General features: G+C 70.2%; 56 protein-coding genes and 3 tRNA genes (2 of these 59 only partly in view). 37 read left to right on the top strand and 22 right to left on the bottom strand.

Annotated features, from left to right (window positions below; translation table 11 throughout):
• The 7 genes from AC3AGO_RS17865 to AC3AGO_RS17835 all read left to right on the top strand — a co-directional run.
• On the top strand, window positions 1-1084 hold the 3' portion of the coding sequence (locus AC3AGO_RS17865; protein WP_487821209.1) for a dihydrolipoamide acetyltransferase family protein. It extends 302 nt beyond the left edge of the window; only the last 1084 of its 1386 coding nucleotides appear in the window; the start codon falls outside the window, past its left edge; it ends in the stop codon at window positions 1082-1084.
• 3 nt (window positions 1085-1087) lie between these two features.
• Complete coding sequence (locus tag AC3AGO_RS17860) at window positions 1088-1990, top strand: NTP transferase domain-containing protein (RefSeq protein WP_487821208.1); 903 nt, start codon at window positions 1088-1090, stop codon at window positions 1988-1990.
• The gene (locus AC3AGO_RS17855; RefSeq protein ID WP_487821207.1) at window positions 1987-3564 is read left to right on the top strand and encodes a molybdopterin molybdotransferase MoeA; all 1578 of its coding nucleotides are present in this window, start codon (window positions 1987-1989) and stop codon (window positions 3562-3564) included. The genes AC3AGO_RS17860 and AC3AGO_RS17855 overlap by 4 nt, the downstream gene beginning before the upstream one ends.
• An 85-nt stretch (window positions 3565-3649) precedes the next feature.
• Entirely contained in the window at window positions 3650-4765 is a 1116-nt protein-coding gene (locus tag AC3AGO_RS17850) for a potassium channel family protein (protein WP_487821206.1), read from the top strand.
• Window positions 4766-4796: 31 nt separating this feature from the next.
• Window positions 4797-5774: an NAD(P)H-quinone oxidoreductase gene (locus AC3AGO_RS17845; protein WP_487824697.1), complete on the top strand. Its 978-nt coding sequence runs from the start codon at window positions 4797-4799 to the stop codon at window positions 5772-5774.
• A 180-nt stretch (window positions 5775-5954) separates the two neighbouring features.
• Window positions 5955-6824 (top strand): hypothetical protein, encoded by an 870-nt coding sequence (locus AC3AGO_RS17840; protein ID WP_487821205.1) that lies wholly within the window; start codon window positions 5955-5957, stop codon window positions 6822-6824.
• A gap of 125 nt (window positions 6825-6949) precedes the next feature.
• A complete protein-coding gene (locus AC3AGO_RS17835; RefSeq protein ID WP_487821204.1) occupies window positions 6950-7534 on the top strand; it encodes a bacterial proteasome activator family protein in 585 nt (194 codons plus the stop codon).
• Window positions 7535-7610: 76 nt separating this feature from the next.
• Here AC3AGO_RS17835 and AC3AGO_RS17830 read toward each other — a convergent pair whose 3' ends face one another.
• The 3 genes from AC3AGO_RS17830 to AC3AGO_RS17820 form a co-directional block, all read right to left on the bottom strand.
• Window positions 7611-8294 carry a TrmH family RNA methyltransferase gene (locus AC3AGO_RS17830; RefSeq protein WP_487824696.1) on the bottom strand — a complete coding sequence of 228 codons (684 nt, stop codon included), beginning with the start codon at window positions 8292-8294 and terminating at the stop codon, window positions 7611-7613.
• A gap of 79 nt (window positions 8295-8373) precedes the next feature.
• Window positions 8374-9753, bottom strand: coding sequence for an HTTM domain-containing protein (locus tag AC3AGO_RS17825; RefSeq protein ID WP_487821203.1), 1380 nt, complete (start codon window positions 9751-9753; stop codon window positions 8374-8376).
• Complete coding sequence (locus tag AC3AGO_RS17820) at window positions 9750-10442, bottom strand: DUF5819 family protein (RefSeq protein ID WP_487821202.1); 693 nt, start codon at window positions 10440-10442, stop codon at window positions 9750-9752. The genes AC3AGO_RS17825 and AC3AGO_RS17820 overlap by 4 nt, the downstream gene beginning before the upstream one ends.
• 147 nt (window positions 10443-10589) lie before the next feature.
• On the opposite strand from AC3AGO_RS17820, the gene paaA reads away from it, so the two are divergent.
• From paaA to AC3AGO_RS17790, 6 genes are all read left to right on the top strand, one after another.
• Entirely contained in the window at window positions 10590-11564 is a 975-nt protein-coding gene (paaA, locus tag AC3AGO_RS17815; RefSeq protein ID WP_487821201.1) for a 1,2-phenylacetyl-CoA epoxidase subunit PaaA, read from the top strand.
• The gene (paaB, locus tag AC3AGO_RS17810; RefSeq protein WP_487821200.1) at window positions 11561-11848 is read left to right on the top strand and encodes a 1,2-phenylacetyl-CoA epoxidase subunit PaaB; all 288 of its coding nucleotides are present in this window, start codon (window positions 11561-11563) and stop codon (window positions 11846-11848) included. The genes paaA and paaB overlap by 4 nt, the downstream gene beginning before the upstream one ends.
• 50 nt (window positions 11849-11898) lie before the next feature.
• Window positions 11899-12606: a 1,2-phenylacetyl-CoA epoxidase subunit PaaC gene (gene paaC, locus AC3AGO_RS17805; protein WP_487824695.1), complete on the top strand. Its 708-nt coding sequence runs from the start codon at window positions 11899-11901 to the stop codon at window positions 12604-12606.
• Window positions 12600-13136, top strand: a complete 537-nt coding sequence (paaD, locus tag AC3AGO_RS17800) for a 1,2-phenylacetyl-CoA epoxidase subunit PaaD (RefSeq protein WP_487821199.1) — start codon at window positions 12600-12602, stop codon at window positions 13134-13136. The genes paaC and paaD overlap by 7 nt, the downstream gene beginning before the upstream one ends.
• Window positions 13137-13142: 6 nt before the next feature.
• Window positions 13143-14195 (top strand): 2Fe-2S iron-sulfur cluster-binding protein, encoded by a 1053-nt coding sequence (locus AC3AGO_RS17795; RefSeq protein ID WP_487821198.1) that lies wholly within the window; start codon window positions 13143-13145, stop codon window positions 14193-14195.
• Window positions 14196-14264: 69 nt separating this feature from the next.
• The gene (locus AC3AGO_RS17790; protein WP_487821197.1) at window positions 14265-15386 is read left to right on the top strand and encodes an acyl-CoA dehydrogenase family protein; all 1122 of its coding nucleotides are present in this window, start codon (window positions 14265-14267) and stop codon (window positions 15384-15386) included.
• A 21-nt stretch (window positions 15387-15407) separates the two neighbouring features.
• On the opposite strand, the gene AC3AGO_RS17785 is transcribed toward AC3AGO_RS17790, so the two are convergent.
• The 4 genes from AC3AGO_RS17785 to AC3AGO_RS17770 form a co-directional block, all read right to left on the bottom strand.
• Window positions 15408-15752, bottom strand: coding sequence for a rhodanese-like domain-containing protein (locus AC3AGO_RS17785; protein ID WP_487821196.1), 345 nt, complete (start codon window positions 15750-15752; stop codon window positions 15408-15410).
• Between the two features lie 74 nt (window positions 15753-15826).
• Window positions 15827-16693, bottom strand: coding sequence for a J domain-containing protein (locus tag AC3AGO_RS17780; RefSeq protein WP_487824694.1), 867 nt, complete (start codon window positions 16691-16693; stop codon window positions 15827-15829).
• A 90-nt stretch (window positions 16694-16783) separates the two neighbouring features.
• On the bottom strand, window positions 16784-18178 hold the full coding sequence (locus AC3AGO_RS17775) for a DUF2252 domain-containing protein (protein WP_487821195.1): 1395 nt from the start codon (window positions 18176-18178) through the stop codon (window positions 16784-16786).
• A gap of 136 nt (window positions 18179-18314) precedes the next feature.
• Entirely contained in the window at window positions 18315-18707 is a 393-nt protein-coding gene (locus tag AC3AGO_RS17770) for a winged helix-turn-helix transcriptional regulator (RefSeq protein WP_487821194.1), read from the bottom strand.
• A gap of 111 nt (window positions 18708-18818) precedes the next feature.
• On the opposite strand from AC3AGO_RS17770, the gene AC3AGO_RS17765 reads away from it, so the two are divergent.
• Entirely contained in the window at window positions 18819-19475 is a 657-nt protein-coding gene (locus AC3AGO_RS17765) for an FMN-dependent NADH-azoreductase (RefSeq protein ID WP_487821193.1), read from the top strand.
• A gap of 142 nt (window positions 19476-19617) precedes the next feature.
• Here AC3AGO_RS17765 and AC3AGO_RS17760 read toward each other — a convergent pair.
• A tRNA-Leu gene (locus tag AC3AGO_RS17760) sits at window positions 19618-19704 on the bottom strand.
• Window positions 19705-20022: 318 nt separating this feature from the next.
• On the opposite strand from AC3AGO_RS17760, the gene AC3AGO_RS17755 reads away from it, so the two are divergent.
• The 6 genes from AC3AGO_RS17755 (at window position 20023) to pknB (ending at window position 28072) form a co-directional block, all read left to right on the top strand.
• Complete coding sequence (locus AC3AGO_RS17755) at window positions 20023-20838, top strand: FHA domain-containing protein (RefSeq protein WP_487821192.1); 816 nt, start codon at window positions 20023-20025, stop codon at window positions 20836-20838.
• Window positions 20839-20848: 10 nt separating this feature from the next.
• Window positions 20849-21370: an FHA domain-containing protein FhaB/FipA gene (locus AC3AGO_RS17750; RefSeq protein ID WP_487821191.1), complete on the top strand. Its 522-nt coding sequence runs from the start codon at window positions 20849-20851 to the stop codon at window positions 21368-21370.
• A 67-nt stretch (window positions 21371-21437) separates the two neighbouring features.
• A complete protein-coding gene (locus tag AC3AGO_RS17745; RefSeq protein ID WP_487821190.1) occupies window positions 21438-23015 on the top strand; it encodes a Stp1/IreP family PP2C-type Ser/Thr phosphatase in 1578 nt (525 codons plus the stop codon).
• 14 nt (window positions 23016-23029) lie between these two features.
• The gene (locus AC3AGO_RS17740) at window positions 23030-24430 is read left to right on the top strand and encodes an FtsW/RodA/SpoVE family cell cycle protein (RefSeq protein ID WP_487821189.1); all 1401 of its coding nucleotides are present in this window, start codon (window positions 23030-23032) and stop codon (window positions 24428-24430) included.
• Window positions 24431-24464: 34 nt separating this feature from the next.
• Window positions 24465-25931, top strand: coding sequence for a peptidoglycan D,D-transpeptidase FtsI family protein (locus tag AC3AGO_RS17735; RefSeq protein WP_487821188.1), 1467 nt, complete (start codon window positions 24465-24467; stop codon window positions 25929-25931).
• 152 nt (window positions 25932-26083) lie between these two features.
• Window positions 26084-28072 carry a Stk1 family PASTA domain-containing Ser/Thr kinase gene (gene pknB / locus AC3AGO_RS17730; protein ID WP_487821187.1) on the top strand — a complete coding sequence of 663 codons (1989 nt, stop codon included), beginning with the start codon at window positions 26084-26086 and terminating at the stop codon, window positions 28070-28072.
• Between the two features lie 92 nt (window positions 28073-28164).
• Here pknB and AC3AGO_RS17725 read toward each other — a convergent pair whose 3' ends face one another.
• The gene (locus AC3AGO_RS17725; protein WP_487821186.1) at window positions 28165-28716 is read right to left on the bottom strand and encodes a helix-turn-helix domain-containing protein; all 552 of its coding nucleotides are present in this window, start codon (window positions 28714-28716) and stop codon (window positions 28165-28167) included.
• Between the two features lie 129 nt (window positions 28717-28845).
• Here AC3AGO_RS17725 and AC3AGO_RS17720 point away from each other — a divergent pair.
• A tRNA-Ala gene (locus tag AC3AGO_RS17720) sits at window positions 28846-28918 on the top strand.
• A gap of 69 nt (window positions 28919-28987) precedes the next feature.
• On the opposite strand, the gene AC3AGO_RS17715 is transcribed toward AC3AGO_RS17720, so the two are convergent.
• The gene (locus AC3AGO_RS17715) at window positions 28988-29917 is read right to left on the bottom strand and encodes a PrsW family intramembrane metalloprotease (protein ID WP_487821185.1); all 930 of its coding nucleotides are present in this window, start codon (window positions 29915-29917) and stop codon (window positions 28988-28990) included.
• 147 nt (window positions 29918-30064) lie between these two features.
• Window positions 30065-30778, bottom strand: coding sequence for a DUF5324 family protein (locus tag AC3AGO_RS17710; RefSeq protein WP_487821184.1), 714 nt, complete (start codon window positions 30776-30778; stop codon window positions 30065-30067).
• Between the two features lie 212 nt (window positions 30779-30990).
• On the opposite strand from AC3AGO_RS17710, the gene AC3AGO_RS17705 reads away from it, so the two are divergent.
• Window positions 30991-31518 (top strand): peptidylprolyl isomerase, encoded by a 528-nt coding sequence (locus tag AC3AGO_RS17705; RefSeq protein WP_487821183.1) that lies wholly within the window; start codon window positions 30991-30993, stop codon window positions 31516-31518.
• Window positions 31519-31606: 88 nt separating this feature from the next.
• Window positions 31607-32467 (top strand): rhomboid family intramembrane serine protease, encoded by an 861-nt coding sequence (locus AC3AGO_RS17700; protein ID WP_487821182.1) that lies wholly within the window; start codon window positions 31607-31609, stop codon window positions 32465-32467.
• Window positions 32468-32731: 264 nt separating this feature from the next.
• Here the strand turns inward: AC3AGO_RS17700 and crgA are convergent, their stop codons facing one another.
• Complete coding sequence (gene crgA / locus AC3AGO_RS17695) at window positions 32732-32989, bottom strand: cell division protein CrgA (protein ID WP_487821181.1); 258 nt, start codon at window positions 32987-32989, stop codon at window positions 32732-32734.
• A 133-nt stretch (window positions 32990-33122) separates the two neighbouring features.
• Here crgA and AC3AGO_RS17690 point away from each other — a divergent pair, with 133 nt between their 5' ends.
• From AC3AGO_RS17690 to AC3AGO_RS17665, 6 genes are all read left to right on the top strand, one after another.
• A complete protein-coding gene (locus AC3AGO_RS17690) occupies window positions 33123-33869 on the top strand; it encodes a DUF881 domain-containing protein (RefSeq protein ID WP_487821180.1) in 747 nt (248 codons plus the stop codon).
• A 9-nt stretch (window positions 33870-33878) separates the two neighbouring features.
• On the top strand, window positions 33879-34655 hold the full coding sequence (locus AC3AGO_RS17685) for a class E sortase (RefSeq protein ID WP_487821179.1): 777 nt from the start codon (window positions 33879-33881) through the stop codon (window positions 34653-34655).
• Between the two features lie 109 nt (window positions 34656-34764).
• Window positions 34765-34944, top strand: coding sequence for a hypothetical protein (locus tag AC3AGO_RS17680; protein WP_487821178.1), 180 nt, complete (start codon window positions 34765-34767; stop codon window positions 34942-34944).
• Window positions 34941-35597, top strand: a complete 657-nt coding sequence (locus AC3AGO_RS17675; protein ID WP_487821177.1) for an aminodeoxychorismate/anthranilate synthase component II — start codon at window positions 34941-34943, stop codon at window positions 35595-35597. The genes AC3AGO_RS17680 and AC3AGO_RS17675 overlap by 4 nt, the downstream gene beginning before the upstream one ends.
• Window positions 35594-37174: a class E sortase gene (locus AC3AGO_RS17670; protein WP_487821176.1), complete on the top strand. Its 1581-nt coding sequence runs from the start codon at window positions 35594-35596 to the stop codon at window positions 37172-37174. The genes AC3AGO_RS17675 and AC3AGO_RS17670 overlap by 4 nt, the downstream gene beginning before the upstream one ends.
• A 43-nt stretch (window positions 37175-37217) precedes the next feature.
• Complete coding sequence (locus tag AC3AGO_RS17665) at window positions 37218-37934, top strand: class E sortase (protein ID WP_487821175.1); 717 nt, start codon at window positions 37218-37220, stop codon at window positions 37932-37934.
• A gap of 134 nt (window positions 37935-38068) precedes the next feature.
• Here the strand turns inward: AC3AGO_RS17665 and AC3AGO_RS17660 are convergent, their stop codons facing one another.
• From AC3AGO_RS17660 to dnaA, 10 genes are all read right to left on the bottom strand, one after another.
• A complete protein-coding gene (locus tag AC3AGO_RS17660; protein WP_487821174.1) occupies window positions 38069-38206 on the bottom strand; it encodes a DLW-39 family protein in 138 nt (45 codons plus the stop codon).
• 122 nt (window positions 38207-38328) lie between these two features.
• A tRNA-Ile gene (locus tag AC3AGO_RS17655) sits at window positions 38329-38402 on the bottom strand.
• 83 nt (window positions 38403-38485) lie between these two features.
• Window positions 38486-39145, bottom strand: coding sequence for a DUF3566 domain-containing protein (locus AC3AGO_RS17650; RefSeq protein ID WP_487821173.1), 660 nt, complete (start codon window positions 39143-39145; stop codon window positions 38486-38488).
• A 19-nt stretch (window positions 39146-39164) separates the two neighbouring features.
• A complete protein-coding gene (gene gyrA, locus AC3AGO_RS17645; RefSeq protein WP_487821172.1) occupies window positions 39165-41819 on the bottom strand; it encodes a DNA gyrase subunit A in 2655 nt (884 codons plus the stop codon).
• Between the two features lie 56 nt (window positions 41820-41875).
• Window positions 41876-43933, bottom strand: coding sequence for a DNA topoisomerase (ATP-hydrolyzing) subunit B (gene gyrB / locus AC3AGO_RS17640; RefSeq protein ID WP_487821171.1), 2058 nt, complete (start codon window positions 43931-43933; stop codon window positions 41876-41878).
• A 275-nt stretch (window positions 43934-44208) separates the two neighbouring features.
• Window positions 44209-44691, bottom strand: a complete 483-nt coding sequence (locus tag AC3AGO_RS17635; protein WP_487824693.1) for a DciA family protein — start codon at window positions 44689-44691, stop codon at window positions 44209-44211.
• Between the two features lie 83 nt (window positions 44692-44774).
• The gene (recF, locus tag AC3AGO_RS17630) at window positions 44775-45887 is read right to left on the bottom strand and encodes a DNA replication/repair protein RecF (protein ID WP_487821170.1); all 1113 of its coding nucleotides are present in this window, start codon (window positions 45885-45887) and stop codon (window positions 44775-44777) included.
• A 37-nt stretch (window positions 45888-45924) separates the two neighbouring features.
• Complete coding sequence (gene gnd, locus AC3AGO_RS17625; RefSeq protein ID WP_487821169.1) at window positions 45925-46812, bottom strand: phosphogluconate dehydrogenase (NAD(+)-dependent, decarboxylating); 888 nt, start codon at window positions 46810-46812, stop codon at window positions 45925-45927.
• A 269-nt stretch (window positions 46813-47081) separates the two neighbouring features.
• Window positions 47082-48212, bottom strand: coding sequence for a DNA polymerase III subunit beta (dnaN, locus tag AC3AGO_RS17620; RefSeq protein WP_487821168.1), 1131 nt, complete (start codon window positions 48210-48212; stop codon window positions 47082-47084).
• Between the two features lie 819 nt (window positions 48213-49031).
• Window positions 49032-50924, bottom strand: a complete 1893-nt coding sequence (gene dnaA / locus AC3AGO_RS17615; protein ID WP_487821167.1) for a chromosomal replication initiator protein DnaA — start codon at window positions 50922-50924, stop codon at window positions 49032-49034.
• A 415-nt stretch (window positions 50925-51339) separates the two neighbouring features.
• On the opposite strand from dnaA, the gene rpmH reads away from it, so the two are divergent.
• The 8 genes from rpmH to AC3AGO_RS17575 all read left to right on the top strand — a co-directional run.
• A complete protein-coding gene (gene rpmH, locus AC3AGO_RS17610; protein ID WP_345746617.1) occupies window positions 51340-51477 on the top strand; it encodes a 50S ribosomal protein L34 in 138 nt (45 codons plus the stop codon).
• Between the two features lie 25 nt (window positions 51478-51502).
• Window positions 51503-51880 (top strand): ribonuclease P protein component, encoded by a 378-nt coding sequence (rnpA, locus tag AC3AGO_RS17605; RefSeq protein WP_487821166.1) that lies wholly within the window; start codon window positions 51503-51505, stop codon window positions 51878-51880.
• Window positions 51877-52167, top strand: coding sequence for a membrane protein insertion efficiency factor YidD (gene yidD / locus AC3AGO_RS17600; protein ID WP_487821165.1), 291 nt, complete (start codon window positions 51877-51879; stop codon window positions 52165-52167). The genes rnpA and yidD overlap by 4 nt, the downstream gene beginning before the upstream one ends.
• 3 nt (window positions 52168-52170) lie before the next feature.
• Window positions 52171-53340 (top strand): membrane protein insertase YidC, encoded by a 1170-nt coding sequence (gene yidC / locus AC3AGO_RS17595; RefSeq protein WP_487821164.1) that lies wholly within the window; start codon window positions 52171-52173, stop codon window positions 53338-53340.
• 18 nt (window positions 53341-53358) lie between these two features.
• Entirely contained in the window at window positions 53359-53883 is a 525-nt protein-coding gene (locus tag AC3AGO_RS17590) for a Jag family protein (RefSeq protein WP_487821163.1), read from the top strand.
• The gene (gene rsmG / locus AC3AGO_RS17585; RefSeq protein WP_487821162.1) at window positions 53880-54632 is read left to right on the top strand and encodes a 16S rRNA (guanine(527)-N(7))-methyltransferase RsmG; all 753 of its coding nucleotides are present in this window, start codon (window positions 53880-53882) and stop codon (window positions 54630-54632) included. Before AC3AGO_RS17590 ends, rsmG begins: the two co-directional genes overlap by 4 nt.
• A 258-nt stretch (window positions 54633-54890) precedes the next feature.
• Window positions 54891-55979, top strand: coding sequence for a ParA family protein (locus AC3AGO_RS17580; protein ID WP_487821161.1), 1089 nt, complete (start codon window positions 54891-54893; stop codon window positions 55977-55979).
• A protein-coding gene (locus AC3AGO_RS17575; RefSeq protein WP_487821160.1) for a ParB/RepB/Spo0J family partition protein crosses the window boundary here: on the top strand, window positions 55976-56316 show its start. The gene runs 820 nt beyond the window's last position; the window shows 341 of its 1161 coding nt (coding positions 1-341); its start codon is at window positions 55976-55978; its stop codon lies beyond the right edge, outside the window. Before AC3AGO_RS17580 ends, AC3AGO_RS17575 begins: the two co-directional genes overlap by 4 nt.

The following is a 56316-nucleotide window of genomic DNA, read 5'->3' as shown; positions in this document are numbered from 1 at the left end:
GCCCGGTACAGAAGACAAGTCCGGTACGGGCGCGAGCGGTTCGGGCTCCGGCAATGTGCTGGTCGGCTACGGCACCCAGGACGCCCCGCCCCGCAGGCGCCGCGCCCGCCGTACCGCGGCGACGGCCCCCGCACAGGCGGCAGCGCCCCCGGCGGCACCGGCAGCAGCGGCCCCCGCGGGCCCGGACCGGAGCGGGCCCGTCGCCGTCATCTCTCCCCTGGTGCGCAGAATGGCGCGCGAACACGGTGTGGACCTGCGGGAGTTGACCGGCAGCGGGCCGGACGGCCTCATCGTCCGCGCCGACGTCGAGCGCGCCGCACAGGCACAGCCGGAAGCGGCCCCCGCGGCCCGGACCGAAGAACCCCGGACCGAACAGCCCCGGACCGACGGGCCGCAGCCCGTACGGCGCCCCCTCACGGGCCTGCGCGGTGCCACCGCCGCCAAGCTCAGCCGGGCGCATCACGAGGTGCCGGCGGCCACCTGCTGGGTGGACGCCGACGCGACGGAACTGCTGGCAGCGCGCGGCGCCATGAACGCCGGCGAGCGGGCCCCCGTACCGCTGCTCGCGCTGCTCGCGCGGATCTGCGTCGCCGGGCTCGCGCGGTATCCCGAGCTGAACTCCACCGTGGACACCGGAGCGGGCGAGATCGTCCAACTTCCGGACGTCCACATGGGGTTCGCCGCGCAGACCGAACGCGGTCTGGTCGTCCCCGTCGTACGGGACGCGCACGCGCGCAGCACCGAGCAGCTCGGCGACGAGATCCGCCGTCTCACCGGCGCGGCCCGCGACGGCAGGCTCACGCCCGCCGATCTGACCGGCGGCACCTTCACCCTCAACAACTACGGGGTGTTCGGCGTCGACGGCTCGACGCCGCTGGTCAACCACCCCGAGGCGGCGATGCTCGGCGTGGGCCGGATCACCGGAAAACCGTGGGCACACGGGGGCGAACTCGCCCTCCGCCAGGTCGTCCAGCTGTCCTTCACGTTCGACCACCGGGTGTGCGACGGCGGTACGGCGGGCGGCTTCCTGAGGTTCGTCGCCGACTGCGTGGAACAGCCCGCGCTGCTTCTCCGTACGCTCTGAGGTGTGACGGAGACCGAAAACCAGCCGTACGACGCCGTCGTCCTCGCGGGCGGCGGCGCGCGGCGTCTCGGCGGTACGGACAAACCGGCCCTCACGGTCGGCGGCCGCCCCCTGCTCGACCGGGTGCTGTCCGCCTGCCCCGACGCGGCGGCCACCGTCGTCGTCGGGCCGCGCCGCCCCACGTCCCGGCCCGTCGTGTGGGCGCGCGAGGACCCGCCCGGCGGCGGCCCGCTCGCCGCGCTCGACGCGGGCCTGCGGCACACCACGGCGGACACCGTGCTGGTCCTCTCGGCCGATCTGCCGTTCCTCCGTACGCGGACCGTACGGGCGCTCCTCGACGCACGGGAGTTCGACGGTCCTGAGGCGTACGAGGCGGCCGTCCTGTACGACGGCCGCGACCAGCCGCTGCTCGCCGCCTACCGCGCGGAGCCGCTGCGCCGCGAACTGGCCCTGCTGCGCACGGAGTACGGCCGGCTCGGCGATCTGCCGCTGAAGCTGCTGCTGCCGGAACTGAGGCTCCGCCGCGTCACACCCGCCGACGACACCACCGACGCCCTCGACTGCGACACCTGGGACGACATCGCCGCCGCGAGGGCCCGCATCAGGGAGCATGGCACCGTGCTGGACGAATGGACCGCCGCAGTCAAGGCAGAGCTCGGGATCGAGGACCTGGAGTTCGACACCGCAACGCTCCTCGACCTGGCCAGGGACGCCGCCCACGGAGTGGCGCGGCCCGCCGCGCCACTGACCACGTTCCTCGTGGGGTACGCCGCAGCCCGCAAGGGCGGCTCCCCCGCCGAGGTCGCCGACGCGGCCCGCAGGGCGGCCGAACTGGCCACCCGCTGGGCGGCCGAGGCCGACGAAGGGAAGGGCGACGAGGGAAAGGGCACGGACACCGGACGATGAGCGGCGCCGACGAGCTCGACGAGGCGATCGCCCTCGCCAACTACCGGGGCCCGCGGGACGACGGCGACCCGCCGCAGCCCCGCCGCGGCCCCGCACAGCGCCCGGCCGAACGGGCAGCCCCGCCCCGGGAGCCGGGCCCGGCTCCCGGCACCGCGCCGGACCCCCCGCCGTGGACCGACCCCTGGGCCGAGCAGGCCGAGGAGGAGCCCGCACCGGAGCGGCCCGCTCCCCGTACGGAGCCCGCCGACGGTGACCTGGACGACGACCTGGGACCCGTCCCCGGCCTGGCCCCCTCCACCGCCCGCGCCCGGCCCGCCGAACAGCACGGCGAGCCCCGTGCCGGCGAGCCCCGTACCGGCAAGCCGCACAGCGGTCACTCCGACGAGCTGTCCTGGTACGAGGCCCGCGCGCTCGCGTCCCGTACGGGCTCCGTACTGGACACCGTCACGCTGCCGCTGGACCGCACCCTGCGGCACACCCTCGCCGAGCCGCTCAAGGCACTCACCGACCTGCCCTCCTTCGACACCTCGGCGATGGACGGCTGGGCCGTGTCGGGACCGGGCCCCTGGGAGCTGCCGCAGCCGGACGGCGAAGGCCCGGACGCGTACGGCATCCTCGCCGGGGACCGCGCCGAGCCGCGTCCCCTCGCCGACGGGCACGCCGTCCGGATCGCCACCGGTGCCCGCATCCCGCCGGGCGCGGGCGCGGTGCTCCGCTCCGAGTACGGCGAGATCACGGGCAGCCGGCTGCGGGCCACCGGCCGGCCTCCGCAGCCCGGCGCCGACATCCGGCCGCGCGGCCAGGAGTGCCGCTCCGGCGACCGGCTGCTCGGCCCGGGCACGCCCGTCACCCCGGCGCTGCTCGGCCTCGCCGCCGCAGCGGGCTACGACGAGCTGCCCGTGGTGCGCCGGCCGCGCGCCGAAGTCCTTGTCCTCGGTGACGAGTTGCTGCACAGCGGCCTTCCGGAGGGCGGCCGGATCCGGGACGCGCTCGGCCCGGCGGTCGGCCCGTGGCTGGCCGCGCTCGGCACCGAAGTGCTCGCCACCCGGCGGCTCGGGGACGACGCGGAGGCCCTGCACGAGGCCGTCGCCGGCACCACGGCCGACCTCGTCGTCACCACCGGCGGCACCGCGCACGGCCCGGTCGACCACGTACGCCCCATGCTGGAGCGGACCGGGGCGCGGCTGCTGGTGGACGGCGTGCAGGTGCGCCCCGGGCACCCGATGCTGCTGGCCCGGCTCCCGGGCGGCGCTCATCTGGTGGGCCTCCCCGGCAATCCCCTGGCGGCCCTTTCCGGTCTGGTCACCCTCGCCGAGCCGCTGCTGCGCACCCTCTCCGGGCGCGGCCCCGCGGACGACGTACGGGTGCCGCTCTCCGACGAGGTGCAGGGCCACCCCCGCGACGCCCGGCTGGTGCCGGTCACGTACGCTCCCGCGGAGTCCCACGCCCGCCCCCTGCGCTACACCGGACCCGCCATGCTCCGCGGCATCGCGACCGCCACAGCGCTCGCCGTCGTCCCGCCGGGCGGCGCGCCCGCGGGCACCGCGGTGCCGCTGCTGCCACTGCCCTGGTGACGGGTACGGGACGGAGAGCCGGGAGCCGAACGGGCCGGACAGCGCCTCGACATGACGGGAATCCCTACGTGACGGGAAGTCAACTGTGAAGGACCAGCACCAGATTCTGCTGCCGCGTCCCGAAGTCGGGCCGCTGCGCCAGGTCGTACGGCGGCTGCTGGCCGCGTTCGCCGTGCTGTGGGCGACGGTGCTGCTCGTCTGGCTCGACCGCGAGGACTACAACGACAACGCGGACGGACATCTGTCCTTCCTCGACTGCGTCTACTACACGACGGTCACCCTCTCCACCACCGGCTACGGCGACATCGCCCCGGTCACCGACGCGGCCCGGATGATCAACATCCTGCTGATCACGCCGCTCCGCGTCATCTTCCTGATCATCCTCATCGGCACCACGCTCGAAGCGCTCACGGACCGCACCCGCGAGCAGTGGCGCCAGTCCCGCTGGAGGTCCAAGTTGCGCGACCACACCGTCGTCGTCGGCTTCGGCACGAAAGGCCGCTCCGCCGCCAGGACGCTCCTCTCGACGGGCGTGGCGCACGAGCAGATCGTGATCATCGATCCGAACCACCACGTGGTGAAGGCCGCCACCGAGGAGGGCTACGCGGGCGTCCTCGGCGACGGCACCCGCAGCGAGGTGCTGGCCCGCGCCGAGACCCGGCGCGCCAAGCAGATCGTGATCGCCACCCAGCGCGACGACACCGCCGTACTCGTCACCCTGACGGCGCGTCAGCTCAATCCCCGGCTGAAGATCGTGGTCGCGGTGCGCGAGGAGGAGAACGCCCATCTGCTCCGGCAGTCCGGCGCGGACTCCGTCATCACCAGCGCCAGCGCCGCGGGCCGGCTGCTCGGCCTGTCCGTGCTCAGCCCCAACGCCAGCTCGGTGATGGAGGATCTGATCCAGCAGGGCAGCGGGCTCAGCCTCAACGAACGGCCCGTCACCCGGCAGGAGTCCGGCAGTTCCCCGCGCGACTGCAAGGACCTGATCGTCTCGGTCGTCCGCGGCCACCGGCTGCTCGGCTACGACGATCCGGAGGCCGACCCGCTGCAGTCCACCGACCGGGTCGTCGTCATCCACCGCTCCCCGACCCCGCACCCCGGCGGCCAGACGGCCACTCCCGGCGGCCCGCGCCCCTCCGGCGCGCCCGGGATGCGGCGCGGCACGCCACCGGACAACCGCGGCGGCAGGCGACCGGAGTAGCGTCGGCCCCATGGGTACGTCCACTTCCACGATGCACGCGGTGACCATCCCCGAGCCCGGCGGCCCCGAGGCCCTGGTGTGGGACGAGGTCCCGGCTCCCGAACCGGCCGAGGGGCAGGTGCTGGTCGAGGTCGCGGCCAGCGCAGTGAACCGCGCCGACCTGCTCCAGCGGCAGGGCTTCTACGATCCGCCGGCCGGCGACCCGCCGTACCCGGGCCTGGAGTGCTCGGGCCGGATCACCGCGCTCGGCCCCGGCGTCAGCGGCTGGGCCGTCGGCGACGAGGTCTGCGCGCTGCTGGGCGGCGGCGGGTACGCCGAGCAGGTCGCCGTCCCGGCAGGGCAGTTGCTGCCGGTCCCGAAGGGCATGGCGGTCCGTACGGCCGCCGCGCTGCCCGAAGTCGCCTGCACCGTATGGTCGAACGTCTTCATGGTGGCCCATCTGCGCCCCGGCGAGACGCTGTTGATCCACGGCGGCGCGAGCGGCATCGGCACCATGGCGATCCAGCTCGCCAAGGCGGTCGGCGCGCGCGTCGCGGTGACCGCGGGCAGCAAGGAGAAGCTGGACCGCTGCGCCGAGCTGGGCGCCGAGATCCTCATCAACTACCGCGAGCAGGACTTCACCGAAGAGCTGCGTACGGCCACCGACGGGCACGGCGCCGACGTCATCCTCGACATCATGGGCGCCAAGTACCTGGAGCCGAACGTCAAGGCCCTCGCGGTGAACGGGCGGTTGGCGGTCATCGGCATGCAGGGCGGCCGCAAGGGCGAGCTCGACCTGGGCCGGCTGCTCACCAAGAGGGCCGCTGTGACGGCGACTTCGCTGCGCGGCCGGCCGCCGGAGGAGAAGGCGGCCATCGTCGCCGCCGTGCGCGAGCACGTCTGGCCGCTCATCGACGACGGCCTGATCAACGCCATAGTGCACCGGGAGATCCCGATGAGCGAAGCGCCCGAGGCGCACCGCGCGCTGGACGCCGGCGACCACATCGGCAAGATCCTGCTGACCACTTGAGCCACCCTGCACACAGAGCGACGGAGGGGCGGGCCCGGCCGGGTCCGCCCCTCCGTTCGTGCGGTCCCCGCGGGCGTGTCGCGCCTGTGCCGCCTCTCTCGACTCCCTTCCAAAATGCCGGATTTACTCCGTTATGTGAGCCTGGGCACGTTGGACGATCCGGCTCGGGAGGGTCGCACCGTGGCGCACTCGCAACGCAGGCACAGCGCAGTAACGCTGCTGACCTGCGTTGCGGTGTTCTTCCCCGCGCCACTGGCGGCCCACGCCGTGGATGCGTCCGACACCTCGGGCCGGGGCTCTCCCTCCCTCTCCTCCTCCGCCCCGGCCCCCGGTCTTCCCGACACCGGACCTCCGGACGGCAGCACACGGACACCCGGCACGGGTCACGGACAGCAGCCCGGTACGCAGCTGTCCCCGCCCCAGCGGCCCTCGACGCCCGGCCTCCCGGACCCGTCCCAGGCCATGCCGGACACGCCGCAGCCCGGTGTCACCGGCGAGCTCCCGACCGTCCCGGACGACCCGTTCCCCGAGCCGTCCGACACCGGCAGCGCCACGGCGAGCCCGCCGCCCACGTCCGCCACTCCGAGCGCTTCCCCCACCACGAAGCCGCCGAGCAGCTCAGCGCCGTCCCGGCCGAGCCGCCCGCCCACCCCCACACGGGAGCCCGGCTCCCAGCACGCCCCGCCCCCGCACGCGAAGCCCCGCCCGCCGGACGGCAACGGCCCCGCCCCGCACCCCGTACAGCCGCGCCCCACCCGGCACGAGCAGCCGCAGTCGGACCCGCAGACGGCACCGAAGCCGCGGCCCAGCGGGAACGCGGAGGACGAGCAGGCCGGCCAGAAGCAGAGCCGCCCGACGCCCAAGCCCTCCGACCAGGCCTACGGCAAGCACAACCTGTACGAGCCCGACCGCACGGACCCCAGCCCCTCCGAGGACGTCTCCTCCTCCCCCGCGGGCCGCAAGCTGCCGCCGGTCCTGCCGCTGGGCACCGGCATCGCCTCGATCGGTCTCGGGCTCGCCTTCCTCGCTCTGCGGCTGCGCCGCAGGTAAGAGGGGCCTGGCCCTGCGGCTGCGCCGCCGGTGAGCGGGCCGCGGGAGGGCGCCCGGGCGCACCGTACGGTCACGGGTGGGACTCTTCGGCCGCGGCGCCTGCGCAGGGATGCAGAATGGTGGGTATGACACAGCCGAGCAACGAACGGTCGCAGGAGAGTCCGCAGGTACTGGTCGTGGGACCGGACGGAATGGCTCTCGGCAGCGCTGCCGGCAAGGGCAGTGACGGGAACGGCGACGATCAGGCTGAGGTCCCCGTGACGGAAATGGTCGAACAGCCCGCGAAGGTCATGCGGATCGGCAGCATGATCAAGCAGCTGCTGGAAGAAGTGAAGGCCGCCCCGCTGGACGAGGCGAGCCGTGCCCGGCTCAAGGAGATCCACACCAGCTCCATCAAGGAGCTGGAGGACGGTCTCGCACCCGAGCTGATCGAGGAACTGGAGCGGATCTCGCTGCCGTTCACCGACGATTCCATCCCGACGGACGCCGAGCTGCGGATCGCTCAGGCCCAGTTGGTCGGCTGGCTGGAAGGCCTGTTCCACGGCATCCAGACGGCGCTGTTCGCCCAGCAGATGGCGGCCAGGTCCCAGCTGGAACAGATGCGCAGGGCGCTGCCCCCGGGCGCGCTCCCCGACGAGGAGGGCCACCTCCCGGAGGAGGGGACCGGCCAGGCGGCGCGGCAGGCCCGTACGGGCGGCCCGTACCTCTGATCCTTCAGGACCGCACAGGTCCGGGCCCGGCCCGGCACCGACGACCGAGCCCCCGTGGACTTCCGTCCGCGGGGGCTCAACTCCGCTGTGCCATCCAGTGGTAGAGCGTCATGGCGACGCTGGTGGCCAGGTTGTAGCTGGAGACCTGGGGCCGCATCGGCAGCGCGACGAGGTGGTCGGCGCGTTTCCGCAGCTCGTCGGAGAGGCCGTGCCGCTCGGAGCCGAAGGCGATCAGCGCGTCGTCGGGCAGCTCCGTACCGCGGATGTCCGCGCCCTCCGGGTCCAGCGCGAACAGCGGGCCCGCCGGCAGCCCGTCGGGGTCCCGGTGCCGCACCGCGGTCGCGAAGTGCAGCCCGGCGCTCGCCCGGACGACCTGGGGATGCCAGGGGTCGACGGACCCCGTGGTGAGCACGCCGGCCGCGCCCGCGCCGGCCGAGACCCGTACGACGGCGCCGATGTTGCCCAGGTGGCGCGGGTTGTCGAGGACGACCAGGGGAGCGGTGCGGCGCTCGGCGGCCGGCAGCTCCGTGCCGCTGCCCCGTACGGCGAGCGCGGCGACCCCGGTGGGGTGCGGGCGGGGCACAAGCGCGCGCAGCCGGTCCCCGGACACCCCGCGCAGCAGCCCGTCGAGGGCGCCGGTCACGTCGGGGGCCAGCTCCTCGGTCAGCGCGAGGACGGCTGCCGGGTCCTCCGCGACGGCCACCGGTACGCGGGCGCCGAAGCGCAGCGCGTGCTTCAGCGCGTGGAAGCCGTCCAGCAGGACGCAGTCGCCGCCGTCCGCCGCGTGCTCGCGCCAGCGGCGTACGACGGCGTCCTGGTCCGCGGCCGTCCCGGACCGCTCACCGGTCCGCGCGGCCTGCCCGGTCTGTCTGCTGTGCGTGGTCTGCGGAGTCTGCTCGGTCACCCCGAAAGCCTACGGGGGCCAGGCCGGCCGGCCCGTCGTCCTCCTGCCGCTCCGCTCCGTCCGCGGGCCCGGCTCCCTTCGCGGGGCCGCGCCCCGGCAGTACGCGGGCGCGCACCCATGCGGTGAGTCCCGAGGCGCGGGCTCCCAGCCACAGCAGCGCGGCCGTGGGCAGGAACACCGCGTCGGCGGTGATCATCGCGAGGGAGAAGAAGGGCAGCCCGAGCAGGACGGCGATGCTCAGATGCTCCGTGATCATCGCGGCGAGCAGCACGTTCTTCACGCGGCGGTTGAACAGCGTGAAGGGGAAGGCGACCTGTACGAGGACCGTGCCGTAGGTGATCAGCAGGATGGCGAGTCCGCTGCCGGCCAGCACGCTGTTCAGCGCCGGCCAGGGCGCGAAGTAGTCCAGGTGCATGGGGTAGTAGGTCGCGGTGCCGTCCTGCCAGCGCGAGCCCTGGATCTTGTACCAGCCGGCCGTCGCGTAGATGAGGCACACCTCGACCACGATGACCAGCAGCGCGCCGTTGTGCACGAGGTTCGCGACGATGTCGCAGACCCGCCGGGCCTCGCCGTCGGGCGCCAGCCGGCCCAGCAGCCACCAGCCGCCGTACACCAGCCACAGCGTCCAGAACAGCAGCCCCCAGCCGAGGCTGAAGCCGCCCACCGCCGACGCTCCGGCGAGGACGGCGCCGAGCACGCACCACAGCAGCACGCCCGTACCGTCCGCGGTGTCGGTGCCGTCTCCGGCACCCTCTCCGGCGGCCGCGCGGCGGCGCTCCCTGCGCGCGTCGAGCGACCACACCCGGCCGCAGCGGACGAACACCAGGTACATCGACATCAGATGGATGACGTTGTCGCCGCCGTCGCCCATGAAGACGCTGCGGTTCTGCAGCCCGAGCACCGCGATCATGAACAGTACGGACGTCGTACGGGTACGCCAGCCGATCAGCAGCGCCAGGCTCGTGGCGACGGCGAACACGTAGAGGAACTCGAACCAGGCCTGGCTGTCCGACCACAGCAGCACCGTGAAGGCGTCGTTGGTGGACACCAGCCGGCGTGCCATGTCCCAGGACCAGGGGCCGTCGGGCCCGTACAGCTCCTGCCGGTGCGGCAATTCGCGCAGCAGGAAGAAGAGCCAGGTGGCGGCGATGCCGATCCGTACGACGGCGCTCTGGTACGGCGCGAGGGCGCTGCCCGTGACGCGGGCGAGCCCGTGTCCGGCCGACGCCCTCAACCGCGCCCGTACGCCGGTCACTTGCGGTCCGGCACCGTACTGCCCGTCGGCCGGCTGTCCGCCGGTCTGCTGTCCGTTCACTTGCTGCCGCCCCCCGGGATGTCGGCGCTGGAAACCTGCCACCAGGGCTGCACCCGGTACTCGGTCTTCATGTCCGTCTTCTCGTCGCTCCACGGGGGCGGGGCGACCGGGGTGACCGCCGAGCGCAGCTGGATCCGCTCGACCGTCCCGCCGTCCGTCTCCGAACCGATCCGCCACAGGGCGATCCGCTTGACGAACCGCTCGGACAGTTCGCCGCGCACGCCGACCGGTTTGCCCTCGGAGTCGTGCGAGTTGCTGTAGAACTCCCAGCCGCGGCGGAGCTCGTTCTGCTCCGTGTGGCTGGGCGCGAGGCTGTGCCGGATGGCGGCACCGTCGATCGCCGAGAGGTTCGTCCAGCCCGTGGTCGCGGTGCTGCCGTCCGGCCTGGCGACCAGCGCGCGGGCGTGCACGGCGATGTTCTGCTGCAGCGGGTTGGGAGCGAACAGCTTCCAGTTCTGCTCGAACTCCGGATAGATGTAGTCGTCGACTGCCTCGCCGTGCTGCTTGGTCAGCGTGTTGTCCGGCGCCACGTGGAGGAAGACCATCGCGAGATGGACTGCCGCCACGACGGCGACGAGAGCCACGGCTGTCGCCACGACGAGGCGGGCCGGCAGGGAGAGCCCGGCGATCCCGGGGCCCGGTATGGGTCCCTCCGCCCCCTCCGGCGCCCGTTGCTGTTCTGGCTGCATGCCCTCCCTGCTCTCCGTGCTCGGATCCGCTCCGGTGCCCCTCAGAGGTTATTCGAGCCTTGACACCCTGCGTGCCCGCAGCGGACCATTGAACCGAACGATCGGTCGGTCGGTAGCGGTGCGGAGCGGGAGCGAGGGGGCAGGACCATGGCATCGGCGCAGCTCACAGCAGAAGCCGGCGGCGAGACCGCGGAAGCGGCGCTGGCCGCAGGATTCGAGGCGGCGGTCGCGGCGGAGGAGCGGATCGAGCCGCGGGACTGGATGCCGGACGCGTACCGCGCCTCCCTGGTCCGGCAGATCGCCCAGCACGCGCACTCGGAAATCATCGGCATGCAGCCCGAGGCCAACTGGCTGACCAGGGCCCCCTCGCTGCGCCGCAAGGCGATCCTGCTGGCCAAGGTGCAGGACGAGGCGGGCCACGGGCTGTATCTCTACAGCGCGGCGGAGACCCTCGGCACCGGCCGCGACGAGCTGCTGGACAAGCTGCACTCCGGCCGCCAGAAGTACTCCTCGATCTTCAACTACCCGACGCTGACATGGGCCGACGTCGGCGCCATCGGCTGGCTGGTGGACGGCGCCGCCATCACCAACCAGGTCCCGCTGTGCCGCTGTTCGTACGGGCCGTACGCGCGCGCGATGGTGCGGATCTGCAAGGAGGAGTCCTTCCACCAGCGGCAGGGGTACGAACTGCTGCTGGCGCTCTCCCGGGGCACCGGGGCGCAGCGCGCGATGGCGCAGGACGCCGTGGACCGCTGGTGGTGGCCGTCCCTGATGATGTTCGGCCCGCCCGACGGCGAGTCGGCGCACAGCGCCCAGTCGATGGCCTGGCGGATCAAGCGGCACTCCAACGACGAGCTGCGCCAGCGGTTCGTGGACATCTGCGTGCCGCAGGCCGAGGCGCTCGGCCTCACCCTCCCCGACCCGGACCTGCGGTGGAACGAGGAGCGGGAGCACTGGGACTTCGGCGCGATCGACTGGACCGAGTTCCAGGAAGTCCTCAAGGGCAACGGCCCCTGCAACGAACAGCGGATCAATCAGCGCAGGCGCGCGCACGACGAGGGCGCCTGGGTGCGGGAGGCGGCCGCGGCGTACGCCGCCAAACACACGGAGGACGCGCGATGACTCAGACCGACTGGCCGCTGTGGGAGGTCTTCGTGCGCAGCAGGCGCGGCCTCTCGCACACGCACGCCGGCAGCCTGCACGCGCCGGACGCCGAGATGGCCCTGCGCAACGCCCGCGACCTGTACACCCGCCGCTCGGAGGGCGTGTCCCTGTGGGTGGTGCCGTCCGACCGGATCACCGCCTCCTCGCCCGACGAGAAGGATCCCTTCTTCGAGCCGGCCGGCGACAAGCCGTACCGCCATCCGACCTTCTACGAGGTGCCCGAGGGGGTGCACAACCTGTGAGCGCCCCCGTCGACCCCGCCGTCCCTGCTGTTCCCACCGGCCCGGCCGTCATGTCCGCGCCCGGACTCGCCCTGGCCGACGACGCGTTGGTGCTGTCCCACCGGCTGTCCGAGTGGGCGGGGCACGCGCCCGTCCTGGAGGAGGAGCTGGCCCTGGCCAACATCGCGCTCGACCTCCTCGGCCAGGCCCGCACGCTGTACGGGCAGCTGGGCGACGAGGACGAGCTGGCCTATCTGCGCGAGGAGCGCTCCTTCCGCAACTGCCTCCTCGTCGAACAGCCCAACGGCGACTTCGCGTTCACGATGGTCCGGCAGCTGTTCTTCTCCGCGTACCAGGAGCTGCTGTACGGCTGCCTCGCCGGACAGGGCCACGGACTCGCCGCCAAGGCGGTCGCCGAGGTGGCCTACCACCGGGACCACGCGGAGCACTGGACGCTCCGGCTGGGCGACGGCACCGAGGAGAGCCACGCGCGTACGCAGCACGCGGTGGACGCGCTGTGGCGGTTCACGGGCGAGCTGTTCGAGCCGCTGCCCGGCATGGAGGCCGACTGGGACGTCGACTGGCCGCAGCTGGACCGCAGTTGGCTGGACAGCGTCGGCTCCGTCCTGCGGACCGCGGGGCTCACGGTGCCCGAGACCTCCCGGCACGGCGCCTGGTCGGCAGGCGCCGGACGGCAGGGGCTGCACAGCGAGCCGTTCGGCCTGATGCTCGCCGAGATGCAGCATCTGCACCGCAGCCACCCGGGGGCGTCATGGTGACCACCCAGCACCGGGACACCCCGGCAGCATCCGGCCCGACAGCCCCCGAGCTGCCGCTCGATGAACTGCGCGCCCTCGCGGGCTCGGTGCCCGACCCCGAACTGCCCGTGGTGTCCCTCTCCGAGCTCGGCGTGCTGCGCGAGGTGCGGCAGCCGGCACCGGGCCGGGTGGAGGTCGACCTCACGCCGACGTACACCGGCTGTCCCGCGATCGAGGTCATGTCGGCGGACGTCGAGCGCGTGCTGCACGAGCACGGCGTGCCCGAGGTCACCGTCCGTACGGTGCTCTCCCCGCCCTGGTCCACCGACGACGTCACGGCCGAAGGGCGGCGCAAGCTGGCCGAGTTCGGCGTGGCGCCGCCGCGGACCGACAGGGGCGGCGGTCCTGTCCCGGTGTCCCTCGGCGTCCGCTGCCCGCACTGCGGCTCGACGGAGACCACGCTGCTCAGCCGGTTCTCCTCCACCGCCTGCAAGGCGCTGCGCCGCTGCGAGTCCTGCCGGGAGCCGTTCGACCACTTCAAGGAGGTGTGAGGGGCGGTGAGTTCCTTCCACACGCTGCGCGTCAGCGGAGTCGAGCGGCTGACCGACGACTCCGTCGCCGTGACGCTCGCCGTCCCGCCCCAGCTGCGTGCCGCCTTCCGGTACGAACCGGGCCAGCACATCGCGCTGCGCCGCCCAGGCGACGACGGCGGCGAGGTCCGGCGTACGTACTCGCTGTGCGATCCCGCGTGCGAGGCGCCCGAGGCGCTGCGCATCGGCATCCGGGAGGTCGCGGGCGGCGCCTTCTCCACGTACGCGGTGAAGGAGCTGGCCGCCGGGGACACCGTCGAGGTGCTGCCGCCCACCGGCCGGTTCGTCCTGGAGCCGCGGCCCGGACGGTTCGCCGCGGTCGTCGGCGGCAGCGGCATCACGCCGGTGCTCTCCATCGCCGGGACGCTGCTGCGGCGCGAGCCGGAGGCCGAGTTCTGTCTGATACGCGGCGACCGTTCGGCCGCCTCCACGATGTTCCTGGACGACGTCGCCGACCTCAAGGACCGCTTCCCCCGCCGCTTCCAGCTCGTCACGGCGCTGTCCCGCGAGGAGCAGCAGTCGGGGCTGCCGGCCGGGCGGCTCGACGAGGAACGGCTGGGCTCGCTGCTGCCCGCGCTGCTGCCGGTGCCCCAGATCGACGGCTGGTTCCTGTGCGGGCCGCTCGGTCTGGTCGAGGGGGCCGCGCGGGCGCTGCGCGGTCAGGGTGTGCCGCGCTCCCGGATCCACCAGGAGATCTTCCACGCCGAGGAGGCCGCACCGCGTCCTCCCGCGCACGTTCCGGACGCCGCGACGGTCACCGCGACGCTGGACGGCCGCTCCGGTCAATGGCCGGTGGACGACGGCGAGTCCGTGCTGGAGACGGTGCTGCGGCACCGGTCCGACGCCCCGTTCGCCTGCAAGGGCGGGGTGTGCGGCACCTGCCGGGTGCGGCTGCTGTCCGGCGAGGTCCAGATGGACCGGAACTACGCGCTGGAGCCCGAGGAGCTGGACGCCGGCTATGTGCTGGCCTGCCAGTCCCATCCGGTGACTCCCGCCGTCACGGTGGACTTCGACGCCTGACCGCCCTAACCTGACGCCCCGTCAGACACCGTTGGACATGCGGGTGACCGGCAAGCGGAGGGGCGAGCAGTGGACTTCACCTTCACCGAGGAACAGCAGGCGGCCGTCGAGGCGGCACGGGCCGTCCTCGCGGACACCGTGCCCGACGGCGTGCCCAGCCCCGCGCTCACCACGGGGCCGGTCGCCGACGACTTCGACCGCGCCCTGTGGCGCAAGCTCGCCGACGCGGATCTGCTCGGGCTGCTCGTCGCGCCCGAGCACGGCGGTTCGGGCCTCGACCCGGTCGCCCTCTGCCTCGTGCTGCGCGAGGCGGGACGGAAGCTGGCCCGGGTGCCGCTGCTGGAGACCAGCGCGGCGGCCCTCACCCTCCAGCGGTACGGCAGCGACGCGCTCCGCGCCGCCCACCTCCCGCGCATCGTGCGCGGCGAGCAGCCCGTGACCGTCGCGGCCCACGGCCGTACGGGCCACGATCCGGCCGAACTCGCCGTCAGCGCCCGCCCGTCCGAGGGCCCGGACGGCGGTCCGGGGCGGCTGCTCGACGGCGTACAGACGGCCGTCCCCTGGGCGCAGACCGCCGGCCTCGCGCTCGTCCCGGTGCACACCGGCGACGGCGGCGCGGCCCTCGTCGTCACGGATCTGAAGGCGCCGGGCATCAGCCTCGCCGAGCAGGTCTCCACCAGCGGCGAGCGCTACGCGGAGATCCGGTTCGACTCGGTGTACGTACCGGACACCGACCTCGTCCGTGCGGAGGGCGCCGTCGGTTTCCTCCAGCAGCTGCTCACCACCGGCACCTGCGCGCTCGCCCTCGGGCTGGGCGAGCAGGTCCTCACGATGACGAGTGAATACACCAGCAAGCGGGAGCAGTTCGGGCATCCGCTGGCCACGTTCCAGGCCGTCGCGGTGCAGGCCGCCGACCGCTACACGGACCTCCGCGCCATGGAGGCAACCCTGTGGCAGGCGGCGTGGCAGCTCGACCCGGTCGATGTGGCCGTCGCCAAGATCTGGGCCTCGGAGGGCGTACGCCGCGTCGTCCAGACCGCGCAGCATCTGCACGGCGGCTTCGGCGCCGACACGGACTACGCCCTGCACCGCTTCCACGCCTGGGCCAAGCAGCTGGAGCTGTCCCTCGGCCCGGCGGCGGCACACGAGGAGACGCTCGGCGACCTCCTCGCCGCCCGCCAGCCGGGCTGACCCGTACGGCAGTTCGCCGGGTCAGACCACGTACGCGCTGTCCGCGCCGTCCGCCACGAGCGGGCGGCCCGCGGACTCCCAGGCGAGCATCCCGCCGTCCACGTTCACCGCGTCCACGCCCTGTTGCAGCAGGTACTGCGCGACCTGCGCCGAGCGGCCGCCGACGCGGCAGATCACGTACACCCGCTCGTTCCCTTCGGCCCGTTCGGTCAGCTCACCGAACCGGCCCACGAACTCGCTCATCGGGATGTGCAGCGCGCCCTCCGCGTGCCCCGCCGCCCACTCGTCGTCCTCGCGCACGTCCAGCAGCAGCACGTCCTCGGGCACGGACGCGGCCTCCACCTGGGGCACTTGACCGAACTGCATCTCAACCAGCCTTTCCGCAAACCCTCTTCGTACGCCGCGGCTCCGTACGCCGCGGGCATGCCGTTCCGCAGCCGTCAGTCCTGCAGCGCCCGCAGCTTGGCCAGCTGCTCCTCGCGCTCCTGCACCTGCTCCAGCAACTGTTCCGCGATCTCGTCCAGCAGCGCGTCCGGATCGTCCGGCGCCATCCGCAGCATCGCACCGATGGCGCTCTCCTCGAGCTCCGTGACGAGCTGGGCCAGCAGCTCCTTGCGCTGCGCCAGCCACTCCAGCCGCGCGTACAGCTCCTCGGCCCGGTCCAGCCGCTCGTCCTCGGGGGCGCGCGGACCGGCCTCCCACTCCTCGGCGAGCGCCGCCAGTGCTTCCGCGTCACCGTCCGCGTACGCCTTGTTGACGCGGGTCATGAACGCCTCGCGGCGCTCCTGCTCCGCCTCGTCCTGGGCGAGGTCCGGATGGGCCTTGCGGACGAGGTCCCGGTACGCCTTCCGGGCCTCCTCGCCGGGGCGGACGCGGGGCGGGGGCTTCACCGACTGCTCGTTGAGCATCGCCGTCGCCTCGGCCGGCATGCCCTCGGAGTCGACCCAGCCGTGGAAGAGCTCCTCCACGCCGGGCATCGGCATGACGGCGGCGCGCAGTTCGCCCGCCCGCCGCGCGTCGTCCGGGTCGCCGGTCCTCGCGGCGACCGCCTCCGCGATCTGTGCGTCCAGCTCGTCGAGCCGCGCGTACATCGGGCCGAGCCGCTGGTGGTGCAGACGGGAGAAGTTCTCCGTCTCCACCCGGAAGGTCTCCACCGCGATCTCGAACTCGATCAGCGCCGTCTCGGCCGCCCGCACGGCCTGTTCGAGGCGTTCCGTATCGACACCCTCGGCCTGTTCACCGTCCGCACGGTCTGCTTCCGCTTCCGGGTTCGCGCTCACTGAATTCCACCTCGCGACGCCGGTCAGGACGCCCCCTCCGGCCGGCCTGTCCGGCCGGGGGTCCGGGGGCTCGCCCCGGGAAGACCCGACATCGCCCCAACCCTACGGGGGCCGCCCTCACACACCCAGCTCGGCCGCGATCCGCCCCGCGCGCACCGCCCGCACCAGCTCGGCGTGATCGGCCTCCGTACGGTCCGCGTACGCGACGGCGAAGGCCGCCACCGCCTCGTCCAGCTCCTCGTTCTTGCCGCAGTAGCCGGCCAGGGCCCGCGGGTCGGCGCTGTGCGAGTGGGCCCGAGCCAGCAGCGCGCCCGTCATCCGCCCGTAGTCGTCGACCTGGTCGGCGGCGAGCGCCGCCGGGTCGACGCTGCCCTTGCGGTTCCTGAACTGCCGTACCTGGTAGGCGCGTCCGGCCACCGACGTCCAGCCGAGCAGGATGTCGGAGACGACCTGCATCCTCTTCTGACCCGAGACGACCCGCTGCCCCTCGTGCGGAACCTCCGGCACCTTGTACCCCGCCACCGGCAGGTACGGCCGCAGCACGGAGGGACGGGCCTCCTTCACCTGCAGCACCAGCGGCTCGTCCCGGTGGTCGAGCAGCAGCACCACGTACGAACGGGATCCCACACTCCCGGTGCCGACGATCCGGAACGCCACATCGTGCAGGGCGTACCGCTCCATCAGCGGCAGCCGGTCGTCCCCCAGCGTGCCGAGATAGCCGTCGCTGCCCAGCGCCGCGGCGACCGCCGCGGCCTCCTCGTCGGGCACCCGGCGCAGCACCGGCGGCGCGTCCACGAAGGCGCGGCTGCCGTCCGGCAGCTCCTCGGTGGACTTGGCGGCGTACCGCGCGCTGGTGTTGCGCCGCGCCTTCTCACTGACCCGCTCCAGGGTGCCGAGGAGGTCACGCGCGTCGGTCTGGGAGACCAGCTCCTCGTCGGCGATGGCGTTCCAGGCCTCGGAGGACGGCATCTTCGCCAGCGCCCGCACCGTCCTGCGGTACGCGCCGACCGCGTCCCGCGCCGCCTCCCGGCACGTCTCCTCCTGCGCGCCGGCCTCCCGCGCGGCCAGCACCAGGGAGGCCGCCAGCCGCTTGAGGTCCCACTCCCAGGGCCCGACGGCGGTCTCGTCGAAGTCGTTGAGGTCCATGACCAGCCGGCCGCGCGCGTCCCCGTACAGCCCGAAGTTGCCCGCGTGCGCGTCGCCGCACAGCTGCGCCCCGATGCCGGTCGCGGGAGTGCCGTGCGCCAGGTCGTACGCCATCAGCCCGGCGGACCCGCGCAGGAACGCGAACGGGGTGGCGGCCATCCGCCCCACCCGTATCGGCGTCAGACCGGGCAGCCGCCCGGCGTTGGACTCCTCGACCGCCGCCACCGCGCCGGGCCGGCCGTCCGCCGCGTCGAAGCGCGCGTGCGCGGCCCGCGGCACGGTCTCCCGCAGCGCCTTCCCGTCCCGCTTCGGCGAGCCCTGCGGCGGCCAGGGCGCGAAGCCCTCCACGTACGGTATGCGTCCCATTGCGCACCCTCCCCCTCAACGGCCCCCGGCCTGCGTGTTCTCGGGGCACCGACGCTACCGGGCGGTGCGCCGCGACAGGAACTCCCGTGCGGTACGAGGCCGTTCGGCCCTCCGGAACGGACGGGCCGTCAGGGCTTCAGCCCTGGAACTCCTGCGGGCACTGCTGCGCCCCGCTCCGCAGATGCGCGTCCGCCCAGCGGGTCAGCTCCACCATCGCGGGCCTGAGCGCCAGCCCGGCGTCCGTGAGCCGGTAGCGCACCCGGAGCGGCGGCCCGTCCTCCACCGTCCGTACGACCAGGCCGAGTTCGGTCAGCTCGGTCAGCCGGTCCGACAGCATCCGCTCGCTGATCCCGGGGGTCGCCCGCCGCAGCTCGGCGAAGTGTCCGGGCCCGTTCATCAGGGCCGCGATGATGAGCCCCGTCCAGCGCTTGCCCAGCAGCTGGAAGACACGCGTGATCCCGCTCTCCGGCTCGGTACACGCGTCGCCCGCACGCTCGCCGTCCTGTGTCGTTCCCCGAAGCTCAGCCATGACCCCAGGGTACTGCGCCCACACAAGGGAGTGCAAAAAAGTAAGTACCTGTGTTATCAATAGGAGCGAACACAGTTTCACCCACTTACCTCGTCTAGGGAGTGACCTCACATGGCCACGCTGCTGCACATCGACTCGTCCGTCTGGCCCCGGGAAGGCTCCGCCTCGCGCGACGTCGCCGCGTCCTTCCGCGAGACCTGGGAGGCCCAGCACCCCGACGGCACCGTCATCTACCGCGACCTGGCCGCCGAGCCGCTGCCGCACCTGGACACCACCGCTGCCGCCGCCGGCTTCACCCCCGCCGAGCAGCACACCCCGGAACAGGCGGCCGCGTACGCGCTGCGCGACAAGCTGGCCGCCGAGCTGGAGCAGGCCGACGCGGTGCTGATCGGCGCCCCCATGTACAACTTCTCGATCCCCTCCACGCTGAAGGCGTGGCTGGACCAGGTGATCATCATGGGCCGCACCATGGGCGGCGAGAGCCCCTCGGCCGCCGGCACCCCGGCCACCGTCGTGGCCAGCCGCGGCGGCGGCTACGCGCCGGGCACCCCGCGCGAGGAGTACGAGTTCGTGCAGAGCTACCTGTCGAAGCTGCTCGGCGAGGGCGGCCTCGGCCTGGACGTCGAGTTCGTCGTCCCGGAGCTGACGCTGGCCCCCAGCACCCCGGGCATGGAGTCGCTGATCGAGCTCGCCGAGACCTCCCGCACCCAGGCGCACGAGCAGGCCGCGTCCCGCGCCAAGACGCTCGCGTCGCGCCTCGCGGCCTGACCCCGCGGCACCGCTCCGCCGGACCGCCCGGACTGACACCCCGTCAGCCGGCGGTCCGCCCCGGAGCCGGCCGGACAACTTTCCGGACAGCCTCCGGACACACGAAGAAGGCCCCCTCCGCATAAGAGGGGGCCTTCTTCTGTGGTGCGCGAGGGGGGAGTTGAACCCCCACGTCCTTTCGGACACTGGAACCTGAATCCAGCGCGTCTGCCTATTCCGCCACTCGCGCAACGAGTGTGTCCGCCGGTCCGTGCTGGCCCCTGCTGACGTTGAAAACACTAGCACGCGGCCAGGGGTGGGATCACATCCGTTCGGCCAGCGCTCTGCGAGACACTGACCACAGCCCCCTACGATCCATGCGAGGGTGTGACGGCGGCTCACGGCGGTGTGAGGGGTGACACTCCAAGCACCCGCCCCCGGCGGGGAACCAGCCGTTTTCCCCGCGCGTGGATACGATCAGTAAGCAGTACCGCAGGGCGGCTCGCGCGCGCCCAGGCGACACTGGGAGCCGCACTAGAGGCGACGGCATCTGGGAAGGAGGTGCATCGTGGGAGTTCTGAAGCGCTTCGAGCAGCGACTCGAGGGTCTCGTCAACGGCACCTTCGCGAAGGTGTTCAAGTCGGAAGTGCAGCCCGTGGAGATCGCGGGAGCCCTGCAGCGTGAGTGCGACAACAACGCGACCATCTGGAACCGCGAGCGGACAGTCGTGCCCAACGACTTCATCGTCGAACTGAGCGCACCGGACTACGAACGGCTCAGTCCGTACTCCGGCCAGCTCGGCGACGAGCTCTCCGGCATGGTCCGCGAATACGCGAAGCAGCAGCGCTACACCTTCATGGGCCCCATCAAGGTCCATCTTGAGAAGGCCGAGGAGCTCGACACGGGGCTCTACCGGGTACGCAGCCGTACCCTCGCCGCCAGCACCTCGCAGCAGCGCGGAGGCAGCGGCCAGGACGGCGGGCACCAGGCACAGGCGCAGGCCCAGGCACCGGGCGGCTACCCGCCGCCCCCGTCCTCCGCGCCGCCGCCGCCCGGATACGCCCCCGGCGCCGCCGGCCCCGGGGGACCGCTGCCGCATGCGGAAACCCGGCGCTGGATCGAGATCAATGGCACACGCCACCAGATCTCCAAATCGACTCTGGTGCTCGGACGCAGCACCGAGGCGGACGTACGCATCGACGACCCGGGCGTCTCCCGGCGCCACTGCGAGATCCGCGCAGGCAGCCCTGCCTCCGTCCAGGATCTCGGGTCGACGAACGGAATCGTGGTGGACGGGCAGCACACAACGCGCGCTACGCTCCGCGACGGCTCACGCGTCGTCGTGGGCAACACCACGATCATTTACCGGCAAGCCGAAGGGTGAAGCGGGGGCAATGTCAGAGCTGACCCTGACGGTCATGCGGTTGGGTTTTCTCGCCGTACTGTGGCTGTTCGTCATCGTCGCCGTGCAGGTCATCAGGAGCGACCTGTTCGGCACCCGCGTGACCCAGCGCGCGCAGCGGCGCAACGAAGGACAGCGCCCGCAGCAGCAGCGCCAACAGCCGCAACGCCAGCAGCAGAACGCCGGACGGCGCGGCGGCCGGGGCGGCAGCGGACGCAACGCACCCACGAAGCTCGTGGTGAGCGAGGGGTCGCTGACCGGCACCACGGTCGCGCTCCAAGGACAGACCATCTCCCTGGGCCGGGCGCACGACTCCACCATCGTGCTGGACGACGATTACGCCTCCAGCCGGCATGCCAGGATCTACCCGGACCGTGACGGCCAGTGGATCGTCGAGGACCTCGGGTCCACCAACGGCACCTATCTCGACCGGACCCGACTCACCACGCCGACGCCGATCCCGCCCGGAGCGCCGATCCGCATCGGCAAGACGGTCATCGAGCTGCGGAAGTAGTTACAGACATGACGACCGGAGGGTGGGCATCGTGCGGATGTACCCGGAGCCGACTGGCGAGGTGCGCATGAGTCTGTCGCTGCGCTTTGCCGCCGGATCACACGACGGCATGATCCGCGAGCACAACGAGGACTCCGGCTACGCCGGACCGCGGCTGCTCGCCGTCGCCGACGGCATGGGGGGCCAGGCGGCGGGTGAGGTCGCCAGCTCCGAGGTGATCTCCACCATCGTCCAGCTCGACGAGGACATCCCGGGCTCCGACCTCCTCACCTCCCTCGGCTCCGCCGTGCAGCACGCCAACGAGCAGCTGCGCGTGATGGTCGAGGAGGACCCGCAGCTGGAGGGCATGGGCACCACGCTCACCGCGCTGCTGTGGACCGGACAGCGACTCGGCCTCGTACACGTCGGCGACTCCCGCGCGTACCTGCTGCGGGACGGGCAGCTCACGCAGATCACACAGGACCACACCTGGGTGCAGCGCCTCGTCGACGAGGGCCGGATCACCGAGGAAGAGGCCACCACCCACCCGCAGCGCTCCCTGCTGATGCGCGCGCTGGGCAGCGGCGACCACGTGGAACCGGACCTGTCGATCCGTGAAGTACGCGCCGGCGACCGCTACTTGCTCTGCTCCGACGGACTGCCCACCGTCGTCAGCCACCAGACCATCGAGGAAGCCCTCGGCAGCTACCAGGGCCCGCAGGAGACCGTGCAGGAGCTGATCCAGCTCGCCCTGCGCGGCGGCGGCCCCGACAACATCACGTGCATCGTCGCGGACGTCGTCGACGTCGACGGCGACGACACCCTCGCCGGGCAGCTCAACGACACCCCGGTCGTGGTCGGCGCCGTGGCCGAGTCGCAGAACGGACTCGGCGACGGCATCGGCGCCATGGCCACCCCGGCGGCCCGCGCCGCCGAACTCGGCCGCGGCGGGCAGGGCGTGCCCCCGCAGTCCGGCGGCTCCTCCCCGGAGGGCTTCGGCCCGCCCGGCAGCGGCGACGTCACACCGCCCGGTTCGTACGGTGCCTACACCGACGAGGACTTCACCAAGCCGCGCCGCGCCAGAAGAGCCTGGCTGCGGCGCTCGCTGTGGATCGTCCTCGCGCTCGCCGTCATCGCCGGCGGACTCTACGGCGGATACGCCTGGACCCAGTCGCAGTACTACGTCGGCGCGAACGGCAAGCACATCGCGCTCTACCGCGGCATCAACCAGGAACTCGCCGGCGTCAGCATGCACTCGGTCTACCGCGACAACCCCGGCATCGAACTGAAGTACCTGCCCGTCTACCAGCGCAACCAGGTCCAGCAGACCATCGCCACCGGAAGCCTCGACGAGGCCGAGGACAAGGTGACGGAACTGGGCGAACAGGCGCAGGTGTGCAAGGTCGTCGCCGAGCAGAAGCAGCAGACGCGCGAAGAGAACAAGAAGAAGGAAGAGCAGAACAAGCCCAGCGACGCCCGCAAGGACACCGGCTCGACGAACGGCGGCACCAGCAGCGGTACGACTGCCGGGACGGGCACCGGAACGGCCGGCCCGGCCGCCTTCACCACCGACCACGACACTCGCCAGAGCACCAGCTCTCCGTCTCCCGGCCCCCGGTTCACGGAGCGACAGCAGGAGCTCGCTCAGCAGTGCACCGCGCCATAGGGGGCTTCAGGGGCATGAGCAACATCAACACCGGCAGTACCACCACGGTCTCTCCAGGGGGGCTTCCCAGCAGGCGCAACACCGAGCTGGCGATGCTCGTCTTCGCCGTGCTCATCCCGGTCTTCGCCTACGCCAACGTCGGCCTCGCGAAGGACGGTTCGATCCCCGCGGGGATGCTCGGCTACGGCCTCGGCCTCGGCCTGCTCGCCGGCGTCGCGCACCTCGTGGTGCGCCGCTGGGCCCCGTACGCGGACCCGCTGATGCTGCCCATCGGGACGTTGCTCAACGGCCTGGGCCTGGTCTTCATCTGGCGGCTCGACCAGGAACCGAGCATCACCACCGACCAGACGGGCGGCGCCGCGGCACCGACCCAGCTGATGTGGTCCACCCTCGCCGTCGCCCTGTTCGCCGCCGTACTGATCTTCCTCAAGGACCACCGCGTCCTGCAGCGCTACACCTACATCTCGATGGCCACCGCGCTGGTCCTGCTGGCAGCGCCGATCTTCTTCCCGGCCAAGAACGGCGCCAAGATCTGGATCACCATCCCCGGTCTCGGCTCCCTCCAGCCCGGCGAGTTCGCGAAGATCATCCTCGCGGTGTTCTTCGCCGGCTACCTGATGGTGAAGCGCGACGCGCTCGCCCTGGCCAGCCGCCGTTTTATGGGCATGTATCTGCCCCGCGGCCGCGACCTCGGACCGATCATCGCGATCTGGGCGCTCAGCCTGATGATCCTCGTCTTCGAGACCGACCTGGGCACCTCGCTGCTCTTCTTCGGCCTCTTCGTCGTGATGCTGTACGTCGCCACCGAGCGCACCAGCTGGATCGTCTTCGGCCTCACCCTCTCCGTCGTCGGCGCCGTCGCCGTCTCCACCTTCGAGCCGCACGTCCAGGGCCGCGTCCAGGACTGGCTCGACCCCATGCAGGCGTTCAAGGACGGCTCCGAGCAACCCGCCCAGGCACTCTGGGCGTTCGGCTCCGGCGGCACCCTCGGCTCCGGCCTCGGCCAGGGCTACTCCCGCCTCATCGGCTTCGCCGCCAAGAGCGACTACATCTTCGGCACCGTCGGCGAGGAACTCGGCCTGTGCGGCACGATGGCGATCCTGCTGATGTACGGGCTGCTCGTCGAGCGCGGCATCCGCACCTCCCTCGCGGCCCGCGACCCGTTCGGCAAGCTCCTCGCCGTCGGCCTCGCCTCGGCCTTCGGCCTCCAGGTCTTCATCGTCGCCGGCGGAGTCATGGGACTCATCCCGCTCACCGGCATGACGCTCCCCTTCATGGCGCAGGGCGGCTCCTCCGTCGTCGCCAACTGGGCGCTCGTCGCAATCCTGTTGAAGATCAGCGACACCGCACGCCGCCCGGCACCGGCACCTGCGCCAAATCCCGACGCAGAGATGACTCAGGTGGTCAGACCGTGACTGCTCAGGGACCGGCCTCACGAGGTGAACTCAAGTGAACAAGCCCCTGCGACGGATCTCGATCTTCTGCGGGATCCTCGTCCTCGCCCTGCTGCTCCGGGACAACTGGATCCAGTTCGTGCGGTCGGACGAGCTCAAGACCGACCCGAAGAACCGCCGTGTCGCCATCGCGCGCTACTCCCAGCCGCGCGGCAACATCATCGTGGACGGCAAGGCCATCACGGGCTCGGCCGAGACCAAGGGCAGCGACTTCAAGTTCAAGCGCACCTACAAGAACGGCAGGATGTGGGCGCCGGTCACCGGCTACGCCTCGCAGGCCTTCGGTGCGACCCAGCTGGAAGCGCTCAACGACGGCATCCTCACCGGCGACGACGACCGGCTGTTCTTCAACCGCACCATCGACATGCTGACGGGCAAGCCGCCGAAGGGCGGCAACGTCGTCACCACGCTGAACGGCAAGGCCCAGAAGGCCGCGTTCGACGGGCTCGGCGACAAGAAGGGCGCGGTCGCGGCCATCAACCCGAAGACCGGCGCCATCCTCGCGCTGGCCAGCACCCCCTCGTACGACCCGTCGGACTTCGCGGGCAACGGCAAGTCCGACACCAAGGGCTGGTCGAAGTACCAGAAGACCAACGACCCCGAGGACCCGATGCTCAACCGGGCCCTGCGGCAGACCTACCCGCCCGGCTCCACCTTCAAGGTGGTCACCGCGGCGGCCGGCCTGGAGAGCGGCAAGTACGACCTGGACTCGGGCACGGACTCGCCGGACCCGTACCAGCTGCCGCTGTCCTCCACGCCGCTGGGCAACGAGGGCAACATCCCCTGCGAGAACGCCTCCGTCCGGCAGGCGCTGCGCTACTCCTGCAACACCGTCTTCGCGAAGATGAGTGACGAGATCGGCGCGAAGGCCATGCAGAAGCAGGCCATGAAGTTCGGCTACGGCAACAAGGAGCTGGACACCCCGACCCGCGCCGCCGAGAGCGTCTACCCGAAGGACGACCGCCCGCAGAACGCGCTGGGCGGCATCGGACAGGGCAGCAACCGCGCCACCCCGCTCCAGATGGCCATGATCCCGGCCGCCGTCGCCAACAACGGCAAGCTGATGAAGCCGTACATGGACGACAAGCTCGTCGCGCCCAACCTCAATGTGATCGAGCAGACAAAGCCGGAGGAGCTCAGCCAGCCGGTCTCCTCGGAGAACGCGCAGAAGCTCCAGCAGGGCATGGAGACCGTGGTGAAGGAAGGCACAGGAACCACCGCACAGATCCCCGGCGTCACCGTGGGAGGCAAGACGGGTACCGCGCAGCACGGTGAGAACAACAGCGAGAATCCGTACGCGTGGTTCATCTCGTACGCCAAGGGAGAGGACGGCTCCTCTCCCGTCGCCGTCGCCGTGGTCATCGAGAGCTCCACCACATCGCGCAGCGAGATCGCGGGAAGCAAGCTCGCCGCCCCGGTCGCGAAGGACGTGATGAAGGCCGTGCTCGACGGACAGCAGTGACGGTGCACGACAGTTCGGCTTGACCGCACGAGCAACTACGGGTGACCCCGGTCACCGCGGACCCCCGGGAACGGACGGGTACCGTATGCCGAGCAGCACACCGCCGTGCCGTACACCGGATACGGACCGGACGAACGGAGAGGCTGGAGACTATGGAAGAGCCGCGTCGCCTCGGCGGCCGGTACGAGCTGGGCTCTGTGCTCGGCCGCGGTGGCATGGCCGAGGTGTATCTCGCTCATGACACCCGCCTGGGCCGGACCGTCGCGGTCAAGACACTCCGCGTCGACCTGGCCCGTGACCCCTCGTTCCAGGCCCGCTTCCGCCGTGAGGCCCAGTCGGCAGCCTCGCTGAACCACCCGGCCATCGTCGCGGTCTACGACACCGGCGAGGACATGGTGTCCGACGACTCGGCGGGCGCCGGATCCTCCGGTGTGTCCATCCCGTACATCGTCATGGAGTACGTGGACGGCTCGACCCTCCGCGAACTGCTGCACTCCGGCCGCAAGCTGCTGCCCGAACGCGCGATGGAGATGTCCATCGGCATCCTCCAGGCGCTCGAGTACAGCCACCGCAACGGCATCGTGCACCGCGACATCAAGCCCGCGAACGTGATGCTGACCCGGAACGGCCAGGTCAAGGTCATGGACTTCGGCATCGCCCGCGCCATGGGCGACTCCGGCATGACGATGACCCAGACCGCCGCCGTCATCGGCACGGCCCAGTACCTCTCGCCGGAACAGGCCAAGGGCGAACAGGTCGACGCCCGTTCCGACCTGTACTCCAGCGGCTGCCTGATCTACGAACTGCTCACCAACCGGCCGCCGTTCGTCGGCGACTCCCCGGTGGCGGTCGCCTACCAGCACGTACGGGAAGAGCCCCAGCCCCCCAGCGCCTTCGACCCCGAGATCACGCCCGAAATGGACGCGATCGTGATGAAGGCGCTGGTCAAGGACCAGGACTACCGGTACCAGTCGGCCGACGAGATGCGCGCCGACATCGAGGCGTGCCTCGACGGGCAGCCCGTCGCGGCCACCGCCGCGATGGGCGCCGTCGGCTACGGCGGCTACCCGGAGGACCAGCCCACCACCGCACTGCGCGCGCAGGAGGGCCAGACCTCCATGCTGCCGCCGGTCGGTGACGACGACGGCTACTACGACGACGGCCGCGGCCGCCGCCGGCAGCAGAAGAAGAGCAACACCTCGACGATCCTGCTGATCATCGCGGCCGTTCTGGTCCTGATCGGCGCCATCTTCGTGGGCAAGGCCCTGTTCGGCAACGGCACTTCGGACAAGGTCGAGGTGCCGCAGATGGCCGGGCAGACCTTCAGCGACGCGAAGACGCTCGGCGAGAACGGCGGCTTCAAGGTCACCAAGGGCGGCACCCGCTACTGCGAACAGCCCAAGGGCACCGTCTGCACCACCGACCCGGCCAAGGGCACCAAGATCGAGCGGGACCAGACGGTCACCCTCAACATGTCCAAGGGCGCGGCCCCGGTCTCCGTACCGTCCGTCACCAACAAGCGCTTCGCCGAGGCCAAGCAGGAGCTGGAGACCGCCGGCTTCACCGTGAAGCAGGAGACCGCCGAGTCCGCGGACGCCGAACCCGGCACCGTCACCGACCAGGACCCGGGCGGCAACGCCAAGGCCAAGAAGGGCTCCCAGGTCACCCTGACCGTCGCCACCGAGGCCAAGATCAACGTCCCGGACGTCGTCGGCAAGAGCTTCGACGAGGCCAAGACCGCGCTGGAGGCCGAGGGCTTCTCCGTCGCCAGGAAGGACGTGGAGGCCCCGGACAAGGCCGCCGACGAGGTCACCGCGCAGAGCCCGGAGGGGCAGACCCGGCACCCGAAGGACACCCAGGTCACCCTGACCGTGGCCAAGGCCCCCGAGGACCAGCCGGCGACCGTCCCGGACGTCACCAACCAGAAGCTCAAGGACGCCACGAAGGCGCTGGAGGACGCGGGCTTCACCGTCGGCGACATCACCGGGCCGAAGGGCGACGACGCGGTCGTCATGACCACCACCCCGCCCGCCAACGCCCAGGGCAAGAAGGGCGACGAGATCGGCATCACCACCCGTCCGGGAGGCCCGGACGAGGGTGACGACGGCGGCGGCATCTTCGGCGGCGCGTTCGGCCAGTAAGCCGCAGGACACACAACGACGGGCGGCCCGGAGTGAGTTGGCTCACTCCGGGCCGCCCGTCGTTGTGCCGGGAGGAGCGGTGCGGAGACGGTTCAGCTCTGGTGCGACTCGTAGTGTTTGACCGCGTCCGAGGTACGCCCCGCCCCGTACACCCGCAGGAACTCGGCCAGTTCCGGGTGGGAGCCGGCGAGCGTGGACGACGCGTCGAGGATGTCCGCCGCGTCCGAGACCGAGCGCAGCAGTGCCTGGATCTCCCGCACGACGCGCTTCACCGGGGTCTGCGAAGCACCGGAAGTCGCCCCCTGCTGCGTGTTGTTCAGCACACTGCCCCCCGCCGTGCGCCGCACCTCGTCCATCCGCGACGTGGCGTCCGCCGCGCTCACTTCCCCCCGCGCGACCTCCGCCGCCAGCTCCTGGAGCGCCTGAACACGCTGGACCACGGCCGGATTTCCGATCTTTGCACGCTGGCCGCTCATCAGCTGCGACAGCATGGGAGCGGACAGTCCGAGCACACTCGCGAGCCGGGCCTGGTTGAGTCCGAGATCCTCGATCAGCCTGCGGAAGAGGGTCCCCAGCGGCTCCCCGTACCACTGGCTCTGCAGGTCTCTCGCCTTCGCCGTGGCTTCCTGCTGTGCTGCGTCCATCACGTCTCCCCTGGACTCCCCATGTCACTTCGCTGACGCGAACTTGCCGTGCATCCTACGGAGACCGACCGGCGCGGGGCGATACCCGGTCGGAATTCCTCCGCCGGAGCCGGTATTGTTGTGCCGGACGGGGCCTTAGCTCAGTTGGTAGAGCGCTGTCTTTGCATGGCAGATGTCAGGGGTTCGACTCCCCTAGGCTCCACACACGGAAAGCGGCTCCCCCTCGGGGGAGCCGCTTCTCTGCTTTCCGGGGGCCGCGCCCGCAGCCCGACTAGCCCTCCACCGGCCGCGGTTCGGGCCGACGCACCATCGAGAAGAGCCAGCCCAGCGCAATCGCCGTGATGACGATCCAGCCGGCGATCTGCAACGCGAAGAACAACTGCACCTGCCCCTCGGAGGGCCGCGGCAGATACCCGTACCGCAGCAGCCCGCCCTCCAGCGGGTCGCCGGTCAGCCGCAGCGTCAGCATGACGGCGATGCCGTGCATCGAGTCCCACAGCGCGTGCAGCACCGAGACCCCCACGTACGCGCCGAGCAGCCCGCCCGTCACCCGCGGCCGCCCCGTACGCCCCGCCGTCGCGAACAGCACACCGCCCAGAATCGCCGTCCACAGCCCGTGCCCGAACGGCGACAGCAGCCCCCGCAGCACCTCCGTCTGCACCAGGTCCGCGAGGGAGAGCCCGTGCACCGTCACCAGCGCGGTCAGCGCGTACCCGGACGACTCCAGCGCCGCGAAACCGAAACCGACCGCCGCACCGAGGATCAGCCCGTCCCTGCGCGTGTAGCGCGGCATGTTGAGCGCCACCAGCCACAGCGCCGCCAGCTTCACCCCCTCCTCGATGAGACCCACCCCCACATACATCCACACCGAGGGGTTCAGGAAGTACGTCTCCAGCACCGAGGCGCCCAGCACCCCCAGTGTGCCGCCGACGAGGAACGCGGCGAGCAACACCCGCGCCGTCACCGCGGAATGCGGCCCGCTGTGGTCGAAGGCCCACGTGACGAACGTGACCGGGACGAGGAAACTCCCCAGGAACACCAGCGTGGGCAGCAGATTGGCGTTGCCGGTGGCGAACGTCGCGGCCACGGTCAGCAGCCACAGCACCAGCCCCAGCACGAAGACGAGCAGCCAGGTCCTGCGCCCGGCCCGGACCTGCGACGCGGCCTCCGCGGGCCGCTCTGCGCTGTACGGAATGCTCACCCTGTACCTCCCTGAACCGGCAGCACTCCGGACAATTACATGCATTCCGGGCGCACTTCGCCATGCGGGAGCACACAGACGAGGGCCGGCGGTCCCCTCCGGGTCCGCCGGCCCTCGCAGTTCAACGGGCGTCCACCGCCCGGCTTGTCAGCGTTCGCGGCGCTCGTCGGCCTCCGCCTGCTTGGCCTCGACCTCGGGGTCCAGCCCCTGCCCCGACGGCGCCTCGGCCGAACCGTCCACCGACGTCAGCGGAGCCCGGTCCACCTCCGTGGCGGCCGGCGGCTCCACCAGCCAGTCCGGGTTCGCCTGCTTGTCCCACCAGCGCCAGGCCGCGTACGCCCCGCCCGCCAGCAGGCCCAGCACCCCGAGCCGCTTCGCGAGCCGGCCCGTACGAGCCCGGCGGGCACGGCGGCGCGACAGCTTGTCGATCTCCGCCGGGCTCACCTCGCCGCGCAGCGCCGCCAGCGCGGCCGTACCGCGCGACGCCGCCTCCTCCTTCGCGGGACCCGCGGCGGCACGCGCGTCGGCGACGGCGTGCTCGATCCGCGGAGCGGCGTAGTCCCCCGCCTTCCTGGCCGCCTTCCGGGTGCGCTTGGCGGCACGGGTCGCCGCCTTGTCCCACTCCGGGGGCAGCTGCTGGCGGGCCTGGGCGATACGCGGGACGACGTGCTGGTCGTACCCGTCACGAGCCTGATGCGCGGCGTGCGAGACCTTCGGCCCCAGCCGGGCTCCCGCCTCGTGCGCGTAGTGCGTGGCGGTGCCCCTGGCGGTTTCTGCGTAGGGCGCCACCACCTCAGCCGCGTGCCGCACGCTCTCCTTGGCGCTCCCGGACGCGGCGCGCACACTGTCGATGCGGGTCACGGGTTCCTCCTCTTGGTGGCGTGTTCAATCAGGATTCGGAGGCTCGCCTCCGACAAGTCACTGTGTCGCTTTCCACCCGTTTAGAAGATCATGCCTGGTTGTCCCCCTCCCAGCATGCCAAGGACGCGCAATGGGGGCATCGGACGCGCTCGTCCCAATCAGCGTCCGTGGGAGGATCGGGGGAGTCAACGCAGACCGATGGAAGGTAGATCGTGGCCGAGCAGCTTTACGCCACCCTGAAGACCAATCACGGCGACATCGAGATCCAGCTGTTCCCGAACCATGCGCCGAAGACGGTCAGCAACTTCGTCGAGCTCGCCGAGGGGTCGCGCGAGTGGACACACCCGGCGACGGGCCAGAAGTCCACGGACAAGCTGTACGACGGCACGGTCTTCCACCGCGTGATCAGCGGCTTCATGATCCAGGGCGGTGACCCGCTGGGCAACGGCACCGGCGGCCCCGGCTACGAGTTCGGCGACGAGTTCCACCCCGACCTGGCCTTCGACAAGCCGTACCTGCTCGCGATGGCCAACGCGGGCCCCGGGACCAACGGTTCGCAGTTCTTCGTCACCGTGTCGCCCACCGCGTGGCTCACCGGCAAGCACACCATCTTCGGCGAGGTGGCCACCAAGGAGAGCCAGCAGGTGGTGGACGCCATCGGCAAGACCGAGACCAACCCGCGCACCGACCGCCCGGTGCAGGACGTCGTCATCGAGTCGGTCGTCATCGACCGCCGCTGAACCGGCCGCCGGTACGGGGAACTGTTCCGCCCCGCTCATCCGTACGACAGGTAGGGATGAGCGGGGCTGAAATGTGGAGGGGACCGAGATGGAAGAGCAGCACCAGCCACAGGAGCCACAGCGGCCCGTGGCGAGCTGCTACCGGCACCCGGGTCGGGAGACCGGCATCAGCTGCTCCCGCTGCGAGCGGCCGATCTGCCCCGACTGCATGATGACGGCCTCCGTCGGCTTCCAGTGCCCGGAATGCGTCAAGGGCGGTTCCGGGACCGGACATCCGGCGTCCGCGAACCAGCCCCGTACGCTCGCGGGCGGCACCCTGACGTCCGACCCGCGGCTGGTCACCAAGGTCATCCTCGGGCTCAACGTCGCGGTCTACATCGGCGTCCTGGCCCTCGGCGACCCGTTCGTCGCCGACCTGCTCATGTTCGGGTACGGCGTCCAGGACGGGCAGTGGTACCGGCTGCTCACCTCGGCCTTTCTCCACCAGGAGATCTGGCACATCGCGATGAACATGGTCGGCCTCTGGTTCCTCGGGCCGCCCCTGGAGAGCGCGCTCGGCAGGATCCGGTTCAGCGCCCTCTACGTGCTCTCGGCGCTCGGCGGCAGCGCGCTCACGTATCTCGTCGCCTCACCGTTCCAGGGTTCGCTCGGCGCCTCCGGAGCGATCTTCGGACTGTTCGGTGCGACGGCCGTGCTGATGCGCCGGCTCCAGTACGACATGCGTCCGATCCTGGTGCTGCTGGCGGCCAATCTGGTCTTCACGTTCATGTGGTCGGGCATCGCCTGGGAGGCGCACATCGGCGGCCTGGTGACGGGCGCCGTGATCGCGTACGCGATGGTGCACGCGCCGCGGGAGAAGCGGACGCTCGTGCAGTACGGCACCTGCGGGCTGATGCTGCTGGTGATCCTCGCGGTGTGCGTCGTCCGTACCCTGCAGCTCACGCCCTGACGGACCGTCCGACAGGCTGCTGACGGGCCTGCGCGGGGCGCGTTGCCGCAAGTTGTCCACAGCGTCCCCGGGGATCTTGTGCATGACGGGGAACGCGCGTACGGACACGCTCGGACATACGTTTTGCCTGCAAGATCGGGGTACACCCGGCTCAGCTGAGCAGGCCGCCAATCACACCGGCGTCAACCGGCGCAGAGTTATCCACAGATCTTGTGAAGTTTTCCAAGCCTGTGGATCAGCCTGTGGATAACTCTGCGGCCGACGCTATTTCCACTGCGTGGAGACCACGAAGCCGGCGGCGATGAAGCCGAAGCCGGCCACGATGTTCCAGTTGTGCAGAGCGCTGATGGGCAGCGTCCCCTTGGTCACGTAGAACACGACGATCCACGCGAGCCCGAGGCCGAACAGCGTCAGCATCAGCGGCGCCACCCACCGGCGCCCGCCGCCACCGAGATCGATCTCGGTCTTCTTCTCAGGCGGAGGCGTGAAGTCTTCCTTCTTGCGGATCCGTGACTTCGGCACGAGAGACTCTCCTGTCGATGCGCTTCGTGACCGCCCTGTGAGGCCCCCGGCCCAACTCAGCGGCCGGGAGGAGTGACGATGTGGTGGTCCGTTAGCGTAGTGCTTCGGTGCTGCGGAGGGAGACAAGGGTACGGTGACCAAATCGCTCATCCGTCCAGCACGGCTGGCCACACTCGGCGTGTTCGCCCTCGCAGGCCTGATCTTCTGGATCAGCTTCAACACCGCTCAGGGCACCAACATCCGCTCGGACGACTCCATGCTAAGGCTGTCCGATCTGATCCAGGAGCGGAGTCAGAAGAACGCCCAACTCGACTCCGCCGCCGCCTCGGTGCGCCAGCAGGTCGACAATCTCGCCCAGCGCGACAGCGGCAGCAGCAAGGCCGAGGCACAGCGGCTCGACGGCCTGGAGAAGGCCTCGGGGACGAAGGCGGTCAAGGGCTCCGGACTGACCGTCACCCTCGACGACGCGCCGCCGGACGCCACGCCGAAGATCCCCGGCGTGCCCGACCCGCAGCCCAATGACCTCGTCATCCACCAGCAGGACCTGCAGGCCGTGGTGAACGCGCTGTGGCAGGGCGGGGCCAAGGGCATCAAGATCATGGACCAGCGGCTGATCTCCACCAGCGCCGTGCGCTGCGTGGGCAACACGCTGATCCTGCAGGGCCGGGTCTACTCCCCGCCCTACAAGATCACCGCAGTGGGTGACCAGAACAGGCTGCAGAACGCCCTCGACGGGTCGACGGCGATCCGGAACTACCTGCAGTACGTCGACGCGTACGGCCTCGGCTGGAAAGTCGACCAGCGCCAGGCGGTGACTCTTCCCGGCTACTCCGGCACAGTGGATCTCCACTACGCGAAGCCCCTGGAGCAGCGGAAGTGAGTGACGGCGGTGTCGGCACGGGCGGTTGTCAGGACCTTCAGCGAACTGTGCATCACCGTCGGACTGTTGATCGTGCTCTTCGTCGTCTACGTCCTCTACTGGACGGGGCTGCAGGCCGACGACGCCGGTGACGGCGAGATCGCGCACCTCCAGGACCGCTGGGCGAGCGGAGCCGTCGCCGGCGGCGGTACGGAGGCGGGCAGCGGGCAGGCCGGCGGCACCAACGGGTCCGGAACGGACGGCAGTTCCTCCGGCGACTCCGGCGGTTCCGGCAATTCCGGTGCGAAAGCGAACTATCCGGACGGCAAATCGTTCGCTGTGATGTACATCCCGCGGTTCGGCGACGACTGGGCCAAGCCCGTCCTGCAGAACACCGGGAAACCCACCCTGGCCAAGGGCCTCGGGCACTACACGGGCACCGCGCCCCTCGGCGAGAAGGGCAACTTCGCCGTCGCGGGACACCGCCGCACACACGGCGACCCCTTCAAGGACTTCCCGCGGCTGCGGTCAGGCGACGCGGTGGTCCTGACGGACGGGGACACCTGGTACACGTACCGCATCGACAAGCGGCCCTACCGCACTCTGCCCGGCGACACGGGTGTGCTCGACCGGGTGCCCGCGCCGGTGAACCCGGACGCCGCCCCGTACGGCGGCCCCGGCCGCTATCTCACGCTCACCACCTGCGACCCGGAGTGGGGGAGCAGTCACCGTCTGATCGCCTGGGCCCATCTGGACGCCACCCGCCCCGTGGTGGAAGGTAAACCGGACGCACTGCGGGACGGCTGAGGGCAACTCGTCGGCTGCGGCCACGCGCTCCGGGCCGTACCCGTACTCTGGATGCGCCCGTACACAGCGGGCGCAGCGGACGGGAGCGAGGAAAGGACGGCATCGCGGGATGTACGGCTGGATCTGGCGGCACCTGCCGGGCACCACGCCCGTGCGGGCGCTCATCTCCATCGTGCTGGTGCTGGGGATCGTCTTCCTGCTCTTCCAGTACGTCTTCCCCTGGGCGGAACCGCTCCTCCCGTTCAACAACGTGACAGTCAACGAGGGCGCGGCGGGAGCCGGTTCATGAGCACACGGATCCTGGTCGTCGACAACTACGACAGCTTCGTCTTCAACCTCGTCCAGTACCTGTACCAGCTGGGCGCCGAGTGCGAGGTCGTGCGGAACGACGAGACCGAACTGCGGCACGCCGACGAGGGCTTCGACGGCGTACTCCTGTCGCCCGGCCCCGGCGCCCCCGAACAGGCGGGCGTCTGCGTGGACATGGTGCGGCACTGCGCCGCCTCCGGCGTGCCCGTCTTCGGCGTGTGCCTGGGCATGCAGTCGATGGCCGTGGCGTACGGCGGGACCGTGGACCGCGCGCCGGAGCTGCTGCACGGCAAGACGTCGCTGGTGAGCCACGACAGCACAGGTGTGTTCGCGGGGCTGGGCTCGCCCTTCACCGCCACCCGGTACCACTCGCTGGGCGTCCCGCGGGAGACCGTGCCGGACGCGCTGCGGGTCACCGCCTGGACGGAGACCGGCCTGGTGATGGGGCTGCGCCACCGTGAACTGCCCGTCGAGGGCGTGCAGTTCCACCCCGAGTCGGTGCTCACCGAGTGGGGGCACCGGATGCTGGCCAACTGGCTGACCGAATGCGGTGACGCCGACGCCGTGCAGCGTTCCTCGGGGCTCGCCGCCGTGGTGCACCATGCCGGCAGCCAGGGGACGGCCGGCACGTGACCTCGGTGCGCCCGGAGCACGAGGAGGGTGCTCAGGGGGCTCCGTACGGCGCCGGCGCGGGAGACGACCCGTACGGGCGCGACCCGTACGGGGTGGACACGGAGTTCCAGGCCGCGGTGGACGCCCTGGCGGACCCGCTGAGCGATCCGCTGCCGGGCCGGCAGCCGGAAGTGCCGCGGCAGGAGGCGGAGCCGCCGCGTCATGTGGCGGAACCGCCGCGGGACTTGGCGGACCCACAGGGCGTGCCGAGGGAGCCCGGAGGGTCCCCGGAAGCGGACGGGAACGTTTCGCCATGGTTCCGTACGCACGCGCCGTCGCACGGCCGTACACAGCCCGCAGAGCCATCACAGACCGCTGGGCCCATACAGGCGGCGCCGTACGCGCAGCAGCCCGTCCAGGCGCCGCACACCCCTCAGGAGCAGCAGCGGCAGCCGCACCCGTCACAGCAGCCCACGCAGCAGCCGCTCCAGCCCCGGCCCTCCCCGCAGGAGCACGCGCGCCCCCTCCCGGAGGACCCCGCGCGGCCGCAGCCCGTACGGGAGCGCCCCGAAGGGTGGCCCGTCACTCCGGCCGCGGACGCCACGGCGCAGCCCGCCGTGGACTGGGGAAGCGACGCCCCCGGCGGCACGGGCGACGGCACCGGCGGGGAGGACGACGACCGGCGAACTGTCGGTCTCCGCAAGCCTGCCGGCCCCCGGCGGGAGCCGGAGCCCGGCGGCCGGGCCGCACGCCGGCGCGCCGCCAAGGCGAACAAGGGCTGGGCGGCGCTCGTCGCCCGGGCCCGTACGGGGGGCGGTTCCCACGCCCGTACGGCGGCGCCCGCGGCGGCTCCCGTCACGGCCGGCACCCGGCTGGAGGCGCGCCGCGCGGAGCGGGCCCGCAGGGAGGGGCCGGCGATCATCGCGAGCCGGTTCGTCGGGGAAGCGTTCATCACGCTCGGCGTGCTGATGCTGCTGTTCGTCGCGTACCAGCTGTGGTGGACGAACGTCCTCGCGGGCCAGAAAGCCGGCGGCGAGGCCAGCGAGCTCCAGGACCAGTGGAAGGACAAGCAGTCCGCGCAGGCCGATCCGGAGCGCCGCGCGGGCCAATTCGCGCCGGGGGAGGGCTTCGCGATCGTCCACATACCGAAGCTGGGCATCGACACCCCCGTCGCACAGGGCGTCGACAAGGAGCAGGTCCTCGACAAGGGCCTGGTCGGGCACTACGACCAGAAGCCGCTGAAGACGGCGATGCCCTGGGACAAGAAGGGCAACTTCGCGCTCGCGGGGCACCGCAACACCCATGGCGAACCGTTCCGTTACATCAACCGGCTGGTCGTGGGGGACGAGATCGTCGTGGAGACGGCGAGCAAGTACTACACGTACCGGATGACCAACCGGCTGCCGTCCACGTCGCCTTCCAACACCAGCGTCATCGACCCCGTGCCGCCCCAGTCGGGATTCACCCGGTCCGGCCGGTACATCACGCTGACCACATGTACCCCGGAATTCACATCCAAGTATCGTCTGATCGTCTGGGGCAATATGGTCGACGAGCGTCCACGGAGCGAGGGAAAGCCGGACGCACTCGTCGGCTAGCGGCGGGTCCGGGAGCGGTGGAGAAGCGGGCGGTAGCAGCGCGGTGGCAGAGCACGAGCACGACGGGAAGGACCGCCGCAGAGCCCGCACCCGGGGACGGATCGCCGCATGCGTGGGCGTCTTCGGTGAACTGCTCATCACCGCGGGCGTGGTGCTCGCCCTCTTCGTCGCCTACTCGCTCTGGTGGACGAACGTGCTGGCCGACCGGGACGCGGAGCGCGCGGGCGACAAGATCCGCCACCACTGGTCGTCCCACAAGGGCCCCGGCGCGCTGGACACCAAGGACGGCATCGGCTTTCTGCACGCCCCGTCCATGTCCGAGAGCGACGTGCTGGTGAAGAAGGGCACCGACTCCAAGGGACTCAACGAGGGAGTCGCCGGCTACTACACGAAGCCGGTCAAGTCGGCGCTGCCGCAGGACAGGACGGGGAACTTCTCCCTCGCCGCACACCGCGACGGGCACGGCGCGAAGTTCCACAACATCGACAAGATGAAGAAGGGCGATCCGGTCGTCTTCGAGACGGAGAAGACCTGGTACGTCTACAAGATCTACGCGACCCTGCCGCAGACCTCGAAGTACAACGTCGATGTGCTGGACCGGATCCCCGAGGAATCCGGGAAGAAAAAGCCCGGCCGGTACCTCACGCTCACCACGTGCACGCCCGTCTACACCTCCACCTACCGGTACGTGGTGTGGGGCGAGCTGGAACGCACCGAGAAGGTCGACGCGAAGCGCACACCCCCGAAGGAACTGCGCTGATCCGCACGCCTCTTCGGCGTGTCGGACGAGCCCGTACGGAAATCCCCACAGCGCCCGCAGAGGGCCGCGACGCGACGCAATGAGGCCCCGGCCGCCAACGGGCGACCGGGGCCTCACCGGAATCTGTCAGGTGCTCACACGCCCGCAGAGCCTGCGGGCACGGAGTCGGTCGCCTCCGTCCACAGATCCTGCTCGGCGCGGTCCGCCTGGATCTGGCGGTACACGAGGAGCCCGCCGATGGCGGCCAGTGCGACCAGGAGAAGCTTCTTCACCGCGCTACCTCGTCCTTCTGAGAGACGTTGGGACCTTATGGCGCCCGATAATACCCAACCGGCCTCCCGGACAAAGCAGTCGGCCCGACCGGATGTGATCTCCGGTCGGGCCGACTGTGCTGTGCGGCTACCTGGACTTGAACCAGGGGCCTCATCCTTATCAGGGATGCGCTCTAACCATCTGAGCTATAGCCGCCCGCGCTGCACAAGAAGATTAGCGCACCTCAGCCCGTACGCCAAAATCCGTTCCCGGCAGCTGAGGAGACCTCTCCGAGGGGGCTACTCGTCCTCGGCGAGGGTGAGCTCCACCCCGCCGACGAAGCCCGCCGACAGGTTGTAGATGAAGGAGCCCAGCGTCGCGAGCGCCGTCGCCAGCACGACGTCGATCACGGCGATGACGGTGGTGAACAGCAGCACCCGCGGCAGCGACAGGAACGACTCCAGATCGAAGCCGCCGCCCTCCTCCGCGGCCCCCGTGGCCTCGCTGAGGGTGCCGCCCAGCGCGGTGAAGACGCCCATCGCGTCCATCACCATCCACAGCACGGCCACCGCCACGACGGTGCACAGCCCCAGCGCGAGCGACAGCAGGAAGCTGACCTTCATCACCGACCACGGATCGGCCTTGGCCACCCGCAGCCGCGCCTTCCGGACCCGCGGAACCGTACGCGCCCCGGTGCGCGGCTTCCGCACCCCGCCGGCGGGCTGACCCGCCGGCGGAGCCGGATATGCCTGCGGAGGGTGGTGCGGTGACTGCTGGTCAGATTTCTGCGGCTGAGGCTGGGGCTGCGGTTGCGGCTGGGCCTTCGACTGCGGCTGCGCCTTCGGCTGCTGCGGGGACTGCGGCTGTGCCTCGTCCTGCTCCTCCGACTGCGGACGTGACGCGGACGACTGCCCGCCGCCCTTCGCTTCCGCCTGCGAGCGCGGCTGCGCACCACTCACGCCGTATCTCCTCGTCGTTCTAGACGTCCAGACCGTCCTGGTCGTTCGACGTGGCGGGGGACTCCGTCCCGGACTCCGGTTCCGCACCGGGCTCCGAATCCGCAGCCGCCTCCACCTCCTCGGCCTCCCGGCCGGCCTCGGCGTTCCGGGCGATGCCGACGACCGCGTCCTTCTTGCCCAGGTTGATCAGCTGGACGCCCATGGTGTCACGGCCGGTCTCCCTGATCTCGTTGATCCGCGTACGGATCACGCCACCGCCGAGCGTGATGGCGAGGAGTTCATCGGTCTCCTCGACCACCAGCGCGCCGACCAGCGAGCCACGATCCTCCACGATCTTGGCGGCCTTGATGCCCAGACCACCACGACCCTGAACGCGATATTCATCCACGTTCGTCCGCTTCGCATAACCACCGTCGGTGGCAGTGAAGACGAACGTACCGGCACGGACGACATTCATCGAGAGGAGTTCATCCCCTTCTCGGAAACTCATCCCCTTGACGCCGGACGTCGCACGGCCCATCGGACGCAGCACCTCGTCCGAGGCGGTGAACCGGATCGACTGCGCCTTCTTGCTGACCAGCAGCAGATCGTCCTCGGGCGACACCAGCTCGGCGCCGATCAGTTCGTCGTCGCGGCCGTCGTCCATCTGCCGGAGGTTGATGGCGATGACACCGCCGGACCGCGGCGAGTCGTAGTCCTTCAGCGGAGTCTTCTTCACCAGGCCCGACTTGGTGGCCAGCACCAGATACGGCACCGCCTCGTAGTCGCGGATCGCGCGGATCTGGGCGATCTGCTCGTCCGGCTGGAACGCCAGCAGGTTCGCCACGTGCTGACCGCGCGCCTCCCGGCCCGCGTCCGGCAGCTCGTACGCCTTGGCCCGGTACACACGGCCCTTGTTGGTGAAGAACAGCAGCCAGTGGTGCGTGGTCGACACGAAGAAGTGGTTGACGATGTCGTCTTCCTTCAGCTTCGTCCCGCGCACCCCCTTCCCGCCGCGCTTCTGCGCCCGGTAGTCGTCCGTCTTGGTGCGCTTCACATAGCCGCCACGGGTCACCGTGACGACGATGTCCTCCTCGGCGATCAGGTCCTCCATGGACATGTCGCCCTCGAAGGGGATCAGCTTCGTACGGCGGTCGTCGCCGAACTTGTCGACCAGCGCCGTCAGTTCCTGGCTGATGATCTCCCGCTGCCTCGCCGGCGAGGCCAGGATCGAGTTGTACTCGTCGATCTTCGCCTGCAGTTCGTCGTGCTCGGCGGTGATCTTCTGCCGCTCCAGCGCCGCCAGCCGGCGCAGCTGCATCTCCAGGATCGCGTTCGCCTGGATCTCGTCGATCGCCAGCAGATCCATCAGACCGCCGCGCGCGACATCCACCGTCTCGCTGCGCCGGATCAGCGCGATGACCTCGTCGATCGCGTCCAGCGCCTTCAGCAGACCGCGCAGGATGTGCGCCCGCTCCTCGGCCTTCCGCAGCCGGTAGCGCGTACGCCGAACGACCACGTCGACCTGGTGGTTCACCCAGTGCCGGATGAAGGCGTCCAGCGACAGCGTGCGCGGCACACCCTCCACCAGCGCCAGCATGTTGGCACCGAAGTTCGTCTGCAGATCGGTGTGCTTGTACAGGTTGTTGAGCACGACCTTCGCGACGGCGTCCCGCTTCAGCACGACCACCAGCCGCTGACCCGTACGCGACGAGGTCTCGTCCCGCACGTCCGCGATCCCGCCGACCCGGCCGTCCTTCACCAGCTCGGCGATCTTCAGCGCCAGATTGTCCGGATTCACCTGGTACGGCAGCTCGGTGACCACCAGGCACTGCCGGCCCTGGAGCTCCTCGACCTCCACCACCGCGCGCATCGTGATCGAGCCGCGCCCGGTCCGGTACGCCTCCTCGATGCCCTTACGGCCCACGACCAGCGCGCCCGTCGGGAAGTCCGGACCCTTGATCCGCTCCAGCAGCGCATCGAGCAACTCCTCGTTGCCCGCGTCCGGGTGCTCCAGATACCACTGCGCACCCGCGGCCACCTCCCGCAGATTGTGCGGCGGGATATTGGTGGCCATCCCGACCGCGATGCCCGCACTGCCGTTCACCAGCAGATTCGGGAAACGCGACGGCAGCACCGTCGGCTCCTGGTTACGGCCGTCGTAGTTGTCCTGGAAGTCGACGGTCTCCTCGTCGATGTCCCGGAGCATCTCCGTGGCCAGCGGCGCCATCTTGCACTCGGTGTACCGCATGGCGGCCGCCGGGTCGTTGCCCGGAGAGCCGAAGTTGCCGTTGGAGTCCACCACCGGCATCCGCATCGACCAGTGCTGCGCCAGGCGCACCAGGGCGTCGTAGATGGAGGAGTCACCGTGCGGGTGGTACGTGCCCATCACGTCGCCCACCACGCGGGCGCACTTGTAGAAGCCCTTCTCGGGCCGGTACCCGCCGTCGTACATCGCGTACAGCACACGACGGTGCACAGGCTTCAGACCGTCACGGATGTCCGGCAGCGCACGCGAGACGATCACGCTCATCGCGTAGTCGAGATACGAACGCTGCATCTCGGTCTCGAGGCTCACCGGCTCCAGCCGCGCCGCGGCGTTCTCCAGCGTCGGCGGCGCCGGGTCATCCTCCGGCGGAGTGGGAACTGCGGGGGTCTCGGCGCCCTCGGGGACGGGAGAGTTCTCGTCGGCCATTGGTTAACTCAAGTCCTTCTCTGTGTGCTGCGGCACGCTGCTCCGGGCCGACGTGCTCAAATGTCGAGGAAACGGACGTCCTTGGCGTTGCGCTGGATGAACGAGCGCCGCGCCTCCACGTCCTCACCCATCAGGATCGAGAAAAGATCGTCCGCGGCCGCCGCGTCATCCAGCGTCACCTGCTTCAGCACCCGGCTCCCCTGGTCCATGGTGGTGATCCGCAGCTCTTCCGCGTTCATCTCGCCCAGACCCTTGAAGCGCTGGATCGAGTCGTCCTTGATCCGCTTGCCCCGCTCCCGGCCGAGCTCGATCAGACTGTCCCGCTCACGGTCGGAGTACGCGTACTGCTGCTCCTCACGACCCCACTTGATCTTGTACAGCGGCGGCTGCGACAGGAACACGTGCCCCGCCTCCACCAGCGGACGCATGAACCGGAACAGCAGCGTCAGCAGCAGGGTGTTGATGTGCTGGCCGTCGACATCGGCGTCCGCCATCAGAATGATCTTCTGGTAGCGCAGCTTCGAGATGTCGAAGTCCTCGTGGATGCCCGTACCGAAGGCCGAGATCAACGCCTGCACCTCGGCGTTCTGCAGGACCTTGTCGATCCGCGCCTTCTCCACGTTCAGGATCTTGCCGCGGATCGGGAGAATCGCCTGGAACTCCGGGTCACGGCCCGACTTCGCCGAACCGCCCGCGGAGTCGCCCTCCACGATGAAGATCTCGCACTTCGCCGGGTCGTTGGACTGGCAGTCCGACAGCTTGCCCGGCAGCGACGCCGTCTCCAGCAGACCCTTACGGCGCGTCAGATCCCGCGCCTTACGGGCGGCGACACGGGCGGTGGCCGCCTGGACGCCCTTGCGGATGATGTCCGCCGCCTCGTTCGGATTCCGGTCCAGCCAGTCCGTGAACCACTCGTGCGTGATCTTCTGAACGAAGGTCTTCGCCTCGGTGTTGCCCAGCTTCGTCTTCGTCTGGCCCTCGAACTGCGGCTCGCCCAGCTTCACCGAGATGATCGCCGTCAGACCCTCCCGGATGTCCTCACCCGTGAGGTTGTCGTCCTTCTCGCGCAGCAGCTTCTTGTCCCGCGCATACCGGTTGATCAACCCGGTCAGCGCCGCACGGAAACCCTCCTCGTGCGTACCGCCCTCATGCGTGTGGATCGTGTTCGCGAAGGAGTAGACCCCCTCGCTGTACTGGTTGTTCCACTGCATGGCGATCTCGACCGAGAGCATCCGCTCCTTGTCCTCGGCCTCGAAATCGATCACCGTCGGGTGAACCAGCTCGCCCTTGCGGGAGTTGAGGTACCTCACGAAGTCGGCGATGCCGCCCTCGTAGTGATACTTCACGGAGAGCTGCTTGCCCTCCTCGTCCACATGCTCCGGGCGCTCGTCCGTGAGCGTGATGGTCAGCCCCTTGTTCAGGAACGCCATCTCCTGGAAGCGACGGGCCAGCGTCTCGAAGGAGTACTCGACGGTCTCGAAGATGTCCGGGTCCGCCCAGAACGTCACGGTCGTCCCGTGCGCGTCCGTCGCCTCGTTCTTCTGCAACGGCGCCGTCGGCGTACCCAGCTTGTAGTCCTGGGTCCAGCGGAAGCCGTCGGTCTTCACCTCGACCGCGAGCTTCTGCGACAGCGCGTTCACCACGGACACGCCGACACCGTGCAGACCGCCGGAGACGGCATAACCGCCGCCGCCGAACTTGCCGCCCGCGTGCAGCACGGTCAGCACGACCTCCACGGCCGGCTTCTTCTCCGACGGGATGATCCCCACCGGGATACCGCGCCCGTTGTCCGTCACCCGCACGCCGCCGTCACCCAGCAGCGCCACATCGATCGTGTCCGCGTGCCCGGCCATGGCCTCGTCGACGGAGTTGTCGACGACCTCCTGCACAAGATGGTGAAGGCCACGCTCACCAGTGGACCCGATGTACATACCGGGCCGCTTGCGGACCGCCTCGAGCCCCTCGAGGACGGTGATCGCGCTGGCGTCGTACGACACTTCGTCCTGCCCGGTCACCGGAACGGGCACGGCAGCGTCGACGGACTCGGACGGGTTGTTCTCGTTCTCTTGGGGATTGCCGGAATCGGCCACGAAGCGCCCTTTCTGGCACAGCACAGGCCGTCTCCAGGGCATGGCGGAGCGGCTGCGTCGTTCGACATGTTCCGCAACTGGGCGGGTTGCTCCCCAGTGTACCGGGGGCGACAACGTGAATGGGGGTTTGCCGGTACCTGAGTCCTCACGTGCCGCCCTGAACTGGCGTGTGCCGACTCCCCATATGCGGCCCGGGGGGCTGAGCGGCTCACACGGGCGCTCAGAGCTTCGACTGTCAACGCACCGTATCCGTGACCGAGGTCACGGCACCGCACAGCCGTCCCGCACGTCGACAGCTCTCACCCGTAGGTGTCGCCGGGCCCCTTGCTGCCGGGCGCCCGCAACGGACCGAATCGCGTGGGCGGCGCCTCCGGACCCCGCACCTTGATGACCTTCACGGTGCCCTGACCCAGATCCTCGTTCAGCCGCGCCACCAGACGCGGCGCCAGCAACCGCAACTGCGTCGCCCACGCCGTCGAGTCACAGCGCACCGTCAACGTGCACTCCGCCTCGTCGTACTTCTGCGGCTCACAGTGCTGCGCCACCTCCGGACCCACCAGCTGCGGCCAGCGCCCCATCACCCCGCCCACCGCGGCCGGCGCCTCCCAACCCCGGTCCGTGATCAGCCTGTTGACCGCCGCACCCAACGGCACCGGATCCCGGCCGTCCCGCCGCGCACCCGACCGCAGCCCCCCGCCACGACGCGCCTGCTTCTTCTCCTGCGCCGCCGCGCCCCGCGCCTTCGCCTGCTCCTTCGCGGCCCGCAACGCCACCCGCGCCATGTCCACCCCGGACGGCTCCGCCGCCGGACGCTGCTCGGGCCCCGGCGCGTCCGCCCCGTCACCGGACTCCGGAATCTCCTCGCTCACGCCCGCACGACCTCCCCGTCGGACACCACGTACCGCGCACCCGCGAGCATCTCCGGCACGTCCTCCTCCACGGCCGCCGTCACCAGCACCTGCTCGCCCGGCGCCACCAACTCCGCGAGCCGCGACCGCCGTTTGGCATCCAGCTCCGCGAACACGTCGTCCAGCACCAGCACCGGCTCATGCCCCTCGGCACGCAGCAGGTCGTACGACGCCAGCCGCAGCGACAACGCGTACGACCACGACTCCCCGTGACTCGCGTAACCCTTCGCCGGCAACTCCCCCAGCTTCAGCAGCAGATCGTCCCGATGCGGACCCGCCAGCGTCACACCGCGCTCGATCTCCTGCTTACGCGCCTCCGCCAGCGCCTCCAGCAGCCCCGCGTACAACTCCTCACGCGAACTCCCCACAGGACCGCGGTACTCCAACGACACCGGACCCCCGCCCGGCGCCAGCCGCTCGTACGCCTTGTCCGCCAGCGGACGCAGCACATCGATCAGCTCGAGACGCTGCGCCAACAGCTCCGCACCCACCCGCGCCAGATGCTGGTCCCACACGTCCAGGGTGGACAGATCCACACCCTTGCCGCCGTGCCGGCGCGCCATCGCCGCGGACTTCAGCAGCGAGTTCCGCTGCTTCAGCACCCGCTCGTAATCCGACCGCACACCCGCCATCCGCGGCGACCGCGCCGTGATCAAGTCGTCCAGGAACTTGCGGCGTTCCCCCGGATCGCCCTTCACCAGCGACAGATCCTCCGGCGCGAACAGCACCGTCCGCACGATGCCCAGCGCATCCCGCGGCTTCACCTGCGAAGAACGGTTGATCCGCGCCCGGTTCGCCTTCCCCGGATTCAGCTCCAGCTCGACCAGCTGCTGCCGGTCGTCCTGCCGCACCATCGCCCGTACGACCGCACGCTCGGCACCCGCCCGCACCAGCGGCGCGTCGGACGACACCCGATGGCTGCCGAGCGTCGCCAGATAGCCCACGGCCTCGACGAGATTCGTCTTGCCCTGTCCGTTCGGGCCGATGAACGCCGTGACGCCCGGGTCGAGGGACACCTCGGCCCGGGCGTACGAGCGGAAGTCGGCCAGCGAAAGATGGGTGACATGCACGTCCTGTGCCGACCTCCCCCAGCTGACTTGTCGGTTGCTACTTCTTGCCGTCGGCGCCCTCGACGGCGTGACCGCCGAACTGATTGCGCAGCGCGGCGATCATCTTCATCTGCGGCGAGTCCTCCTGGCGCGAGGAGAACCGCGCGAACAGCGAGGCCGTGATCGCCGGCAGCGGCACCGCGTTGTCGATGGCGGCCTCGACCGTCCACCGGCCCTCACCGGAATCCGCCGCATAACCCCGCAGCTTGTCCAGGTGCTCGTCGCTGTCCAGCGCGTTGACCGCCAGGTCCAGCAGCCAGGAACGGATGACCGTGCCCTCCTGCCAGGACCGGAAGATCTCACGGACGTCCGTCACGGAGTCCGCCGCCTCCAGCAGCTCCCAGCCCTCGGCGTAGGCCTGCATCATCGCGTACTCGATGCCGTTGTGGACCATCTTCGCAAAGTGCCCCGCACCGACCTTGCCGGCGTGTACGGAACCGAACTCGCCCTCGGGCTTCAGCGCGTCGAAGACCGGCTGCACCTTGGCGACGTCCTCGGACGTGCCGCCGTACATCAGCGCGTAGCCGTTCTCCAGGCCCCAGACACCGCCGGACACGCCGCAGTCGACGAAGCCGATGCCCTTCTCGGCGAGCTCCTTCGCGTGCTTCTCGTCGTCCGTCCAGCGGGAGTTGCCGCCGTCCACCACGACATCGCCGGGGGACAGCAGCTCGGCCAGCTGGTCGACGGTGGCCTGGGTCGCCTCGCCGGCGGGGACCATGACCCACACCACACGCGGGCCCTTGAGCTTCCCCACCAGCTCCTCGAGGCTGCGGACATCGGCGATGTCCGGGTTCCGGTCGTAGCCGATGACGGTGTGGCCGGCGCGGCGGATGCGCTCGCGCATGTTGCCGCCCATCTTGCCGAGACCGATGAGACCGAGCTCCATCAGTGCCCCTTCGTATGCGTTTCGTACCTGAGCCCGAGCCTACGCCCACAGCCACGTGCACACCTGTGGGCTCCGGCCGCTCAGACGAGGAGCGCACAGAGGTGTGGGCAGGCGTTCCGCAGGGGCGGAACGGGCGGGCACCGGAACCGCACCCGCGAGTCCAAGCCCCCACTCACGGAGCCAGGCGCGGCGTCAGCCACGCAGCCGCACCGGCATACTGCGACTCGGCGAGGGGCGACCCTCGCGCACCCAGCCGACCGTGCGCGGCGTCAGCCGCTGAGCCGCACCGGCATGATCAGGTACTTGTACGCATCGTCCGCTTCCGCGTCCTTCGCCGGCTTGCCGCTCAGCAGCGCCGGCTTCGTGGACGTGGTGAAGGACAGCTGAGCCACCGCGGAGTCGATCGCGCTCAGACCCTCCAGCAGGAAGCCCGGGTTGAAGGCGATCGAGATGTCGTCGCCCTCCAGATCCGCGTCGACCCGCTCCACAGCCTGTGCGTCGTCACTGGAACCCGCCTCCAGCGTCAGCACACCCTGCTCGAAGCTCAGCCGCACCGGAGTGTTCCGCTCGGCCACCAGCGCCACACGCTTCACGGCCTCCACGAACGGCGCCGTCTCGATCACCGCGACCGAGTTGAACTCCGTCGGGAACAGCGTGCGGTACTTCGGAAGGTCACCCTCCAGCAGCCGCGTCGTCGTACGCCGCCCAGCGCCCTCGAAACCGATCAGGCCCTCACCGGAACCCGAGCCGGACAGCGCCAGCGTCACGCTGTCGCCGCTGCTCAGCGACTTCGCGGTGTCCAGCAGCGTCTTCGCGGGAACCAGCGCGACCGACGACGTGTCCGGGGTCTCCGGCTTCCACAGGAACTCCCGCACCGCGAAGCGGTACCGGTCGGTGGACGCCAGGGTGACCGTGTCGCCCTCGATCTCGATCCGCACACCGGTCAGCACCGGCAGCGTGTCGTCCCGGCCCGCCGCGATGGCGACCTGCGACACGGCCTCCGCGAAGACCTGCCCCGGCACCGTGCCGGTGGCGGTGGGCATCTCCGGCAGCGCCGGGTACTCCTCCACAGGCAGTGTGTGGAGTGTGAACTTCGAGGAGCCGCACACCACGTTGGCCCGGACACCGTCGGTGGAGATCTCCACCGGCCGGTTCGGCAGCGCGCGGCAGATGTCCGCCAGCAGCCGGCCGGACACCAGAACCGTGCCCTCGTCGTCGATCTCGGCATCCACCGAAACGCGGGCCGAGACTTCGTAGTCGAAGCCCGAGAGGCTCAGCGAGCCCTCCTCCGCCTTCAGCAGCAGGCCCGCGAGGACCGGCACCGGAGGACGGGCGGGCAGGCTTTTGGCCGCCCACGCCACGGCCTCCGCGAGGACATCGCGCTCAACCCGGATCTTCACCTTCAGCCGCCTCCTGCTGTTGCTGGCTGCTCGCCCTGCTGTCGTACGGCAACGGACCGAGCGGCCTGTTGCCGGAGACCAGTCTGACGCACGGCACCGACAACCGTTGCCGCTGCGGGTCAAGTCGTGGCGCGGCGGGAAGGAAGCGATCGGACCAAGTTGTGCACAGCCCCCACTTCGATCCGAAGTTCCGGGTCTATATAGGTCGTCGTAGTAGTAGGGCTTGTGGAAACCGTGGACAAGTCCGTTTCCGCAGCTCAGAGCCCAAATTTTATCCACCGCGCCTGTGGGCGGAGCGGTGGAGGAGACGGGGGGTTCTGTGGACGCGGGAAAGTTCTGCACACCCGATGCACAGCCGACCCTGACTTGCCCACAACCTCGCCCACAGGAATCCCCACCTTTCCCACAGCCCAAACCAGCGCCTTGGTGTGACCGCTTTCACTCTGACCGGTGAGAGGGCGCGTTGCGTTGCCGAACAGTGGACAGCGCTGTGGAGAAGCTGGGGACAAGGGGGTGTTGCTTGTGGGCGGGCGGTGGACAACACAGAACACCGGCCTGTGGAGCAAGAGTTCCTCCACAGGCTGTGGATCTCGTTCGCGCACAATTCCACAGCCCTCTGACCTCGGCAGTAGTGTCCCCGACGGCCTCCGCTGTGGACGGTGTTGGGACAACTTACGGGTTCCCCAGGGTGTGGAGGGCGTTTCCGGCCCTGACCTGTGGATCAGTGGCCTGTAGGCCCTCTGATTCGAACAGCAAGAAGCCCCCCGGGAGTTGATCCCGAGGGGCTCGTGCGGTGTTGCGCGGTGTGTGAGGGCTTCGTCAGCCGTTCTTGATGCGGTTGGTGAGCTCGGTGACCTGGTTGTAGATGGACCGGCGTTCGGCCATCAGCGCCCGGATCTTCCGGTCGGCGTGCATCACTGTCGTGTGGTCGCGGCCGCCGAACTGCCCGCCGATCTTGGGCAGTGAGAGGTCCGTGAGCTCGCGGCACAGGTACATGGCGATCTGGCGTGCCGTCACCAGGACGCGGCTGCGCGAGGATCCGCACAGGTCGTCCACCGTGAGCCCGAAGTAGTCGGCGGTGGCGCCCATGATGTCGGTCGCGGTGATCTCCGGTGTGGCGTCCTCGCCGCCGGGGATCAGGTCCTTCAGCACGATCTCCGTCAGCCCCAGGTCGACCGGCTGCCGGTTGAGCGACGCGAAGGCGGTGACGCGGATCAGCGCGCCCTCCAGCTCGCGGATGTTCCGCGAGATCCGCGAGGCGATGAACTCCAGTACCTCGGGAGGGGCGTTGAGCTGTTCCTGTACGGCCTTCTTCCGCAGGATCGCGATGCGCGTCTCCAGCTCCGGAGGCTGTACGTCGGTGATGAGGCCCCACTCGAAACGGTTCCGCAGCCGGTCCTCCAGCGTGACGAGCGCCTTGGGCGGCCGGTCACTGGAGAGCACGATCTGCTTGTTCGCGTTGTGGAGCGTGTTGAAGGTGTGGAAGAACTCCTCCTGCGTCGACTCCTTGTCCGCGAGGAACTGGACGTCGTCGACGAGCAGGATGTCCATGTCGCGGTAGCGCTTGCGGAAGGTGTCCGCCTTGCCGTCGCGGATGGAGTTGATGAACTCGTTGGTGAACTCCTCCGAGCTCACGTAGCGCACGCGCGTGCCCGGGTAGAGGCTGCGCGCGTAGTGCCCGATGGCGTGCAGCAGGTGCGTCTTGCCGAGGCCGGACTCCCCGTAGATGAACAGCGGGTTGTACGCCTTGGCCGGCGCTTCGGCGACGGCGACCGCCGCGGCGTGCGCGAAACGGTTGGACGCGCCGATGACGAACGTGTCGAAGAGGTACTTCGGGTTCAGCCGCGCGGTCGGCTCGCCGGGGCCGGTCGCCGGCGCGGGCTGCGCGGCGAGCGGGCCGGGAGCGCCGCTGGGCGCGGGCAGCTGCGACGGTCCGTCGTAGCGCGGCGCCGGCGGCTGGCCCTGCGGGGGCACCTGGTGCTGCTGAGTGTGCTGCGGCTGGTGCTGTTCGTACGGCTGCTGCTCGTACTGCTGCTGGGGCTGCTCGTACGTGTGCTGCGGGCGCTGCTCGTACTGGTCGTACGGCTGCGGCTGCTGGCTCTGCTGCTGTTCGTACGGCTGCTGCTCGTAGCCCTGGTGCTCGTAAGTCTGCTGCTCGTACTGCTGGGGCGGCCGGTGCTGCTGTGGCTGCTGGTAATAGGGGTCACGCAGAGGCTGCTGCGGCTGCTGCCACCCCGCGCCTTGCGGCTGCTGCTGGTGCTGCGGCGGAGGGGCCTGCGCCTGGGGCGCCTGCGGATAGTCCGGGTAGGCGGGCCGCGCGGTGGGCAGTTCGCGGTTCTCGTAGCTCTCGTATCCGCTGTCGTAGCTCTGCTGTGCGGGTACGGAGGGGCCGGACTGCTGCTGTTCGGGCGCGGGTGCCGGGGTCGGCGTCGGGGCCTCGGGGGCCGGGCCCGTCACGGTGATCGCGAGGCGGATCTGCTGCTGGCACTCCCGGCTCAGCGCTTCGCTGATCTTCGGGGAGAGCCGGCCCTCGAGTACGCCCTTGGCGTACTCGTTCGGCACACCGAGCAACGCGGTGCCGGAGACGAGGACGAGCGGCTGGCAGTTCCGCAGCCAGCGCTGGTCCTTGGGCTCCACCCCCTGCCCCTCGGAGAGCAGTTGTTCCAGCACGCGTGGCCACACTGCGGCAAGATCAGCAGGTAGGTCAGCCACAGGGCACGCTCTCTCACTCGCTGGGTGGGGGTTCGTTCGCTCCAGTCGACCAGATCCCACGAATGTGTGGTTCTCGGGACGCTCGGGAAGGAAAGGAAGTTCGGCCACGGTAGTCACCGCGACGTGCACCATTCAAGTCGTTGTCCACAGGCTGTGCACGAGTGCAGTAGAGGTTGCGCCCGGGGTGGACGTGGTTTGACCGAATGGCGTAGCCGCGCGTACCGTAACCAGGTCGAGTTGTCGACGGCTGCTGCCGCCTGCCTCCGATGGGCAAGATCCCCGAGTTCGTGGATCAAGAAGCGGTGCACACTCGGGCGTTGCGAGCTACTCGTGGGCGCACGGTGACAGCTGATCGACACCCCACAAGCCCGTCTCGTGGAGTACGCGGGACACTAAGCATTCCTGGAGCCCCCGAGTGAGCAAGCGCACCTTCCAGCCGAACAACCGCCGCCGCGCGAAGACCCACGGCTTCCGGCTGCGCATGCGGACCCGTGCCGGCCGCGCGATCGTCGCGAACCGCCGCAGCAAGGGTCGCGCCAAGCTGTCGGCCTGACGCGGTCTGACCACAGGTCCATGACGTGCTGCCTACCGAGAACCGGCTGAGGCGGCGCGAGGACTTCGCGGCCGCGGTACGGCGGGGACGCAGGGCCGGTCGCCCTCTTCTCGTCGTTCACCTCCGCAGCCACACAGGCGACAGAGACCCGCACGCGGCGGGGGGAGATGTTTCCCCTGCGCGTGCGGGTTTCGTTGTGAGCAAGGCCATTGGCAACGCAGTCGTCCGCAACCGCGTGAAGCGGCGGCTGCGGCACCTGATGCGCGACCGCCTCGGTCACCTGCCCGCAGGTAGCCTGGTGGTCGTACGGGCGCTGCCCGGTGCGGGTGAGGCGGACCACGAGGAGCTGGTCCGTGACCTCGACACCGCGATGCGGCGGCTGCTGGGAGGGCCTTCGACGTGAAGTACCCGCTGCTGCTGTTGATCAAGCTGTACCAGTGGACCATCAGCCCGATGCTGGGGCCGGTGTGCCGGTACTACCCGTCGTGCTCGCACTATGGCTACAGCGCCATCGACCGGCACGGCGCTGTGAAAGGGACGGCGCTGACCGCCTGGCGCATTCTGCGCTGCAATCCGTGGTCGCCCGGCGGCGTCGACCACGTCCCCGCCCGGAAGCACCCGGTTTGGCACCAGCGGATCCGTAACCGTTGGCAACAGCACCGGACCCAGTCCAACGCCCAAGGAGCCTGATTCGTGGACACGATCCTGAGTCCTCTCTATACCGCTGTCTCCTGGATCATTGTCCAGTTCCATTCGCTGTTCAGCCTGGTCTTCGACGAGAACAGCGGCTGGGCCTGGGGTCTGTCCATCTTCTTCCTGGTGGTGCTGATCCGGATCTGCCTGATCCCGCTCTTCGTGAAGCAGATCAAGTCGACCCGGAACATGCAGGCGCTCCAGCCGAAGATGAAGGCGATCCAGGAGCGCTACAAGAGCGACAAGCAGCGTCAGTCCGAAGAGATGATGAAGCTGTACAAGGAGACGGGGACGAACCCGCTCTCCAGCTGCTTGCCGATCCTGGCGCAGTCGCCCTTCTTCATCGCCCTCTTCCGTGTGCTGAGCCACATCGCCGACAACAAGCCGGTGGGTGTCCTCACCGAGGCTCAGGTCGAGAGCGCCCGTAACGCGAAGGTCTTCGGCGCTCCGATCGCCGCGAAGTTCATGGACAGCGCGGACAAGCTCGCCGAGCTGCACGCCACGCTGACCGATGTGCGCGTCGTCACGGTGATCATGATCATCATGATGTCGGCGTCGCAGTTCATCACGCAGCGCCAGCTGATGACGAAGAACACCGACCTGTCGGTGAAGACGCCGTTCGCGCAGCAGCAGAAGATGCTGATGTACGTCTTCCCGGTCATGTTCGCCGTCTTCGGCATCAACTTCCCCGTCGGTGTCCTCGTCTACTGGCTGACCACCAACGTGTGGACCTTCGGGCAGCAGATGTTCATCATCAAGCGCAACCCGACCCCCGGTTCCGTCGCCTTCAAGGAGCGCCAGGAGAAGCTGCGCGCCAAGGGCAAGCTGAAGGAGGACCCGAAGGAGGTCGAGGCGCGCGAGGCCGCCGAGGCGGCGCGTACCCGCCGTCAGCAGCCGAAGCGGCAGACCAAGGCGCAGCGTCAGGCCGCCGCGGCCGAGGCCTCGGAGGCCGAGGCGGCCACGAAGGCGGATGCGCCGGACCTGTCCAAGAAGCCGGCGGGCGGCGGTGCGGACACCGCGTCCAAGTCCGGTCAGACGCAGAAGAACGCCCAGCAGAAGTCCGGACAGCAGAAGTCGGGGCAGCAGCAGGGCAAGAAGTCCGGGCAGAAGAAGTCCGGTCAGCAGCGCAAGGGCGGCTCGCAGCGTCCCCAGCACCCGTCGAAGAAGTAGTACGAAGGAGTCCACGCCGTGACGGACACGACCGTTCCCTCGCCGTCGGCAGAGGCCGCCCCGGAGGGCACCGACAATCTCAACCGCCTGGAGCAGGAGGGTGAGATCGCGGCCGACTACCTCGAGGGGCTGCTCGACATCGCCGACCTGGACGGCGACATCGACATGGACGTCGAGGCCGACCGCGCCGCCGTTTCGATCATCAGTGAGGGTTCCGGCCGGGACCTGCAGAAGCTGGTCGGCCGGGACGGCGAGGTGCTGGAGGCGCTGCAGGAGCTGACGCGTCTCGCGGTGCACCGGGAGACCGGGGACCGCAGCAGGCTGATGCTGGACATCGCCGGTTTCCGGGCCCGTAAGCGCGAGGAGCTCGCGGAGCTGGGCGCGAAGGCGGTCGAGGAGGCGAAGGGCAGCGGCGAGTCGGTGAAGCTGAAGCCGATGACGCCCTTCGAGCGCAAGGTCGTGCACGACGCGGTCAAGGCCGCCGGCCTGCGGAGCGAGTCCGAGGGCGAGGAGCCGCAACGCTGTGTGGTTGTGCTGCCGTGAGCGAGCAGCCGGCGGAAGAGGAATCAGCGGAGCTTCCTCCTGCGCCCGAGGAGGCGCTGAAGGTTTTCGGTGAGCGCCTGCCCGAGGCGGTGCGCTTTGGTGAGCTGCTTGCGGACGCGGGTGTGCGGCGCGGTCTGATCGGCCCGCGCGAGGTGCCGCGGCTGTGGGAGCGGCACCTGCTGAATTGCGCGGTGCTGTCCGAGGTCGTGCCGGACGGGGTGACCGTCTGCGACGTGGGTTCGGGTGCCGGGCTGCCGGGGATTCCGCTGGCGCTGGTGCGTCCGGACCTCAAGATCACGCTGCTGGAGCCGCTGCTGCGGCGGACGACCTTCCTTCAGGAGGTCGTCGAGCTGCTGGGGCTGGACCATGTGACGGTGGTGCGGGGCCGGGCCGAAGAGGTACTGGGCACGCTGGAGCCGGTGCATGTCGTGACGGCTCGTGCGGTGGCGCCGCTGGACCGGCTTGCCGGCTGGGGCGTTCCGCTGCTGCGGCCGTACGGCGAAATGCTGGCGATCAAGGGGGACACGGCGGAGGACGAGCTGAAGGTGGCGCGTGCCGCGCTGCACAAGCTCGGTGTCGTGGAGTCCTCGGTGGAGCTGGTCGGCGAGGGCATCGTGAATCCGCTCTCGACGGTCGTCCGTGTCGAGGTCGGGGAGAGCCCCGGCGGAGTCCGGTTCGCGGCGAAGCGGGCCAAGGCGCAGAAGGCCGCCCGTTCGGGCAGGACCCGCGGCGGTCGTCGGCGGCGCTGAGCGCGGGAGTTCCGACGTCCGGGGGAAGCGTCTACTCCATAAAAGCGCTAAAACTATGCATATCGGAGTGTCGCGCGGGCCTCAACGGCCCGCGCGTGCATCGTGTTTCACGTGAAACGCCGCTCACTCTTGCAAGGAATCATCAGCCGCGGTCGCGCAGCAGCCGGGTCGCGCGACAACAAGCCGCCTCGTGAGCCCCGTTCTGAGAGGGATTCCTCTCCAACTGAGCGGGGCTCGCTGGTTCATGACACCGAAAGCATGGCAGGCTCTGTTCATAGCGAGCCTGATGTCGAGGAGAGTGAACCGTTGCGGTCCGACGCCAACATCGCGGGACCGATGGCCGATCCGGTCCCCGGCCCCCGTTCAGAATCGGTGGATGTTTCACGTGAAACACCGCCCCCGATGGACGCGTCCCCTGCCTTCGACGGGGACGCCGCACTGCCGATCGGCCGCGCTGCACAGCAGGCGGTTGAGGCGATGAACCGTGCCGGTGAAGGTCTCCCCAGGCCTCAGGAAACCCGGGTCATGGTCATCGCGAACCAGAAGGGCGGAGTCGGCAAGACGACCACGACGGTCAACCTCGCCGCCTCACTCGCACTGCACGGCGCTCGGGTCCTGGTCGTCGACCTGGACCCGCAGGGCAATGCGTCTACGGCGCTGGGGATCGACCACCATTCCGAGGTGCCGTCGATCTACGACGTTCTGGTGGAGAGCAAGCCGCTCTCCGACTGCGTCCAGCCGGTGCCGGATGTGGAGGGTCTCTTCTGCGCCCCCGCCACCATCGATCTCGCCGGTGCGGAGATCGAGTTGGTGTCCCTGGTGGCGCGGGAGAGCCGTCTGCAGCGTGCCATCGAAGCGTACGAACAGCCCCTGGACTACATCCTCATCGACTGCCCGCCCTCGTTGGGGCTGCTGACGGTGAACGCGCTCGTCGCCGGCGCCGAGGTGTGCATCCCGATCCAGTGCGAGTACTACGCGCTGGAGGGCCTGGGGCAACTCCTGCGGAACGTCGAGCTGGTGAAGGGGCATCTGAACCCCAAGCTCCATATCTCGACGATCATTCTCACCATGTACGACGGTCGTACGCGGCTGGCGTCGCAGGTGGCGGAGGAGGTGCGGGATCACTTCGGGAACGAGGTGTTGCGCACCAACATCCCCCGGTCGGTACGTATCTCCGAGGCTCCCAGCTACGGGCAGACCGTGCTGACTTATGATCCTGGTTCCAGCGGTGCGCTCTCCTACCTGGAGGCGGCCAAGGAGATCGCGCTGCGCGATCCGGCACTGACGCCGGAGCAGCGGGCGCAGCTTCAGCAACAGCACAGCACCATGGCGGAGGGGAACCGGTGAGTGATCGACGTAGGGGGCTGGGCCGGGGGCTCGGCGCGCTGATTCCGGCGGCGCCGAAGTCGGCGGACGACGCCGAGGCTTCGCCGTCCTCCGGGGTCAACGGTGCGTCCACCTCCCCCAGTTCGGTGCCTGTGATGGCTCCGGAGCGGGGCGTCGCCGCGGCCAAGGTGACGACCCTCCCGGAGGGTGGCGCCGAGAGTCCCGGCGAGGAGCCGCCCGAGGACGTTCCACGTGAAACGTCGCCCGCGCCGGCGGAGCCGGACGAGGCGGTCGCGGTCGAGGAGACGGCGGGCGCACACTTCGCCGAGCTGCCGATCGACGCCATCACGCCCAACCC

The sequence above is a fragment of the Streptomyces sp. BL1 genome, from assembly GCF_057628045.1.
The sequence above is the reverse complement of the archived record's forward strand: the minus strand, read 5'-3'. Positions and strand labels throughout refer to the sequence as shown.

Excerpts from the sequence above, each read along its gene's own strand:
- AC3AGO_RS17740 (WP_487821189.1), top strand. The coding sequence starts at position 23,030 with ATGAGCAACATCAACACCGGCAGTACCACCACGGTCTCTCCAGGGGGG.
- AC3AGO_RS17845 (WP_487824697.1), top strand. The coding sequence starts at position 4,797 with ATGCACGCGGTGACCATCCCCGAGCCCGGCGGCCCCGAGGCCCTGGTG.
- AC3AGO_RS17725 (WP_487821186.1), bottom strand. The coding sequence starts at position 28,716 with ATGGACGCAGCACAGCAGGAAGCCACGGCGAAGGCGAGAGACCTGCAG.
- paaA (WP_487821201.1), top strand. The coding sequence starts at position 10,590 with ATGGCATCGGCGCAGCTCACAGCAGAAGCCGGCGGCGAGACCGCGGAA.
- AC3AGO_RS17750 (WP_487821191.1), top strand. The coding sequence starts at position 20,849 with ATGTCAGAGCTGACCCTGACGGTCATGCGGTTGGGTTTTCTCGCCGTA.
- AC3AGO_RS17765 (WP_487821193.1), top strand. The coding sequence starts at position 18,819 with ATGGCCACGCTGCTGCACATCGACTCGTCCGTCTGGCCCCGGGAAGGC.
- AC3AGO_RS17700 (WP_487821182.1), top strand. The coding sequence starts at position 31,607 with ATGGAAGAGCAGCACCAGCCACAGGAGCCACAGCGGCCCGTGGCGAGC.
- paaB (WP_487821200.1), top strand. The coding sequence starts at position 11,561 with ATGACTCAGACCGACTGGCCGCTGTGGGAGGTCTTCGTGCGCAGCAGG.
- AC3AGO_RS17775 (WP_487821195.1), bottom strand. The coding sequence starts at position 18,178 with ATGGGACGCATACCGTACGTGGAGGGCTTCGCGCCCTGGCCGCCGCAG.
- paaC (WP_487824695.1), top strand. The coding sequence starts at position 11,899 with ATGTCCGCGCCCGGACTCGCCCTGGCCGACGACGCGTTGGTGCTGTCC.
- paaD (WP_487821199.1), top strand. The coding sequence starts at position 12,600 with ATGGTGACCACCCAGCACCGGGACACCCCGGCAGCATCCGGCCCGACA.
- AC3AGO_RS17745 (WP_487821190.1), top strand. The coding sequence starts at position 21,438 with ATGAGTCTGTCGCTGCGCTTTGCCGCCGGATCACACGACGGCATGATC.
- AC3AGO_RS17785 (WP_487821196.1), bottom strand. The coding sequence starts at position 15,752 with ATGCAGTTCGGTCAAGTGCCCCAGGTGGAGGCCGCGTCCGTGCCCGAG.
- AC3AGO_RS17680 (WP_487821178.1), top strand. The coding sequence starts at position 34,765 with ATGTACGGCTGGATCTGGCGGCACCTGCCGGGCACCACGCCCGTGCGG.
- AC3AGO_RS17580 (WP_487821161.1), top strand. The coding sequence starts at position 54,891 with ATGGCAGGCTCTGTTCATAGCGAGCCTGATGTCGAGGAGAGTGAACCG.
- AC3AGO_RS17855 (WP_487821207.1), top strand. The coding sequence starts at position 1,987 with ATGAGCGGCGCCGACGAGCTCGACGAGGCGATCGCCCTCGCCAACTAC.
- AC3AGO_RS17675 (WP_487821177.1), top strand. The coding sequence starts at position 34,941 with ATGAGCACACGGATCCTGGTCGTCGACAACTACGACAGCTTCGTCTTC.
- gyrA (WP_487821172.1), bottom strand. The coding sequence starts at position 41,819 with ATGGCCGACGAGAACTCTCCCGTCCCCGAGGGCGCCGAGACCCCCGCA.
- pknB (WP_487821187.1), top strand. The coding sequence starts at position 26,084 with ATGGAAGAGCCGCGTCGCCTCGGCGGCCGGTACGAGCTGGGCTCTGTG.
- gnd (WP_487821169.1), bottom strand. The coding sequence starts at position 46,812 with ATGGAGCTCGGTCTCATCGGTCTCGGCAAGATGGGCGGCAACATGCGC.
- AC3AGO_RS17820 (WP_487821202.1), bottom strand. The coding sequence starts at position 10,442 with ATGCAGCCAGAACAGCAACGGGCGCCGGAGGGGGCGGAGGGACCCATA.
- AC3AGO_RS17635 (WP_487824693.1), bottom strand. The coding sequence starts at position 44,691 with ATGGCGCGGGTGGCGTTGCGGGCCGCGAAGGAGCAGGCGAAGGCGCGG.
- AC3AGO_RS17770 (WP_487821194.1), bottom strand. The coding sequence starts at position 18,707 with ATGGCTGAGCTTCGGGGAACGACACAGGACGGCGAGCGTGCGGGCGAC.
- AC3AGO_RS17835 (WP_487821204.1), top strand. The coding sequence starts at position 6,950 with ATGACACAGCCGAGCAACGAACGGTCGCAGGAGAGTCCGCAGGTACTG.